Source organism: Candidatus Thermoplasmatota archaeon, from assembly GCA_038884455.1.
GTDB lineage: Archaea > Thermoplasmatota > E2 > DHVEG-1 > DHVEG-1 > JAWABU01.
The window spans coordinates 1-57,671 of the sequence record JAWABU010000002.1; the positions used below are offsets into that span (position 1 = coordinate 1).

Consider the following 57,671-nt stretch of genomic DNA (forward strand, 5'->3'; position numbering starts at 1 on the left):
ATTTTTTCTGTTTGCTGTGCGTGATTCTCACAGCAAAATGAGACGTTATGCTGAATTTATGGATTCATTTCGGGATGTAGCCCTTTTTTAGATGTTTTTTGTGAGAAAAAATCATCAACTCGGTTCAAGAATAGGGGAAAGTTAATTTTTTTTGAGTTTTGCGATGTAAAATCCATCAGTGTTGTGGGTGTCTGGGTAGTATCGATGTTCTGCGATGAGTGCATAGGTAGGGTTTTTCTTGAGGAATTGAACGATTTGTTGTTCGCATTCATCAGGTATGATGCTGCAGACTGAGTAGACAAGGATGCCCTGTGTTTTGAGCAATGGGCTGTAGTGGGCAAGGATTGTTTGTTGGAGTTGGATGAGTCGTCTGAGGTCTTCTGGTTGTATGGTCCATTTGAGCATCGGGTTTTTTCGCAGTGTCCCTGTACCACTGCAGGGTACATCGAGGAGAAGCCTATCTGCAGTGTTATGGAGTCGTTTGATGTCTTTGGTGGTGGTTATGGTTTTGGTTTCGATGTTGTCTGCTCCTGCGCGTGTGGCTCGTCGTCTGAGTTCTGTTAGTTTCCATGCTTGGGTGTCAAGGGCGATGATTTTTCCTTTGTTGTGCATGAGTGCTGCGAGATGGAGTGTTTTGCCGCCTTCTCCTGCGCAGGCATCAACGACGCGCATGCCTGGGTGCGGATCTAGAATGATGGATACCATTTGGGATGCGATGTCTTGGATTTCAAAGAATCCTTGTTTGAAGGAGGGTGTTTTGAAGATGTTTGTTTTTTTGGAAAGTATGAGTGTATCTGGTGCAATGTCCAGTGGTGTGGTATGAATATTTTCTTGTTTGAGAAGCTGGCTGAGGGTGTCTTTGGTTGTTTTCAGGGTGTTGGTTCGAAGTACGAGTGGTGCTGGTTGGTTGAGTGCATGAAGAAGGTTTTCCCAACGTGAGCCATACGTGGTTGTACCGATTGTGTCGAACCAGTCAGGGATTGATTCTCTGAGAACTCGATTGTGTGTTGCTTGGTGGTATCGTCTAAGGTATGGTTGGGTGAGTTGTTGTTTTTGTAGAGTGGTATAGAGGGTGATGAGGTTTAGAAGTTTGCTGGTGGTGAGTGTTGGTTTTTCATCAAGAATATACCAAAGAAACCGCCAGTATCTGATGATACCATTGAGGGTATCAACAAAGGTTTCTTTTTCAGGTTCAGTCCAGACGGTGTTTTGTTTAAAAATATGGTTGATGGTTTTTGATACGGTTTGGTTTGTGGAAAAACTTTTTTTTAGTGCATCGATGAGATGTGGGATTTGTTGTTGGTTGGGTTGCATGCTTGGTGGTTTGGTAATGGTTTTGATTGGTATAAGAGTGTTTGTGGTATATTCTTGTAAAGAAAGCTGAGTTGTAAAATTTATTTTATGTTTCGAGTATATTGTTTCTTTTAGCAGAGATGTAGGAATCTCGTGATATTTTTTCTCCGATGTCGTGTATCATTTTGTCGTAGTCTGTATTTGTATATGTATTGAACACTGTTCGTCTGGTGTAATTATCGATGAATTCATGTTTGAAGTAGTCTTTGAGGATTTTTGCATATGATTTTCCGCTGATTATTGATTGTGCTGCAAAAACACCGGTTAGAAGTGCATATCTGATACCAAAGCCTCGTGATGCATCTTGAAAGCCACCGGCATCTCCGATGTAAAGAGTATTTTTTTTGATACAGGTTTGTAGTGGGTTTTTTTTGTAAAAACTATATCCGATGATCGGTTTTGGTTGGGGGGTTGCATCTTCGAGTAAATCTTTGAGAATTTTGTTTTCGTGTACTGCTTTGGTAAACATTTCTTTTTGGGCATCAAAGGTTATGGCTGATCCAAATACCACGGATAATACTGTGGTGAGGTTTTCTTTTGATGGTATCACACAGAGATAGCCATGTGGTGCTATGTTGTTGTCGTAAAAAAGGTAGACGGTGTTGTTTTTGATTGGGACATTTTTGTATTCTCGTCCGTATCCTTTGATATTTGGTATGTGGTTATGACCACAGGCGATAATTGTTGGGTTTTTAATTTGTGTTGAGTTAAAGTTGAAATGGACGTCTTGTTTTTCTGCGATATGATAGAGTTGTTGTTCTAAACTTGTTTTTCCATTTCCGCGTCTGAGTGAATAATAGATTTTTTCTCCGTGAACGTGTGAACAATAGTTTGGTGATATTTTGATGACATGGTCGATGTGGTTGTCAGCGGTGATGTCTAGGCCCATGGTTTTGATTTCTTGGAGTGCATCTGATGTTGGGATCGCATAGTTTCTTAGAACGCTGGTATGCGGTGTGCAATGGTTATAGCTTTCTTTTTTTTCGTATACCGTGACATCGTAGTGTGCTTTTGCAAGGGTTATTGCAGCGGAAAGGCCAGATATTCCTCCGCCTAAGATCGATAGTTGTTTCACTTTTCGACACCAGATGGTAATAACTTTCTCAGATTGTAAGAGATGTATTAATAAATATCGCTAAGATTTGTTTGGTATCAATTTTGAACATACTAGGATATAAATAGGTTCAATAAAACATATAATATAAAGTCAATAATATTTATATATTTATAAGATGATAGTATTTAGGTACATGTCTAAAACCGATTTTCTATGGAATGAATTAATCTACGGGGGGCATTGGTTTTCAATAAGTGCATCTGCTCTCGTACTTTCTATTATGATTATTTTACAAGTACAAATACGATGGGAATTGTTACTTATTATTTATTTACAAATTCAATGTTTATTTAACTATAATCATTATAAGGAACTCGAAATAGACATCATATCAAAATCAGATCGGTCATTATATTTAAAAAAATATATACGTTTTCTTCCTTTTTTAACAATATTGTATGGCTTCGGATTTACTATTTTAATACTTTATTTTGGTAATTTTTTAAATCTTGCTTTCGCCATTTCACTATTTGTATTAGGCTTATTATTCACAAAAATTTTTAAAAAATGGACATCTAAGATTATCGGTTTCAAGACATTTTATACTGCAATTACCTTTGCCTCATTTTTTATACTTTTTATAAATTTTTATTGCTCTAATGAAATAAATTTTTTAGTAATTTCGTTATTTATCATATTCTTTTTCCGTTTTATGATAGGAACCGGATTTAGTGATATCAAGGATATCGAAATTGATCAGAAACAAAATCTCAAAACATTTCCAGTTTATTTCGGAAAAGAAAAATTTTTAAATATATTACACATTATAAATATCCTAACATTCATTGCATTTGTAATTATATTATTCACTATTAACATTGCATTTATCTTGATATCTTTTTTTACTTATGTATATACGCTCTTATATATTGAAAAAGCAAAAAAAGAAAAGACTAACACCCAATTGCTTACTCAAATTTACATTGACGGCGAATTTATTTTTTGGCCAATAATATTACTACTAGGTTTAATTATTTTTAACTAAAAACACTGATAACAAAAAAAATTAATATCTATTATAATAATAAAATTATTCACTGATTGTTAAAGTCAAATATTCACCAATATCAATGGTAAAATTTTTAAATAAAATATTCATATTTAAAGAGGCACTAATAAACCCTGATAAAATGCCTCGGAAAATTGTATATTTAGCCTTTTCAGAGAATGTCGTCCAAGGATAATAAACCGATGTAATCTTGAATCCTTGAGAATCATTAACCATAACATCTCCAAATCCTATAGCTGGAAAAAAATCGATAATAAATTTAGCATAGTCAGGATAACCATATATTTTTTGAAGAATACGTCCATATTCAAAACAAGAATCGAATAAAATTCTTTCGCCTTCGGGTAGTCGTTGAATCTCATTTTCTAATACATATAAGATATGTGAATCACATGAAAAAAATCTATTTTGTTTATAAGAAACAATACCTTTACTATATTCAAAAAAATTTATATCAATTAGATCTTTCATAGAGTTTCTTGCGTATATTGTTTCGCGTACTTCATTCAGAGTAAGATAATTATTTTCATATTTCATTTCATCAAGTTGCTCTTCAATAAAATAATTCCCTTTTACATCACGAATCTTATTTTTTGGTGCACAAATAATTACACATTCTGTATCTCCTCGACCCTGACATTTTAATTGTGTAGCTTCTAATGTCTTATCTTGCATTAAATAAGCCCAAATTCCAACACTACCACCATCAGCCATAATATATCCTAAACCATTGTTTCTACAAATAATATAATCTTTAAAAGAGATTGTTAAAATTTTTTTATCGATATCTACTTCATAATCTGCATGCGATGCATAAAATGTTTCGAGATACTTAACCATATAATAAACAAAATCAGTCATTTCTTTTTTTTTATGAGTATTAATTGTTGGAAATTCAGACATCGCTGCATATATATATCCAAATTTTTTTCCGATTGAATATAGGGTTTCTTTTCCTAAATCACCATATTCTTTGATAATATTTTTTTCGATAATTTCAAATAACTTTTCAGGTAAAAAAAATTCTCTTAAAAAAGTTGTTTTTCTATTATCTGATAAGGTATTGATAACAAATCCGGGTTTATCGATTATTTCAATCCGAGGTAAAAGTACATGCTGAATAAACCACGTAACAATTCTATCCTTAACTGGCACGAAAGAGTATCTTTAACAAACTTATTAAGTTTTTATATTAAAGAAACACCTTTGTCGGTGAATTCGATAGGAAAGGGACGGATAGTGATTTTTGTTTTCCGCATTTTTTTGATTTGAAGTGTTCGATTCTCGTTTTGTCCAAGCATTCGTGCATCAAGAACCCATAATCCATCTGCTCTAAACTCACTGGTCATATCAATGGTGTCACCTGGTCGTCCTTCAACTTTTTGTGCAATTAAAAGAGCAGTTATACCGGTTTGTTTTATGGTATCAATAAGTGATATCAATGTTGCTTTGTATATTTCTGTTATTGATTCTGGATGAAGTCCGCTTCTAAAAGAATCGACTAGATTAGAAGGATTCATGGTTGCTAAGGCGATTGATGTGGTACTATCAATAACAAGTCGTTTGTATCCTCCAGTTAAAATAAGTTGTTTTAATTCATTCATTTTTGATATTTCAAAAAATTCTTGAGAATTTACCGCAACTATCTTAATTTTTCCTTCCTGTTCAAGTCGCATCAAATCCCAACCAAATTGCCCTGCTTGATCTGCAATTTCTTGTTTTGGCTGTTCGCTACTAATATACAATCCTTTTTCATTATATTGAACAGCACCGTTCACAAGGTATTGCATTGCGAGTAATGATTTTCCTGAACCGGGCGTTCCGGTAACTAATACAATACTTCCTTGAGGTAAACCTCCACTTATCTTTTCATCTAAACCAAATATTCCTGTTTTTACCCGCTCGGCACAGCCTTTCTTCGCATTGCTTGTTTCTATCTCAAACATTCCTCATCTCTCCAAAATTATCATCAATATTTATTTATAAAAGAAATCAAAAGACAAGTTAAAAACATTTCGTAATAAACAACGTTGTATAATTTATGGTACATATCAAAACATTGTTCAGATTAAAAATCTACTGATGGATCGCTAAGCAAAAAGAACCTACATATTTTTCAAAAATTTTTAACTATCTGCTTCATTCTTCGCAGCGTATCAGCACAATCTTTTAATAGTAAGACTCGATAATAATGATTTTGGTATTTGTTTAGCTGCCTATTTTACAGGAGAAACAGGAATATCGATTTATAAAAAGACGTGTTCTGTTTAAAATCTCTTTCTCCTGTTGATGTTTTTCTAAGTGGAACAGTAAGAAATTATCTTCTCCTGTTACTGAGAGCTAAACAAATACTGATTTTGAAAAAAGGAACATATCAAATAAAAGAAATATTTAAGTAAACAATGTTCCTTCCATTATATAAAATAGATAAATATTTATTTAAATCATTAAAGCAATGAAAAATAGGAGAAGTATTATGAAAATAAAAAGAAACATAAAAATTATTAGTATCATAATGAGTATTCTACTTATTACTATTTTAATTAATCTTGCTTTAGCTAGTTATCTTTATAAAGGATTTCTTGAACATAGAGCAAATGAATTGGATAACTACGAAGTCCATGATGAGATATTAAATAATACGGAAAAATTTATTGATTCTGTACGAACCTATTATAACAATTCAATAACACAGTTCAACTTAGCCATTCATTACCAGGAAATAAACTCAACATATGCAAAATCTGTTTTAGATTTAGCATTACAAAATTATTCAAAAATCAGAGAAACTGAACAACAAGTATTAAACTGGTATTATGAATTACATAAACAAAATCTGACTTATTTTGACTATGAAACAATTTATAATTGTATGAAAAAAATTTCACAAATAGAAGCAGATTTTTTAAATAGATTTGATAAAATATACATAACATAGAAATTAAATACGATTTTTGTTATTCACATTAATTTTTTAATACAATAATTTATTTTATATCTTTTCATACGAATTGGTGTGGATAAAGCAATCTCTGATAATAAATAACATCAATTTCCATCACAAGTCAAAAAAAAAAAATACTTTAATTTTAACTCGCTTGTTGTAATAATTGAAAACGATTTTCCAGGCTTATATTAATCTCTGAATTTTGAATCTGTTGAATTTTTATTTCTTGTGAGTCAGATTTTATTTCCTTCGAGTATTTAAATATATATTCATATACATCGTAATCATCAGGATCATAAGCATTTACAACAACGACATTACCACTAAATTGCATTCCAGGTATCCTTGGGAATGGAGCAATAAATGAAACAGATGAAATATCAGGTATTCCTGATTCCACCCTAAAACCGTTTGCAGGAGCAAAAATCCACTGGTACCCAAAGTCGGGCCATGAATAAACATACCAGTCAAGATAAGAAAATTCTTGTGTGTTTCTTACAGTTAATGTACCAGTTACTGTCGATTGCCATATTGGAACGTAATCTTGCATATCTAATGTAATATCGATTTTACCAGGTAATACTGACACAATTACCTTTGTATCTGATGTTACCTGTATCATTCCCTCTTCAATCCTATATGGACCTAGTTTTGTTGCAGTATAATGATATGTATCCCCATTTACATAAAAAGTTACTGCTCCATATTCTCCAGGTGTACTTGTTTGCGTTCCAATACCTTCGACAGCAATTGTAACTCCACCAGGTATTGTTTCAAAAACTAATGCATAAGCTAAGGGCTGTTCACTAGCTTTTAGAGGGATATTAACAAAAGTCGCTATCAACAAAACAAATACACCAGATATAAAAAAATATTTTTTAAAAAATTTTATGCCTCTAGTCTTTTTAAAAAAATACTTAGCGGTTCCATTCATATTTTTTCCTCCATTTTTATAAATAATATAATATTATTATTTTATAATATATATACTTTTTTACAAAACTCTAAAAATAAGAAAAAATTCACTCCAGAGGCGAATATACCAATAATCACTTTCATTAACCTTAACCATTATAAAAATAAAGCTTCAGAGACTCCATATGAGTTCAAGTATCCCTATTCTTTTGGATTTTTTTCATAAATCGTCAGCACAATCTTTTAATAGTAAGACTCGATAAAAGGAATCTCGGGACGAGGCATTCAATGAGTATTGTTGATCTCACATCAATGGCCGGGCCGCAAACAGAACAACGCAAAGAAATCAACGAACGGCTGCAGAAACTCAAAAACGAGATTTCAGAATATTGTTTTCAATGTGCAAAATGTACCGCAGGATGTGAAGCGCATAAACTTTTAGAACTTGAACCGCATAAAATCGTTGCATTGTTAAAACGTGGTCTGATCGATGAGATGGTCAACTCAGAGGTCATCTGGACGTGTATGACGTGTTATAAATGCTGGGAACGATGCCCGCAGAAAGTTGCTCCTGTTCAAATTCTGTTCAGCTTAAAAAACATGGCGGTTGCAAGCGGTAAACAAATACCGGGTAAATACACCGCGATGCTGCAATCAATTATGACCATGGGTCTTATCCAAGATATTCAAGAGGTACGTACAAAAAAGAATGAATCAATAAAACGTGAAAGCCTTGGGTTGCCATCGTTGTCAAAACCAAAGGATGTTACGAAATTTCAAATGGGTTTAACCAAAGTAGCTGTTGAAAAACTCTAGCGAATGCTTATGAAAAAGAAATATGTATTATATCCTGGCTGTTTGATGCCAACGGAACAATACGCATACGAACTCTCACTTCGGGAGATCTTACCAGTTTTTGACATAGAACTTGTTGATATCGATGGTTTTTCGTGCTGTGGTGAACCAATGAAAAGTGTGAACCAGCTGTTAACAGTATCACTTGCAGCTCGAAATCTTGCGATTGCTGAATCTGAAAAACGTGACCTGTTTGTTCCCTGTTCAATGTGTCATCTTTCTCTTTCTGAATGTCAACGTATCCTAAAAACCGATGAATCCTTGAAACAACGCATTAACACAGTTCTTGCTGAGGAAGGTCTCATCTATCATGGATCACATCAGATTGTTCATACGGTTGAGCTGTTCTATGATCATATTGGCCTTGACAGAATAAAAGAAAAAGTCAAACACCCACTCACCGGGTTGAAACTGGTGACGCATCCGGGTTGTCATCTCATCAGGCCTAGTGAGGTTGGACGACCTGATCATGCAGAAAACCCGCAAAAAATGGAAAAAATTATAGAAGCACTCGGTGCACAACCGGTCCATTATTATCCGCAGAAACTTGATTGTTGTGGTGCACCGTTGCTTGCAAATCTTCCTGAATCAGCACTCACGAAAACCGGGCAGAAACTTGCTGCTATCCAACAACAAGGCTACGATGGCGTGGTTGATGTCTGTCCCTGGTGTCATAAGATGATGGATGCTCGGCAAACGAAAGCTGGTGAGACTGTTGCAGCACAACTGGATCTGCCGGTTGTCTATCTTACACAGCTTATTGGTCTTGCACTGGGTATTTCATCTGAGAAACTTGGTTTACAGTTGAACCTAAGTCCTGTTGAAAAACTCAAACCAGCTGAGAAAAAGAAGGAGACCTGATGCGGCGAATCGGTGTGTTCATCTGTCATTGTGGAATCAACATTGCTCATACGGTTGATGTTGAAAAGCTCACCAAGTATGCAGCAACTCTTGATAGTGTTGTGGTTGCAAAACAGTACAAGTATATGTGTTCTGATGTTGGAGCAACCTTGATTAAAGATACGATTAAAGAGCATAAACTTGATGGTGTGGTGATTGCTTCATGTTCTCCAAGGATGCATGAGCATACGTTTCGAAAAGTTGCTAGTGACGGTGGTGTGAACCCGTATAGAATTGAGATAGTAAATATCCGTGAACAATGCTCTTGGGCGCATACCGATAAAGAAAAAGCAACAGAAAAAGCACAAGCATTGGTTCGAAGCGCAGTTGCAAAAGCAAAACTTTTGGAACCTTTAAAAACCTCAAAAGTGCCTGTGATACCAAAAGCATTAGTTATTGGAGCTGGGATCGCTGGTATCCAAGCTGCTCTTGATCTGGCAAATGATGGTTTTCATGTGTATCTCGTGGAACGTGAACCAAGCATCGGCGGGCATATGAGTCAACTTGATAAAACATTTCCAACCCTTGACTGTTCATCCTGTATTCTGACTCCGAAAATGATGGAGGTTGCTAATCATGCAAACATTGAGTTATTCACCTACTCTGAGGTTGCCGCACTTGAAGGAAGCATCGGGAATTACACCGTAAAAATCCGGAAAAAACCAAGGTACGTTGATGTCACCAAATGCACAGGATGTAACGACTGTGCTCAGGCATGCCGTATGAAAGGTCATGTAAGTGATGATTTTAATATGCATCTGGGAAAACGCAGTGCAATATACATGCCGTTTCCCCAGGCAGTACCTTTGAAATGCACGATTGATCCAAAGCATTGTTTGATGATCACTCGGGGTAAATGCGGTGATGAACCACTGTGTGTGAAAGCCTGTGCGCAGGGTGCTATTGATTTTACTCAAAAAGAAGAAACTGTCGACATCAATGTTGGTGCAATTATTGTTGCAACTGGATATGATCTTATGGATCCAAGCATGCTGTATGAGTATAGTTATGATCATGCACCTGATGTGATTACAACTCTTGAACTGGAACGACTCATCAGCTCCTCAGGTCCAACCAAAGGAGAAATACTTCGGCCAAGTGATCAGCAGAAACCAAAAAGTATAAGCTTTATCCTCTGTGTTGGGTCTCGTGATGAAAACCAATGCAGTTGGTGCTGCCGGATTGGGTGTATGAGTGCACTCAAACATGTGTATCTGCTGCGGGAAAAACTTGGTGAGGATGTTGAAATCAACCTGTGTTATACCGATATCAGATCCTATGGTAAAGGCTATGAGGAGTTCTACCGGAAAATCAGAGGACAAAAAATTAACATGTTCCGTGGACGCCCCTCAGAGATACGAGATGAAAAAAACTATCTCAAGTTTGACATTTTTGATACCATGACCAATAAACTCTTTGAGATTACTACTGATCTTGTGGTTCTTGTCCCAGCAGTAGTTCCTCGTGACGACGCAAAGGAACTTGCACGAATGCTCAACCTCACCCAAAGCGGAGATGGTTTTCTCCTTGAAGCGCATCCAAAACTACGACCCATGGATACATTTGTGAATGGTATTTTTATTGCAGGCTGCTGCCAGGGACCAAAAGACATTCAAGATACCGTGTCCCAAGCAAGTGGCGCTGCATCACGAGCTGCAACGATTCTTTCACAAAAAGAACTGGAAATCGATCCGCTCATCGCAGCAGTTGATGAAGACATCTGCACCGGCTGCGGTTTATGTGTTGATATCTGTCCCTATGAAGCGCGAACACTTAACAAAAAATCAAAGATTGCAGAAGTCAACGAAGCACTCTGTTTAGGGTGTGGTGCATGTATTGTTGCTTGTCCAAGTCATGCATCGATTCATAAAAATTTTACAAAAAAACAACTCCTCAACATGGTTGATGAAATCATCTAAAAAAAGGTTTCATACGTATGGCAAAGAAAAAAACAACATCATCTGATTCCTCTGCAAAACACGGCTCAGTTCTTGTTATTGGTGGTGGTATCTCAGGGATACAATCAGCTCTTGATCTTGCTGATGCTGGTTTCAAAGTCTACCTTGTTGAACGAGGGCTGAGTATCGGCGGGACGATGACGCAGCTTGATAAAACCTTTCCCACCAATGATTGTGCAATGTGTATTCTTGCACCAAAACTCGTCTACACCGGTAGACATGAAAACATACAAATCATGACGAATGCAGAAGTAACAAGCTTGTCTGGTGATGTTGGAGATTTCCAGGTAACTATCACGAAACATCCACGATTTGTTGATCTTGAGAAATGCAATGGATGTGGTGACTGTGTTGAACACTGTCCAGTCAATATTCTTTCAGAGTTTGATGAAGGGCTTTCGTGTCATAAAGCGATATATCAACAGTTTCCTCAGGCAATTCCAAATGTTTTTGCGATTGCGAAAACCGATGAGGTTTCACCCTGTAAAATCGCATGTCCTGCTGGGCTGAATGCTCATGGTTTTATAGCTCTTGCCGGGCAGAAAAAGTTTGCAGAAGCATTCGAACTCATTAAGGATCGCATACCGCTGCCTGGTTCACTTGGTCGTATTTGTTATCATCCCTGTGAAACTGAATGTAACCGGAAAGATATCGATGAGTCCATCTCAATTTGTAAGATACGACGATTTGTTGCTGATTATATTTATGAACACCCTGAGGAACATCAAACATATCTAAAACTCCTTACTGAAAAACAACAAGCACAAGATAACAAGAAACGAGGGAATAATCAGAAAATAGCAATTATTGGTGCTGGACCAGCTGGTCTAACCGCTGCTTATGATCTTGGTAAACTTGGTTATAAACCAGTTATTTTTGAAGAAGAAAAATACAGCGGTGGGATGCTTCGCTATGGTGTTCCTGATTATCGTCTTCCCCGAGATTACTTGAAAAAAGAAATCGAATTGCTCTGTAGCGAGGCTAACATTGAAATTAAAAATAACCAGAAACTCGGTAGAGATTTTACGATAAAAGATTTGAAAAACCAAGGTTTCAAAGCAATCTTTCTTGCGATTGGAGCCCACAAAGGAAAAGCAGTTGATTTCGAATGCTCCCCCGAGTTGAAAAACAACATATTCCAAGGTGTTGAATATCTTGAACAACTCAACCGCGATATGATCGCACCTGATTATTTCAAAGGGAAAAAAATCGTAGTAATTGGTGGTGGAAATGTTGCAATGGATGCAGCACGAACTACTCGACGTCTTGGTGCAGATGTCGAAGTTGTGTATCGAAGAACCATCAATGAGATGCCCGCGCATAAAGAAGAAATCAGACAAGCACAGGAAGAAGGAATCACGTTTACTTTTCTTACCGCACCACTTCGGTTTTTGAAAAAAGAAAAAACAACCTGTGTTGAATGTGTGCACATGGAGCTTGGGGAGCCTGACAGTAGCGGTCGACGTAGACCTGTTGAGATCAAAGGGTCAAACTTTGATATTACCAGTGATTATGTGATTTTTGCGATTGGACAGGAAACCGATCAAAAACTCTTAGAGAATGAAGATATCAAACTCACCTCAAAAGGGTTCATTGAGGTTGATCCAGTTACCCTGCAGACGTCGCAACCAGGTGTGTTTGCCGGTGGTGATGCTGTACTTGGACCAGCATCAGCTGTCGAAGCAATAGCTGCTGGTCATGAAGCTGCAATCTCGATTGATCGGTACCTCAACAATGAGGATGTACGGGCAGGACGTGAAAAAACAAAACCAAAATCAGCATCAATTCCAAAAACTGCATTACGAATTCCCATTAACCGAGAACAGACAACCTTGCGTTCACCTCTTGAACGAATTAAAAATTTCCAAGAAGTTGATCAAGGTTTAACGATTGATCAAGTACTCCGAGAAACACATCGATGTTTGAATTGTTCAGGATGCTGTGACTGCAAACAATGCGTTGTATACTGCAGCAGGAATGCCATTGATCATACTATGAAACCATCAACAGAAACCATCTCTGTTGGTGCAGTGATCATCTCACCAGGTTTTGAGAAATACCATCCAAAAAAAGGAGATAGCCTTGGATACCAAGTGTACCCAAATGTCGTAACAAGTATCGAGTTTGAACGGATGCTTTCAGCATCAGGACCGTACAAAGGTCATATTCAGCGAATCTCAGATGGCAAAACGCCAAAGAAAATCGCCTGGCTGCAATGCGTAGGAAGTAGAGATGAAAGTTGTGACCGGAACTACTGCTCCTCAGTATGCTGTATGTATGCAACCAAAGAAGCAGTGATTGCACAAGAACATGAACCCTCTCTCACCACGCATATTTATTTCATGGATATGCGGAGTTTCGGAAAGGATTTTGAAAAGTACTTTACCCGCGCTGAGCAAGAGCATCACGTTGTATATCGACGATGCAGAATTCCGCACGTTGAACAAGATCGTGAGACGAAAAATTTGATTATTCAATATGTTGACGAGGCGGGTAATCTGCAACAAGAAACCTACGATATGGTGGTTTTGTCGGTCGGACTGCAGCCGTGCAAAGCAATAGCTGATCTTGGAAAAATTCTTGATGTAAATCTAAATGCCTACGGCTTTGTTGAAACACAACCATTTATGCAAACAGTAACCTCACGACCAGGAGTGTATGCTTCTGGGACGGTTACTGAACCAAAGGACATCCCTGAGAGTGTAACTCAGGCTTCAGCTGCTGCTGCATGTGTAGCTAAAGATATCAGTTGTGTTCGTGGTACTGAAATTGTTGAAAAAACTTATCCTGCTGAGCTCGATGTGAAAAACGAAGGAGTACGTATCGGTGTTTTTATCTGTCACTGTGGGATTAACATCAGTGGCGTGATTGATGTCAAAAAAGTAGTCAGTGAGACGCAGAAATGTCCCAATGTTGTGTATGTTGAGGACAGTATTTTTACTTGTTCTCAGGACACTCAAGAGCGCATCAAAGAAAAAATAAAAGAACATAATCTCAACCGCATTGTTATTGCTTCATGTACGCCACGTACTCATGAACCACTCTTTCAGGATACGCTCAAGCAAGCAGGTTTAAATCCGCATTTATTTGAAATGGCAAATCTCCGTGATCAAAACAGCTGGGTACATAAAAATAATCCAAAGGAAGCGACAAGAAAAGCTGTTGATTCAGTTCGAATGGCAGTTGCAAAAGCACAAGAACTGTACCCTGTACATCATCTTCAGATACCAGTTGTTCCTCAAGCACTCATCATCGGAGGCGGTATCGCAGGTATGACCGCTGCACTTGCAATTGCTGACCAAGGATACCAAGTTTTTCTAGTTGAAAAAGAATCGTGCCTCGGCGGTCAACTTAAGAATATTTACTTTGGTATCCATGATGAAGAACCACAACGATTTTTACAGCAAACCATAGAGCAGGTGACCACGCATGATAAAATAAAAGTTTTTACAGACACAGTTGTTGAGAAAGTTTCTGGATACGTCGGAAATTTTAAAACGAGTATTCGAACAAAAGGTAAAAAAACAGGTGAGCAGCTTGACCATGGCATCATTGTTGTTGCAACCGGTGGATTACCCTATGAACCGTCAGAGTATTGCTATAAAAAAACGCAGGATATCATCACGCAAACTGAATTTGAAAAAGATCTGTTCGATAAAAAACCGTACTTAAAAGATCTCAAGGAAGTTGTGATGATTCAATGTGTTGGTTCACGAAACAATGATCATCCGTACTGTAGCAGGATTTGCTGTTCACAAGCAGTAAAAAATGCTCTCGTCTTAAAAAAACAAAACCCTGCTGCTGCGATTTATGTACTCTACCGCGATATTAGAACGTATGGTTTCCGTGAAGACTCATTGTACAGAAAAGCTCGACAACAAGGAATATTGTTTGTTCATTTCAACGAAAAAGAAGAACCAAAAGTAACTGTTTCAGAGGGAAAAATCAGTGTTACCATCAAAGAGCATCTTCTTGGTCGGGAACTACATCTCCACCCAGATAAACTGATCCTCAGCACGGGTGTTGTCCCTCAGGAAAACACACTGCTTGCCCAACAGTTAAAAGTCCCACTCACAGAAGATGGATTTTATGCAGAGGCACATGTGAAACTCAGACCTGTTGATTTCTCAGCAGATGGCATGTTTCTCTGTGGTCTTGCACATTCACCTCGCTTTATTGAAGAATCAGTAGTACAAGCACAAGCAGCTGGTGCTCGAGCAGCAACGATTCTTTCAAAAAAATATCTTGAAACTAAAGGAAACATTGCTCGCATCCGAAACCGTAATTGTGTTGGTTGCAAGCAATGTATTGAGATTTGCCCGTATGATGCGATCAGCTTTGATGAGGAGAAAAAAATCGCAGTGGTGAATGAAATTCTTTGTCAAGGCTGTGGTGCATGTGCAACGATTTGTCCAAGTGGCACTTCACAGCAGAATACGTTTACTAAAAAACAGATTGTATCTATGATTGATGCATGTTTGGAGTAGATCATCTATGAGTGAAGATAAAAACGAAAAGAAAAAAGAATTTGAACCAAAAATCGTTGGTTTTCTCTGCAACTGGTGTAGCTATGCTGGAGCAGATCTTGCAGGTACGAGTCGTATCCAGTATCCCCCGAATATTAGAATTATTCGGGTGATGTGTTCAGGATCTGTCGATTCTATGTATATTCTCCGAGCATTACTTGAAGGTGCTGATGGTGTTTTTGTGGGCGGCTGTCATCCTGGTGACTGTCATTATCTTGATGGGAACTACAAAGCCAGACGACGTATGGTGCTGCTTAAGAATATTCTAACAACACTAGGCATTGAACCTGACCGTGTTTGGATTCGCTGGATATCAGCATCAGAAGGTCAAAAATTTGCAGAAACTATGAAAGATATGACTGAAACCATTCGGAAACTTGGACCTAACCCAATACCGAAACATTGGAATCTCTGAGGTGAAAAAAACTATGCAACATGGTTTGTTAAAAATAAAAAACGATGATGTTTCTGAAACAGTCAATGAATTCTTAAGAGAACTGCTTGCATCAAAAAAGATTAGTGCATTGCTTGTTCCTCAGATGGTTCCCTCAAAGAAAACAGTATTTCCAGTTCTTATCTCTGATCCGAAAAAACTTTCAGCTGATGTTTTCGCACCGGTTCTTCCTGTATCAACAGCAACTATGGTGTCAAAGATAACGAAACATCAAGCGCCAAGCACGCCTATCGCGGTTGTTCTACATCCCTGTCAGATCCGTGCTCTTATCGAACTTACAAAACTGAATCAAGCACGTCTTGAAAACATCATACTCATTGGTGTTGATTGTCTTGGTACCTATCCGGTTACAACCTATGCAGTGCTTGCTGAGAAAAAAAATCCAACCAAACAGATACTTGAAACACTTACAAAAAAAACAAGCGATACTGAAAGTAAGCTTCGAACAGCGTGCAAGGTATGTACTGAACCAATCCCAGGATACGCTGATATGAGTATTGGCTTGTATGGCATGCATCTTGAAAAAGAAATCCTGATCCAAGCACATACTGATGCTGGAAAAAAACTTATCTCTGAAGTTACTCTTGAGGATGCACAAGATAAAATCAAACATCGTGATCAAGTTGTTAAAAAAATTTGTGAAGAACGAGAAAAAGCAGTGCAAAGTTTTATACACGAGAAAGCAGGTAGTAAAGGAATTGAAGCACTCACTAAATTTTTTGATACCTGTAGTAACTGTCATAATTGTATGAAGGCTTGTCCGATTTGTTATTGTAAAGAATGTTTGTTTGATTCCTCGATTTTTGATGCAGAGGGAAATAAGTTTATCAGAAAAGCAGAACAGAAAGGTTTGTTTAAAATGCCCAGTGATGTACTCCTATTTCATGTAGGACGGATGAATCACATGATTCTCTCCTGTGTGAAATGCGGTCTTTGTGAGCAGGCTTGTCCAAGTCTGATTCCATTGATGGATATTTTTATTCCAGCTGCTGTGAATGCACAAAAAGAATTCACGTATCATCCTGGTAAAGATAAAGATGAGAAAATCCCTATGATTGTGTATCGTGAAGATGAATATACTGATGTTGGAGAAGCGTAAACCATGGAAGGTATTGATTCTCAAAAACTTGATCCGAACTTCAAATTCCAGATAGCCCAAGAACCGGGTGGCGAAGGCATTCTGAAATGTTTTGCGTGTGGATCATGTACTGCACGATGCCCTGAGATGCAGGTGAAAACCTCATGGAACCCACGATTGATCATTCGGAAAGCATTGTATGGTTTGAAAGAAGAAGTCCTGAGTAGCGAGTTTCCTTGGATTTGCAGTGCACATTATCGCTGTCTTGAAAAATGCCCGCAAAAAGTCAATGTCAAAGAAGTCATGAATGCCGTACGCAACACAAGACTTGACGAAGAATATATTGAAGATATTACTGAGAAACAAACAAAAAAACAACTTGACCTAAGCTTCAAATACACCATAGCCAAGGATGCATCAGGAAAAGATTTGTACGAATGTTTCTCCTGTGGAACATGTACTGCTGGCTGTCCAGAACGAGAACTCGATCCGTTATATTCATCCAGAAAAGTGATCAAACAAACACTGCTAGGTATGAAGGATCATGTCTATAGCAATAAGTTTGTTGAAATCTGTTCTATGCATCATCGATGTTTGACGCAATGCCCACAGGGTGTTGAGATTCCAAAACTGATGAATGCATTAAAAAACATCGCAGTTCGAGAAGGATATGAACGAAAAAACGAGTAGACAACCTATGACCAAGAAAACAGAAAAAATCGGAGCTGTTGCAGTAATCGGTGGTGGGATTACTGGTGTTCAAGCAGCACTTGATCTAGCAGACATGGGGTTTAAAATCTTTCTTTTTGAAAAAACACCGGCGATTGGCGGTGTCATGGCACAACTTGATAAAACCTTTCCAACCAACGATTGTTCAATGTGTATTCTTTCACCAAAACTCGTCGACTGTGCTCGTCATCCAAATATCCAGATGTATACGAACACCGATGTTGAAGCAATCCATGGTAAACCAGGTAATTTTACAATAACAGCAACGAAAAAACCAAGGTTTGTTGATCTTGAAAAATGCACCTCGTGTGGTTCCTGTGCCGATGTCTGCCCAATAAAGTTACCTAATGAATATGAGTTTGGGTTAGTTGATCGAAAAGCTATCTATAAATGTTACCCTCAGGCGATTCCTAATGCCTATGTGATTGATAAAATCGGTGATGGAAAAAAACGAAAATGTGTTGAATGCATGAAATGTGTTGAGGTGTGCACATCAGGTGCCATTAACCATAAAGAAAAACCTGAAACACTTGAAGTATCTGTTGGTGCTGTGATTATTGCTGCTGGATCAACACCTTTTAACCCGGTGGTTAAACCAGAGTTTGGGTATACAAAATACAAAAATGTGCTGACAAGTATTGAGTTTGAACGTATTCTTTCAGCATCAGGTCCGTTTCAAGGAAAAATCCTTCGACCAAGTGATCAAAAAGAACCAAAAAAAATTGCTTGGATTCATTGTGTTGGGTCTCGTGATGCAAGCGTGGGAAATCCGTATTGTTCTGCGATGTGTTGCATGTATACGGCGAAAGAAGCAGTAATTGCCAAAGAACACAGCAAACACATAGAACCAACCGTGTTTTACATTGATATCAGATCGTATGGTAAAGATTTTGATCGGTATATTGATCGTGCAAAACAAGAACACAACATTCGGTATGTACGATCACGGATTTCTGAAATTATTGAGGATCCAAAAACAAAGAATCTGGTTATCCGCTATGAGGATGATTGTGGAGAATTGAAAAACGATGTTTTTGACATGGTGGTTCTCTCAGTTGGACTCTGTAGTTCTGAGCCGCGCCGTCATGAACTTTTAGAAAAGCTTGGCGTGCCACTAAATGAGTTTGGTTTTCTCAAGTCCAATGCTGATGACCCAGTTACAACAAACATTCCTGGTGTTTTTGTTGCTGGATCAATTCTAGAGCCTCAAGCAATCCCTGAGAGCGTAACTCAGGCGTCAGCTGCTGCTGCAAAAGCAGCAATGCTTCTTGCAGATGTGCGTGGAACCTTAGTTCAAGAAAAAACCTATCCAAAAGAACGTGACGTTTCTGATCAGGAACCACGTGTCGGTGTTTTTATCTGTCATTGCGGGATCAACATCGGAGGCGTTCTTAATATTGAACAGCTGGTTTCATATACCAAGAAACTACCGGATGTTGTTCATGTTGAAGCGAATCTGTATTCATGTTCTGAGGATACTCAGAAAAAAATCGTTGATGCTATCAAAAAACATAACCTGAATCGTATCCTTGTTGCCGCGTGTACACCGCGTACTCATGAACCATTGTTTCAGAAAAGTCTTCGACAGGCTGGGTTAAACCCGTTTCTATTGGAGATGACCAATATTCGTGAGCAGTGTTCCTGGGTGCATATGGACACACCAAAAAAAGCAACAGAAAAAGCAGAAAAACTGATTGCAATGAATGTTGCAAAAACACGGCTCCTGCAACCGATACGAACTGTTCAAATACCCGTGATTCAAACCGCTCTGATCATTGGTGGTGGTATCGCAGGTATGACTGCTGCGCTCTCACTAGCGGATCAAGGGTTTGAAACAGTTCTAGTGGAAAAAGAAAATCGTCTTGGCGGTCATCTCCATGACGTGTTCTCCACCGTTGATGGTGTTGATATTCAAAAGCTGCTTCAAAGCACTACTGAGAAGATCAGGAATCATCCGCGAATCAAAACATATCTTAATGCCCAGGTGAAAAACGTGAAAGGATACGTGGGTAATTATGAATCAGAGATTCAAACACCAGCAGGACTTGAACGATACACCCATGGTGTCATTGTTGTTGCCACCGGTGTTCAAGAATATATCCCAACAACGTATAATTATGGGAAAGACAACCGTATACTAACCCAGACACATCTGGAAAAACAACTCGCCACAATGACCAAAGATGATATTGTTGATGGTGAAACCTTTGTGATGATTCAATGTGTTGAATCACGAGACGAGAAACGATCATACTGTAGCAGGATTTGCTGTATGCAAGCAGTAAAAAATGCATTAAAAATAAAAGAACTCAACCCAAAAGCAGAAGTGTTCATATTGTATCGAGATCTTATGACGTATGGTTTCAAAGAAATTTTCTACAAACAAGCTCGGGAACAAGGTATCATGTTTATGCAATATGATCCCTGTAAAAAACCAAAACTGGAAATAAAAAAAGAACTCAGTGTGAATATCTATGAACCGATGCTTCAAGAAACTGTTGAGATCCCAGCGCATCATGTGATTCTAGCGAGTGGTATGAAACCTTATGAAGACACAGAGAGGCTTGCAAAACTTTTAAAAGTCCCGATAACCAGTGATGGTTTTTTCCTAGAGGCACATGTAAAACTACGGCCGGTTGATTTTTCAACCCGTGGCGTGTTTCTTGCAGGCTGCTGTCATACACCAAAATTTATCGCTGAATCGATCTATCAAGGACAAGCTGCTGCTGCTCGTGCCGGAACACTTTTGTCATCCTCCTTGTTAGAATCAGAACCAAATGTCGCTGTGGTCAACAAAGAGTTATGTAGTGGATGTAAAACCTGTATTATCACGTGTCCGTATCATGCAATAGATTCAGCTCAAGAAGAACAAAAAGGAAAAAAAATAGTCTACGCAAAGGTTAACGAAGGTTTATGTCAGGGTTGTGGCACATGCGTTGCTTCTTGTCCTGCAGGTGCTATTGAGCAATGTGGTTTTAGAGATCGGCAAATCATCCCAATGGTTGATGAAGCAGTTTAAAAACAGGTTATTTTTGATTCAAACTCTGTGAGATCATAAACAACATGATTGCCCGTTGCTGTTCTGGTCCGATCAAGAAAAAACGATTTGATTCCCAGCTGCGAAGGAACCTTGTAATCAAATTCTTCATGATCACCAACATGAATTAATTCATCAGGTTTCACTTTGATTTCCTCGCAGATTTTCTCATAAAATAATGGAACTTTTTTTACCTGATGAAAATCAGAGGTTGACGAGAAAACGTAGGTAAAATATTGTCCAAGTTTTGATTGTTCAAGTTCGATGTCTATGAATTCTCTTTTTGCATTCGAAAGAAGTATCAGATTGTAGTCCTTTGAAAGGCGACGAAGGATATCTGGTACCTCGGGAAAAACCTGGATGGTATGTCGATACTCGTCGAGAAGATCCTGCCATGAGGTTGTTAAGTTGAAACGACTGAACCAGTAGTGAATATCATACCACTCTGGATTGGTATCACCAACAGCATCATATTCTTTAATAAGGAATGTTTGCGCAGTGTGAAATGGAATGTTCTTCTCTTTTGCATATATTCGTGGTAATCCTTGAAGCCAAACTGCATCAGGATAGCTTCGATCAACAAGAGTTCCATCAAGGTCAAAGGATATTGTTGGTTTCATAGGAGAGTAGGAAAAAACTGAGTGATATTAAAAGGTATTGGATATATCTGAAGACCAGATGTTCCTTAGGTAATCGTACAAGGAAAAACAGGATAGGCCACAAGGTGAATCGTGTTAATTTTTAATAATACCATAGATCGTGATGATGAAAGCAACGATTTCAATAATCGTTAACGGAAACAGGGTTGAACTGATTTGATCACAGTTGAGATTCATCCCACTCAGTTGACCGGGAAGAAAAATTTTCAAAATAAGCATAATTCCCCAGATACCAACGCCAAGAGCAATCAACGTTTTATTCATAAATTATCTCCTCAGGAACTTTGCACATCCAATCAAATTAGTATCACTTCTGATGTTTAAATACATTTCCTGGGTGTAGCTAGGGAAGGTAAAAAATGTTGAAAGTGGACTTGTCGGGATTTGAACCCGAGGCCTCTCCCATGCCAAGGGAGCGATCTTCCGCTGATCTACAAGCCCAGTTTTTGGTTAACTCCAGAATAAACAAAGGCAAATAAATGTTGTGGGGGAAATTATTAGAACTACAAAAGGTTTTGTGCCGATACCTCATGAAAAAGAAACATCTTGAGATGATCTTACAACAAGTACCCCTGCCAAAGAATCCAAAACCAGAACTGGAACAATATGTAACGCCAGCAACAATAGCAGCAGATATCATCTTTCTTGCATATCACCACGGAGACATTGAAGATAAAATCGTGGTTGATCTTGGATGCGGCACCGGTATCTTTGCAGTTGGTGCATTTCTTGCTGGTGCATCGCAGGTGTACGGATTTGATATTGATAAAAATCTGATACGACTTGCACAACAATATACCGCTGAAAAAAAATATACAATAACCTATCAGGTCTGTGACGTGACACAAGTATCAACCGTCTGTGATACGGTGATAATGAACCCGCCGTTCGGTGCTCAGAAAAGCAATCAACAAGCTGATCGGAGGTTTCTTGAAAAAGCATATGAAATTGGACAGGTGATTTATTCGCTTCATCTTACAAAAACACTACCATTCATTAGAAAAATGATTGCAGCATTACCGGCAACAATCACCTTTGAAAAAACCTATCGATTTCCAATACCTGCTCAATTTGCATTTCATGAAAAAACAGTGATGCAGTATGACGTCTCTCTCATCAGAAGTGAGAAAAAAGATCAGAAAAAAAGACAATTTTAAAAACAGGTTATCTATTTGTTTCTCGAGAAACAATAGATTTGCCTGGTAGGTTTACCAAAACGAGGTAGATACGCAAGATGAAGGTTTATAAAAAACAATGAGATATCTATCCGAAAGTATAATAATATCTTACTTTATCTGGGCTTCAATCTATTTGAATAAAACATAAGGGACTTGTGAGTAGTATGGCGCGTACAAAAACAAAGAAATTCAGAGGTTCACATACCCACGGTAAAGGAAAAAAGGGTGGCCGCGGTGCTGGTCTTCGCGGTGGCCGAGGAAACGCTGGGCTTCATAAACATCGCTATATGTATATGATGAAATATATGCCCGATCATTTCGGCGTCCATGGATTTACTAGACATGCAGCAACCCATGCTACCATCAAGGTTATAAACGTTGGTCAGTTGCAAGAACGATTCCCATCGAAGAAAGAAATTGATCTCTCATCTGAAGGATACGACAAACTCCTTGGGAGTGGGACAATTAAAAAAAGTGTTATTGTGAAAGTGAAAGCTGCCTCACAAAAAGCAATCGATAAAATTGTTGCTCAAGGTGGAGAAGTAAAGATACTAGAATAAGGGTATCGAGTATGGCTGAAGAGAAAAAAAGTCGTCTGTATGTACTAAAACCGTTAATTGAACGATGGCCTGCGGTTGCAAAGCCAGAAATCCACGTTAATTTTCGGACAAAACTCCTTTGGACAGTTCTCTGTCTCATCATTTACTTTGTTTTAACCAACATCATGATTTATGGGATACAAGGACAGGTTCTTGATTTGTTTGCAAGTTTTCGAGCAATCATGGCAGGTGCCTCCGGGTCTTTGATGCATCTCGGTATCGGACCGATTGTCACTGCGTCAATCATTCTTCAGCTTTTTGTCGGTGCAAAAATCATCAAATTGGATTTAACCAAAAAAGAGGATAAAGCAATCTACCAGGGAACCCAAAAAATTCTGGTTATCGTGATGATTCTTGTTGAGGCGATCCCTCAGATTTACGGTTATCTTGAACCAAGTACGCAGCTCGTCAGCATGGTTGGAGGCATGGGTGCGAATCTCATTATTATCTCCCAGTTGTTTATGGGTGCGATCCTTGTTTTTTTCATGGATGAGTTGATCTCAAAATGGGGTATTGGCTCTGGTATATCCTTATTTATTGCAGCAGGTGTTTCACAATCACTCTTCACTGGTTTGTTTAACTGGTTACCAGGTGACGCAAAACATCCAATAAGCTTTAGTAATCCACCTGCTGGGACGATCCCTGGTGTCTACTATATGATGTCTCAGATGAGCCTTGGAGAACTCGTCGATGGTGGATTTCAATATATCTTCATTGGTCATGGTGGATTTCAAAACGCAATTATACCTCTGATTGGAACTATTGTGATTTTCTTTGTTGTTGTGTTCGTTGAATCATCACGAATTGAGCTTCCCCTTGCTCATGCAAAAGTACGTGGTGCACGAGGAAGATACCCAATACGACTCATGTATGCCTCAAATATTCCAGTTATTCTCATGTCTGCATTGCTTGCGAATATCAATATGTTTGCTTTGCTGTTTTACACGCATCCCACGTTAAAAAATCTCCCGCTGCTCGGCCATCAATGGTGGATTGGCACCTACGATACCTCAGCAGGTTCGACGATGCCAATTGCTGGTGGTGCCTGGTATCTCTCAGGACTCAATGGTATCAATAGTTGGTTTATGCCGATTTTTGCAGGTGGTTACGGTGGTCATGCTGCCTGGCAGTATGCCTTGAAAGTAATTATCTACATGTCGGTGATGATCTTTGGTTCAATCTTATTTGCGAAGTTTTGGATTGAAACAACCGATATGGGGCCGCAGGCTGTCGCAAAACAGATTCAAAACTCAGGGATGGTTATCCCTGGTTTCCGGAGAGATCCTCGAGTTCTTGGAAAAGTTCTTGAGCGGTATATTCCTGTTGTGACCGTGATTGGTGGTGCGTCTGTTGGTGCACTTGCAGCACTTGCAGATGCAGTAGGAACTCTTGGAAATGCGAGTGGTACCGGTGTGCTGCTCACAGTTGGTATTATGATTCAGATGTATGAACAGATCGCTCGTGAACAAGCAATGGAAATGCATCCGATCCTCCGAGGGTTCTTTGGAAACGAATAACAATTATCATCAAGATGAGTGGAGTGTGAGGAAGACATGGGTGTCGTTGTAGTAACTGGTATTCCCGGCGTTGGAAAAACCACGGTTATGAAATATGCTGCTGAGGGACTCAACATCGAATTTGTGACGTTTGGCACAGTGATGGCCGATATCGCTCTTGAAAAAAAATTGGTAAAAGATCGCGACGAGATGCGTAAGCTTTCTCTTGAACAGCAGAAAAAATTACAGATTCTTACTGCTGAGAAAGTTGGCAAAATGAAAAATGTGATTGTCGATACCCACTGCACGATTAAAACACCAAAGGGATACATGCCTGGTCTTCCTGAATGGGTGTTAAAGAAACTCAAACCAACATCAATTGTTATTGTTGAGGCAGATCCTCAAGAGATTTTCAACCGACGGGCAAAAGATACAACGAGAAATCGAGACCCGGATTCTGTGGAAAAAATCGCTGAACATCAGATGATGAATCGTGCCGCTGCCATGGCATATGCAGCTTTGACTGGCGCAACCGTGAAAATTGTTTTCAATCATGATAATGCTCTTGATGCAGCCGTAAAAGAAGCTGAACCGGTGATACGATGAAAAAACTCGATAATACTGGATTAAGTTATGGGAATCAGATGCTCCTCATGCTTCTCGTGTTATTTGCTATGATGTTCATCTTTGCAGACGTTGGAATTCGAACATGGGTTGCACAAGCGTTACACACTGTTTTTTATCCACTCATTGGTTTTCATGGCCAGTATCCGTTGTTGACAATTATACTGTCAGGAATCATCGTCGTTTTTCTTTCATCGTTTTTCACTCATTTGTTTACGAACTGGAAAGCAATGGGAAAATCACAGGAAATCAACAAAGCATTCCAAAAGGAACTCTCGAAAGCACGACGAGAAGGAAACACCAACCGTATGCAGAAACTGATGAAGATGCAACCGCAGATTATGAAAATGACGATGGATTCCAGCAGTGGGATGATGAAACCCATGATCTTCTTAGTTATTTTTATTGCACCGTTGTTTATTTGGCTAACCTATTTTTTAGGAACGCTACAGTATTATTCAGTAACAGTTCCTTGGGCGTCAGACGTTTCATTGTTCAACCGCTCTCCCCTCTATATTACGAATTGGTTTTTACTGTATCTTGTTTTTTCATTTCTGGTTGGTCAATTGTTCCGGCAAACATTCAAATGGATTAGCTGGTCGGAACGATGGCAGCAACTGAAAAAAACATTATTTCCGAAGTCACACGTTAAACAACCATGACGACGATTACAATTAGCGGAAAACCTGGAACTGGAAAAACAACGGTTGCTAAGTTGCTCGAAAAGAAAACAGGACTCAAATATGTCTATGTTGGTGATCTTTTTCGCCAGCTTGCACAGCAACACCATATGAGTCTTGAAGAATTTGGCAGATACTGTGAGCAGCATCGAGAGATCGATGAACAACTTGATCAACAGCAACTTGCTATTCTCAAAAAAGGAGATGTGATTGTTGAAGGTCGCCTCACCGCATGGCTTGCTCATCGACATAACATCCCTGCGTTGAAAATTTTTTTAACAGCTGATCTTGAAACACGAGCAAACAGAATCGTTAAACGAGAACACGGAACACTCCTGCAGCGGAAAAAGGAAATAGAAACTCGTGAAAAAAGCGAAGCAACACGGTATAAAAAATATTACAACATTGATATTACGGATACCTCAATTTACGATTTGATTGTTGATACTGCTGATAGAACACCTGAAGAAATCGTTGAGTGTATCGTTCAAAAATTACATCGGTAAAGATTTTTTATACTTGATGTGTATTTGCCTGGACTGCAGCTATGTCTGAGAAAATCCATCTTCTCCCAAGCGACGCGAAGCGGAAACGGCTAATTCGTGCTCAAGTATCAACAAATCCACATTATGGAAAAGCACCACACAATCGAACTATCCAGGAACTTCTTAGTAACGGTTTTATTAATCTTGATAAACCACGTGGTCCGACATCACATCAGGTTGATGCATGGATTAAAGAGATCCTTGACATCGATAAAGTCGGACATGGTGGAACTCTTGATCCTGGCGTCACTGGGGTTTTGCCTGTAGCACTTGGCAGTGGGACTCGAGCTTTACAAGTATTGCTCGTTGCAGGAAAAGAATATATTGCTTTGATGAAACTACATAAATCAGTTGAGAAAAAAAAACTTATTGAAACTTGTGAGAGTTTTATTGGTGATGTTGAACAACTCCCGCCGGTCCGTTCCGCAGTGAAACGAGTCAAACGTAAAAGAAAAATTTATTATCTTGACGTATTAGAAGTTCGAGGTACTGATGTTTTGTTTAAAGTTGGCTGTGAAGCTGGAACGTATATTCGTACGTTGTGTGTTGATATTGGAAAAAAACTTGGTTGCGGTGCCCATATGGTCGAGCTGCGGCGAACTCGTGTTGGAACAATCACTGAACATGAATCAGTAACCTTGCATGATGTCAAAGATGCCTACGTCGCGTGGAAAGAACATGGCGACGAAACCGATATCCGAACTACAATTCAACCAATGGAACGACTTCTTGATCTCGTACCAAAAATCATTATTCGAGATTCAGCAGTTGATGCACTCTGCCATGGAGCACGTCTAGCAATTCCTGGTGTTGTTGAGCTTGATTCAGGGATAAAAAGAGATGATATTGCTGCAGTTCTAACGCTGAAAGGTGAAGGTGTTGCATTAGTGAAAATGGTGTTATCTACTGAAGAGATCATGCAGAAAGATTCCGGTGTTTGTGCACATCCAGAACGGGTGCTGATGAATAAAGGAACATATCCGTCAATTTGGAAAAAACAATAAAAACTAAGAAGATATGTTCGGAAAAATTAGAAATGTGGATGCCGAGGTGGCTCAGTCCGGCTACGGCGCGAGTCTGGAAAGCTCGTGGGCCCTGCCCTCGGGAGTTCAAATCTCCCCCTCGGCGTTTCCAACTTTTACAAAAAAAAAGTTTTAGAAAGAAAAAATAATTGAAAAAATTAAAAAATTTTTTATGCTGTACATTGATTTGGAAAAAAGAATTTGAGGAGATGAACAACATGCCCGCAAAAAAGAAAAAAGCTGCAAAAAAGACAACCACAAAGAAAAAGAAGTAAAAATTTTTACTTCTTTTTCATACTTTTAAAAAAACATTTTGTGATGTTGCGCAGATCATCTGATATTTGTTCTCTTGTACATCGGTCATCCTTTTAAGAAACTTTATTATGGTGGAGTAGCTTTCTGTTCTCGTATATTGCGTATGTGATTTGTCATGATACCTCAAGCAAGTCTGTTTCTTGGAATTATACCTGCATTGCTTCTACTATTTGTAGGTTTGAAAGGTTTTCAGGGTTTATACAAAGAAAAGAATATTTTCCTTTCGTTTGTTGTTGGTATCTTTCTTGGTGTTATTGCTGCAATTATGCAATCATTTACTATTCTTACAATTGTATATGTTGTTTTACTTGCCTTTATTAATCAGCTTTTGAAAACCATGATTTTAAATATCGGGCGACTTCAGGAACAGCGAGTAACCGTAATTTATGGTCTTTCACTTGGTCTTGGATTTGGTTCTGCGTTTACACCGATGATCATTCTTGCAGTTGATCGCCTGGTGACAACAGACATGACTGTTCAAGCTGTTCTTGTGATTGGAACACTGGGAATTATCCTGTTCCATGGTGCCACCGGTGCATTCCTTGGCTATGGTATTTATCTCGGAAAAACAATGAAATATCTATTTATGGCTATTTTTGTTGAACTTGCGTTTGATGTCCTTTTAGGTATTACAATTGCATATAGCAGACCTGAATCAATACTTGTTGTCAGTGGATGTACTATTGGACTTGTGTGCTATGGAGCAGTATTGTTCTTGTATGTCACACAAAAAATGATGCCAAAGATACTTGATGAATATCAACGAAGAAAAAGATCGCGAAATCTCCAAACACTGATAAAGTAAAAGCGTATGTATGTGCTGTAACATGTGATAGATATGAATGATCAACTAACAATTCCAACTCAACAAGAACTTCTTTATCAAAAAAGAGATATTAAACCGGTTCTTGCAGGTATTTTTCTGATTCTTGCTGCAGTATTTGGTTTTTTCTTATGGACGATACCGTTTACATTAGATGATACCGCATTTGAATCAATGATTAACATCACTCAGATCAAAGAGATGTACCCAGAGATTACATTTGAGCAGTTGAAATCATCGGTTATGATGTGCAGCGTCATTCAATACATTCTCTGCGTGGTGACACTGCTTGGTGGCATCCTTGCATTCAAAAAGAAAGTATGGTATATTGCGATACTTGGAAGTATCTGTGGGATTTTTACGGTTGGTACACCGCCTGCTTTTGTCTCAACGATGCTGTCAATACTTGCATTGATCCTACTGCTTCTTTCAAGAAAGGAGTTCCAGGGAACTGCTCCACAAGAAAAAATATGACGACGTACCATAATTTTTAGGGAACTGCTCAAATTTTTTTCCACAGTATGGACATACCAATGCATCAAAAGGTATACTCCGACCACAATTTGGACAATGTCGATCTGAATAACCTGATGTTTTTGCGATATTCAGGAAACCGCCTGCTGAAGGAAAAAGGACAGCTAATTCTTCTGTTTTAATTCGTCTGTAAGGAATGTATAACGCTCCGAGAAGTAATAAAGTGGTGATTATATTCCCGATAAGACTTATAAATCGTGTTGCACCTATCCAAGGATAATATGAGGATAATGACGAGAAAGATGATACTCCAGTTTTTTGTATTTCTTGTAGAACACCTGAACTGTATAATTCATGAAAGACAGATGTCGAATTCCAAGCAATGATACATGCAGTTGCAACAGATGAAACATATGCAGCTAGGAGTAATTTTTTCCCAGTATCATCTTCAAGTTGATAGAGACCAAAAACCCAAATTAAGCCGCTTAAAGCTGCTGAGATAACACTTGCAAAAGAGCATAGTAAAAAATTTTCATGCAGGAACGGCTGCGCAGAGGAACCAGAATTTGCAGTGGACACATTCTGTGCACTATAAAAAAACGTTAGAAATGAGTTTGTAACAGTGATAACAATCATAACGACAACAGTTACTACAAAGAGGATGATTGCGTATTTTATTGATTTTTCATGAGCAGAACCAAATTCTTTTCGACCTGAGAACACAAAAAGAACTCCGATGAGGCTAAGGATTCCAGCACTGATAGTAATCATCGATAGAGGTAGGAGTGCTGTAAAAAAACGAAATGATTCTTGGGAAAAATTGTCTTGATCTATAGAATACGAAAAGCTATACAGAAGAAAAATTAGTATAAGTGATATGCTACTTGATATCATTAAAAATAATAAACCTGATTGTGTGTTACTTTTCATAAGTTACACCTGAACATGACGCTATGTTCATTAACATTAATGGTGACACAAGATATAAACATGTCCGCAAGAATCGTTTTGTTCTAAGAGAGAAACCATATATATCGAGCAGACATCTACGAAAAAAAAGTGTAGGCCGCAAAAAGAAAAAAATAAAAAAGATAAGGAAAAACAGGAGAAATACTCTGTTTTCCACAGTCGATTTATAGTATTTTTTTATTTATGGTTGGTCAAATTTTTTGTTACAGTACGGGCAGACTCGAGCATCTTCTGGTATACTCCGGCCGCAACTGGGGCACATTCGTGCGGGTCCTTGTGATTTTTCACCTCGAACCACCAACCAGATAATCAAACCAATTATTCCAGTTAAAATGACGATCAATAACCAAATCACTCCACTTTTCCCACGTTTCTCTGCATCTTTGTAGACCCATATCGCAACAAGAATCCACACGACAAACCAGATAATACAAATGACTGCGCACATAACAAGCCCAAGGCCCATAAAAGCCGCGGCATCAGCATTTTGTTGATAATAGTTGGTCCAGTCATAATCATCTGCTGCACTTACCATATTGGATAGTGCGATAGTCATAAGTAGGCCTATTGCTAACATAATACATTTTTCTGATATTCTCATATCTATCTCCTTTCCTTACGGTAGGAAATCAAGTTCCATTTTAACTACTTTGTGTTTTTTATGTCTATATACCTTGGTTTTTCACGGCTAGAAAACAAGGTGTATAGACACTATTTTTTATTGTGGACAAAAATCACTTCAAATCCTTTTTATTTTTCCGGGTTAACAACCCCTGAATTTCATCAAAAATAACACCAAATGCAACACCACAGATCAAACCAGCTAAGAGACCTGTCATGAATCGAATAAGATTGATGCTTTCCCAGAAACCGAAAAGTTGTCCAAAGCCATCAATGCCAATTGGAATCAAACATAGTAGGATTAGAACAATGAATCGTTCAGTGAGTTCGAAACAATAAAAAAGCATTATTCCGAGGCCAAGAACAATTCCAAGCCAGATCGCAGTGCATCGACTGCAGAATGGCATTTGATTGCCGTTAATAAAAAAAGAACGTTCCTTGTGTTGATGACAGAGTTGATCTCCGATTGTGTAGATCGTACTCCAAGGAGAAGGCATTTGATCAAGGTGGTCTGTATTATCAATACTTCCGACAACACCAGTAAGGTTAGTAACTGATCCTGAAGGAAGAAAAATTGGTGCAAGGATTTGGAGCAGAAACCAGATCAAAAAGAAAAAGAAAAAAACTGAAATGATGATTTTGCCTGTTTTCCGACGGTGAATTTTTTGAAAAAACGCAAAGTACGCGGAGTAGTCTCGATTCATGGACATTGGCTTTACAGCGTCTGAATGGTATGCTTTTTTATAGGTTTTGCTCTTTACTTTAGGGGAAGAGAACCGAAGTCTCCTGGCATCATATTTAAATAGCGTTTGGGTATACCAAGATACACAAAAAAACAGGTGAACCTGAATGACACGATTTCCTGAAGCTGAAAAAAGATTACTCTTAAAGAAAATTTGTATGAAATGCGGTGCATCCAATGCGATGCGTGCCGAACGATGTAGACGATGCCGCTCTGATGAACTCCGTCCAAAAGCAAAAGAAGGTCGAGGAGTATAAGAATTGTTCACCTGGCATGTTAAAAAAAAATATCTTTTCTTCAGTACATTCATGAAAAACTGGTTGGCTGAGGTATGCCTGAGACGAAAACAAAAAAAACAGAGGATTTTAACGAGTGGTACAACGAAATTGTAGAACTTGCAGATCTCTGTGACAAACGATATCCGATTAAAGGTATGAATGTCTGGCGGCCGTATGGATGGAAACTTATGTCATATGTTGATACGTTGATCCGTCAGGAGATGATCAGAACGAATCATCAAGAAGTATATTTTCCTTTGTTGATCCCGGAGTCGTTGTTTAAAAAAGAAGAAGAACATATTGAAGGATTTGGTAAAGAAGTTTTTTGGGTGACACACGCTGGGCATAACCAGTTGGAGGAACGATGGCTCCTACGACCAACCTCTGAGACGGCAATGTACCCGATTTTTTCTCTTTGGATTCGATCTCATGCTGATCTGCCGTTAAAAATCTTTCAGATTGTGAACACGTTCCGCTATGAGACAAAACAAACACGGGCGTTTATTCGTGTTCGAGAAATCCATTTCTTCGAAGCTCATACCTGTCATGTTGATTTTACCGATGCAGAAGCACAGATTCAAGAAGACAAAGAGATTGCTCAACGTTTCTTACAAAAACTTTGTCTCCCTTTTATCTTCAGCAAACGACCTGAATGGGATAAATTTGCTGGTGCCCATTATACGATTAGTATTGATGTATTGATGCCTTCAGGAAGAACTCTGCAGATTGGTTCGATTCACCAGTATCGGAATAATTTTGCAAAACCCTATAATATTTCATATGAGACTACTGACGGTGATCACCAGTTTTGTCATCAGACAACCTATGGTATGAGTGAACGGCTCCTCGGTGCTCTTGTGGGCATTCATGGTGATAACAAAGGGCTCGTGTTACCCCCAGAGGTTGCACCGATACAAGTTGTCATTATTCCAATTATTTTCAAGGGAAAAGAAAAGCAGGTTACTGACGTTGGAAAAAACCTTGAACAGAAACTACGGGCTGCGGGAGTACGTGTTCATCTTGATCTGCGAGACATTACTCCCGGAAATAAGTATTACGATTGGGAGTTAAAAGGTGTGCCACTACGCCTCGAAATCGGCCCTCGAGATCTTGAGAAAAACACCGTGTTATTGGTACGTCGAGATACCCTTGAAAAAAGTACAAGCCCTTTGCATGCTGTTGAACAAAATGTACAGGATACGCTGCAGAAAATTTCAGAACATCTATATACTCAGGCGTTCCAGTTGCTCAAAAATAATATGCATGAGGTTGTATCTGTTGAAGAAGCAAAAACAAAAACAGGAATCGTTGCACTTCCTTGGTGTGGTGTTAAGGAGTGTGCATTGGAAATCGAAAATGTTTTAGAGGGTGTTACGATTGGGGAACCGATTGATCAGCAAGAATGTCACGGGTCATGTCCCGTGTGTGGACAACCTGCACAGACTTGGATGCGGTTTGCTCGATCATATTAAAAAAGAAACAAAAGAAATGATCTGGATGTGAAGATGTATGAGTGGAAAGATAAGCAGTTTTCTCCGAGAATTAGTCGCACCGTTCAGTATCTTTTTCGTAATCCTTGGGATTATTTTCATGGTGTTTGGTATCATCTGGATTTTTTTTAAAGATCTGGCAACAAATACCAGTTCACCAGTTTATTTCCTAAGTTCAGTTGGTGAGTGGAATTGGTATGTGCTTGCAGGAGGCGTTCTCCTGTTTGGGATCGGTCTGTATTATCTGTATAGTTTTCTGTCGAAACGTCATTTTGTTCTCAAAGAGTTAAAAACAAATAAACGATCAGAATTATTAAAAAGACATGCTGAGTTAAAAGCAAAAGTTAAGCGGCTTCCAAAGAAATATCAACGGATGCTTGCAGAAAAAGAAGAAGAACTCCAGATTGAGTAGTTTTTGGTTCGAATGTCTCGTCAAAAGAAGATTTTCTCTCAGTTTGTTGTACTTCTTGTGGAGCCGAAGTACAGTGGTAATATTGGTGCCGTTGCTCGTTCGATGAAGAATTTTGATTTTGAGACGTTGTATCTGGTAGATCCCTGTGAACTTGATGCGGATTGTTATGCTCGAGCAATGCATGCACAAGATCTGGTTGACCATGCTCGTATTTTTTCTTCATTTGATGAGGCGTGTAAGGACATTGATTATCTAGTTGCAACCTCGTCAATTGAGACAACGTCTGAGAAACGACATCTTCGTCAGCCGTTTATTCTTGATGAGTTTGCAAAAAAAATTTTTGACGTTGAAGGTCGCATTGGTTTGGTGTTTGGCCGCGAGGATTATGGTTTGTTTAATGAGGAGATTGCAGCATGTGATGTGATGGTGAAAATCCCAACCAGTCCATCATACCCATCATTGAATTTATCTCATGCAGTTACCGTAGTTTTATATTCTCTGTATACGCATAATGTTGAGTACAAAAGAAAACGAAAACTCAGTAAAGTTGAGAAAGAGATGTTGTTTCGGTTTTTTTCTGATCTGCTTGATGAAATAGATTATCCAAAGCATAAAAAAGAAAATACGAAGATTATGTTTAAACGGATGATGGGGAGAGCCTTGCCGTCACAATGGGAGTATCATACGTTGATGGGTGTGCTCAGTGGAGCATTGGAAAAAATAAAGAAAAAATAATATTTCTTTGGCTATATTGCTATAATCGTTGTAAAAAATAAGGAACTAAATAGATACGAAAAAACTATGAAAAAAAAATTGGAATATTATGTATAGTTTTATTGTACATAGGAATGTTAAGCGGTTGTCAAACAATCGAACGAGGCGCCACCATGGTAAAAATTGAATATATTCCTGAGAAGTATATCAATTTTATCACCGAAGTAAAAGAAAATTTTCCCTTCATTTTAGAATCCATTTTAAATCACACAATGGTTAAAATATCTGCATCTCAAGAAAAAAAATTACGAGAATTTTTAAATGAGCATGAAACAGATATGTTCCAATATTCTGGAGAATACTATCAAATAAGGATTTTTACAACATAACATTTACCAAGTACTTTAGAAACTGTATATTCTGATTTAAATCAATATTTATATTGTTTCAATACTAAAATAGACATTACTATGTTTTAATGCTGCATGAACCTTATCAGCAAAAAAGATAAGATCTTCAACGTTTTGCTGTTCTTTGCCCCAGTCGTAGACAAAATCATAGTTACCTTTCGTTGCTTTAAAACCCATATTCATGAGCTGGTTTTTTACTTCTGACGGAGATGCTCCTTCACTGTAGAACATGATTTTTAGGTAGGTTTTCATAGGAATATCACTCTGAGAACCTTATCAGGATATAGGTATTAAATCATTACGCTCCTACGGTGAAAAACATCGTCTTCGAATCGGATTTGAAAAATAAAGTTTGTTGTTTAGGAAAAAGGAATAGGTGCAAAACTTAAGATAAAGACGATAATGATGAGAACTCCAAGGAGTTTTCGTCGAGTATCCAAGGTATCATGTTCATTGAGCGGGGGTTGATGATGCGTACCAATCAATAGAAAAACTATAAGGGCAAACATAAGCCAACCAGTATAGAGAAGCCCTAAGATGAGAAGGATAATAACAACAGCCCAGCTTGCGTACCTGTGTTTTTCTTTGAGAAATGCTCGTGCAACATGTCCGCCATCAAGCTGACCAACTGGGAGAAGATTGACAGCCGTAAGAAAGATTCCAACCCACCCTGCAAAAAGTGTCGGATGAATTAATATATTGTCTGGAAGTGAAAAGAAAGTTTGAATCCATTGGATAATCAGCGGAGGTGACATATACCCAATATTCTCAGATTGCGGGATACTGATTGGATTCTGTTGCATGAGAAAAAATCCGACAAAGCAGACAGGTATTGCAACCAGAAAACCTGCTAGAGGACCTGCTATCCCAATGTCAAGTAATGCTTTTCGATTTGGTATAGGTTCACGGGTTGAGATCACTGCACCAAAAGTTCCAAGAATAAAGGGGGGTGGCAATGGTATAAAATACGGGAGAGATGATTCAACATTATGTTTTTTGGAAATGAGATAATGTCCCATCTCATGACATCCTAGGATTAACAACAACGGAATCGAGAAGAAAAGGAAACCATTGCTCAGATATTCTGGAGAAAAGCTTTTGCTTAGAATTGCGATAAAATCATTGAGTGTTGGTTCAAGGATACTTACCCATTGAAGAGAACCTGCAAGGGTTGTAGTAAAAACAGTTGCGATGAGTAAGGCAAGATTGATCCATACTGGTTTTTTCCGTATGAGTGGTTTTTTGATAATATAGATGAGATGTTCTCCTCCTTCAAACCGTATCATCGGAATGTACCCTTTTTCCGCAAGAGATACCCGGAGTTGTTCGAATTTTTCTTCAAGCAGTAGTTCATCGACTCTACAGAAAAAAACAGCGGTGTTTCCATCGGTTTTCATATCATAAAAGGGAAATCGTTGACCGACTTCTCGTTTCAAGAGTTCTATATCAAAGATTGGTGATGAATCCGGCGTCGTCCACGTTTCAGACATATGAAGAAGCCCGATATTAGATGTGTTTTATAAATCCTTCGCCCGATACAATAGCGCCGTGATTCTATAAACATTTTTTTTATGTACTTGTACGAAGGAGAAGGCTTGCAATAAGATAGAGAACAAAAACAAAGAAGAGTATCCAATAGAGAAATGAATGATACTGATTTTGTTTCTGAAATGAGTGTCCTGCTAACTCACCGCTCTTTTCCAAATGCATTCCCAAACCCGTGACCCAGTATTTTGTAGCGATTTTTAAAATTTTTGGAACGTTGTATTGATGTATCGAAAAGAAGATAAACAACAAATCTTTGTGTGAGGCGAGGTTTTGATGCAATATGGATATGAGAATTTATTTTCCTGGTGGAAAAAAGGTAAATGCCGAATACAAGGGATTTACGATCGCTACTGATCAACCCCTTGAGGCTGGTGGTACTGGAACCGCACCTGAACCGTTAAGCTTGTTTCTCATTTCTCTTGGAACCTGTACCGGATATTATGTTCTCGCATTTTGCCAGAAACACAATATCCCAACTGATAATATCACTATTGTTATGAAATCAGAGAGAAATGAAAAGACACATCTGTATGAGAATATTACATTGACCATTGCAACACCATCTGATTTTCCTGAAACATATAAAAAAGCACTTGTGAAAGCAGCAGAATCATGCGCCGTGAAAAAACATCTTGAAAAACCACCGAAAATCACAATACTTGCACCATAGCAGTTTTGTTCAATCATATTTATGTATATCTTTGCTATTGCATCGGTAATGTGAATACCATGCCAAGTACGTTAATTCTAGGGACGCAATGGGGTGACGAAGGAAAAGGAAAAATTGTTGATTACTACGCTAAAAAAGCTGACTATGTCGTTCGTTTTCAAGGGGGAAACAATGCAGGTCATACTATCCAAGTCGACGACCAAGTGTATAAACTTCATATCGTTCCTTCTGGTGTCATCCAAGGAAAAATAGGAATTATTGGAAACGGTGTAGTCATTGATCCCGAGGTTCTTCTTCATGAAATCAACGAGTTGAAAAAACGAGGTATTGACCCAAAATTAATGATCAGCGACAGAGCACACATCATTATGCCGTACCATAAAATCTTAGATGGTGCTGAGGAGCAGTACCTTGGTGATAAAAAAATTGGGACAACTAAACGAGGAATTGGGCCGTGCTACAGTGATAAAGTTGCTCGCTTAGGTATCAGAACCAGCGATTTACTTGATAAAACAATACTCAGACAGCGGCTTCAACAGATTATCCCATTAAAACAAAAAATGCTTGACATGTACAACATATCAACAACATTACATCTTGATCAGCTCGTCGAGACCTATGCGCACTATGGTACACAATTAGAAAAATACATCACCTCAACACAGATGGTTCTTCAGCAGGCACTCGCCAAGAACAAACATATTCTCTTTGAAGGAGCTCAAGGAACAATGCTTGATGTTGATTTTGGAACATATCCTTACACAACTTCATCAAATACCATCGCGGGAGGAGCTATCACTGGAACCGGTGTTAACCCTAAGAATATTACCGATATTATTGGAATTATGAAGGCATATACGACCCGTGTGGGTGAAGGTCCTTTTCCCACTGAGCTTTCTGATGATGTCGGTATACATCTTCAAAAGAAAGGACATGAATTTGGAACAACTACCATGCGGCCTCGTCGGTGCGGCTGGCTTGATCTGGTCATCGTGAAACATTCCTGTATGCTTTCAGGGATTACCAGCATTGCGATGACAAAAATCGATGTTCTGACAGGATTGCCGAAAGTTAAAATTTGTACTTCATATAAACTGCTGGGAAAAACTATTGATTTTGTTCCAGCAACAATTGCTGACGTTGAACACTGTGCCCCTCAGTATATCGAATTACACGGGTGGAAGTATCTTGACCCATCAACAACAATATATGACGATCTCCCTAGAGAAGTACAAAAGTATATTGAATATATTGAAAAATATCTTAATCTACCGATTTCTCTTGTCTCGATTGGCCCTGGGCGGGATGAAACAATACAACGTTCAGAGTAGATTTTGAACGGTTACCGCAGTTTGAATCCATCGAAGATATGAATTACAGGCAGCGCGTAATGCGTGAACATCAGCTGCACGTATGGTTAAAATAAGTTGTTTCCCAGAAGGAGTTATCTCGACCTGTGTTTTTGGTATTGCATGTTGAATCTCAGGAGAAATTGCACCAACAAGAAGTTGAATGTCGCGTTCTGACGCACCGGTCAACGTAAATGTAGCATGCGCGTTCATACTGCTTTAATACGTTTGGCAACAGTTGGTCGCTCTTTGTAGAACACCTTACTTCCACAGTACGGACATTGCATACCGATATTTTTAACGTCAAATTGAACTGCCTTCTTACAGAGTCCGCATTTATATCTCGTCATACTTCGTCACTGCTCATGAGTGGTGGAGCTATTAATCCTTTCACAATTTTTTCAACATCGGAACCCTGTGGTGTCTGTGGAAGGTATGAACCGCCTGCAAAAATCGTACCACATTTGGTACATTTCCAGATACTTGTACTAGTTCTTTTTACACTGAGATGGCTGCATGACGGGCATTTATGTTTTTGTTTCTGTAACGCCTCAACCTCACGAATCCGGGTTCTGGATCGGACACCATACCGTGCTTGAAAACGACCTGCAGTTCCAACTTTTTTCGTCCTTTTTGCCATAGTTATTTCCCTGTACTTTTATATAATTGTGTTCTTATTTCTCGCCCGTTATCAATCGAGGCTTTTATAACTTTTTGTATCTCTTCTCTGGTGAAACTCCCTTTGAGCCCTTTCTGCATTGCTCGAATATCTCCATTTGTATCTGTTGCAACGGTGAGACGTGCATCAGCAATTTGTTCCTCATCAAGCGAGGGATCTAAAAAAATAACGTTGTTGATTTTAACTGAGGTACATGAGATCGGCGGTTCTTTCAATGGCAAAGGATAATCATCACCGAGTTCAAATCGCCGTGCTGGAACTTTTGTGGTCATTAAGGCTGCAAGAGATGCAAGTGATGCGGCATCAAACAAGTTTCCATCATAGTCAAGAACATGAATATCAATAAAGATAACCCAGACTTTTTCACCAGGGGTAATACAGAGTTTTTCAACTTCAACGAGTTCTGATTCTCGAACACCTCGATCAACAACCCGTGCGAGTTCTATTGCATCTTCCTGAGGAGGACCTGCTTCAAAATCAGGAGATGCCATCGGGACCAGTTCTGCTGCAGTTGAGAGAACCCCGCTATCTGGTGAATCAGGATATGGTTCACCGACCTCCATTTTTATCCCTGCAAGAACCTGCGTATTCCCAATTTTTACCCGCGCTGATCCTTCTGCTTTTTGTACAACATTGGTTTCAATTGTAATCGGCCGGTATTGATCAAACCTTCTCCCGTCGATCCGTTTACCCTGTTCTGCAAGTTTAATGATGTAATCTCGTTTAATAACTGGAACAACTGTCATACCTTATTCAACCTCCAAAAGTTTCTCATATTTATCAAGAAGTGCTTTTTTCTGCAGCTGTGCAACCTTATGGCAACCTCGTATCGCGAGGTCAAATGCATGATTAAATTCCTCAAGTGTGAGATGTCCATCCATTTGAAGCAGGAGAATCTCATCAGTTCGAGGTGCTATTGCAACAGGAAGGTCTGCTTGTCCGTAGTTATCTTCTTCTTTCCCAAGATCAAGGACAATGTGATCAGCGATTTTTCCAGCGGCACAGGCAACAGGTATATCGGTCATCGGTATGCCTGCATCAGCTAAGGCAACTGCTGCAGCAGTGAGTCCAGCACAACGCGTCCCAGCCTCAGCATCAAGAATTTCAATATTCACATCGATTGCTGCACGGGGGAACTGTTCGGTGAGGATGACTTTATCTAACGCTTCTGAGATTACCTTAGAAATTTCTCGGCTACGTCGATCTGGTCCTGGTTTTTTTCGTTCTTCAACACTGAACGCAGCCATATTATACCGAGCGTTTACTACCGCTCGTAACGGGTTTTGGGTATGTCGTGGTACTGCTTCTCGAGGTCCATAGACAGCAACAATAACTTTGTTGCCCCCCCATTCAAGATAGCAAGAACCATCTGCTCTGTGAAGGACACCTGCATCGATTTTTATTGGACGAAGTTCTTCGAGATCTCGCCCGTCTCTTCGTTTTCCATGACTATCGAGGAGTTCAATATCTGATTTCATAGTACAACTTCCTTTGAATCTTTTTTTAATAATTCAGCGATTCGATTGGTTAATCCATGACTCACTGCTTCTTGCTCAATCTTAGCGATTGCTTGCAGTACTTTTTCAACACCTTGGGTGTCTCCATCGATCCAGATGCGGCCATTTTGGCCGACAAAGATCCGGCATCGAGTGTACTGTTTGATCAGTGATATCATCGAACCTTTTTTACCGATGATGCGTGGAACGATTGATGGTTCTACATCAATAATAGTTCCACCTTTGATTTTATAGAGATTTCTATCTTTTAAGGTAATATTGAGTTTTTTTTGTTCATCAACTGAAAGAACTTTAGCCATGATGGAATCTCCGTGATTTAAATATTTTTCAGTATTTCCAAATTCGATATCCCATGGTACTTCGCTCACATGGAGTAATGCAGGATATGGTGCATTAATATCAACCATCCAGCTGGACTGCGATGCCTCTTCGACGACACCAATAACAAAATCACCAGGTATTGGTTCATATCGTCCTTTTATAGGGACAACCTCAATGGTTGAATCTGAAATGTTGAGAACACCAAGCCGTGCTGCAATAATTTTTCCTTGTTCAATAAACGTACCTCGGCCAGATCGATGGCTTTTCACATCTCCTAAAATTTGACTGGGATAAACAATGATACGTTTTTCATCTGCCATAAAAATAACCTATATACTCCGTATTATTTAAGAATTCGTGTTTCGACATTGCCCTTGGTAAGCGTATTGAGTTTATCATAAAAATCAGTCTGCATACCTGCAGGGATACGAACGATACCAAGCCATGATCCATCTGATTGCCAATCTTCACGTTCAAGAACTCCGAAATTCCGAGCAACACCATAGGCTTTCCCGGTATATGCTGCTGGAATTTTAACAGATATTTTTACCTGCTCCATTGAAATTGGAATAATGGGTCGTAATGCTTCGAGAACGGTTTTGACTTGTTGGGTAACTGGTTTAAAGGGATCAATATGAACCTTTGCTTCTTCAAGTGCTCGTTCAATCCGTTGTCGAGGATGCGGCATTTTTGTCTGTGGGTCCATAGCGTTTTTTACAATGATATCAACGATTCGTTTCTTTTTTTGCTCCTGCATAGTATGTCGTTGTTCTGTAGTGAGTTGAATGTCTCCTTTGAGAATGATGGTTTTCGCGATGGTTATTATATCTGATGTTCCAAAATTTTTAATCAATGATTCCTCAGAGGCATGAGTCCCTTTTTTAGCGTCTTTAAAGATTGCGTCGATTGCAAGAGATCCACGTATGTCAACGTCTTTTCCTTCTAACACCTGATCTGCGATGTGAGGATCAACAAGTATTTCAAAATGTTCTTCTCCTTTATGATATCGAGCAATGACTGCATCTTCAAGGCTAACCACGTTTACTTACCTCCGATTGCTTTGATAACATACATGCGTGTTTCTTCTGGCGAGAGAATATGGAATTTCCAGCCTTTTTTAACTACGCCGATCTCAATTGCTTCAGCATTGATTTTACCTTCGGTTCCTTTATGCAACGCCTTGATGCCGAGATCGATTGCTTCGTCAAGACTTAAATCATCTCGATATTTTTCTTCAAAAAACGCCATAGCTCCTGCTCGACCAGCGCCCTCGCTGCTTGCCTTGTATTCCATAAGAGCTCCAGATGGATCAGTCGAGAACAGTCGAGGACCGGTCTCATCAATACCTGCGATAAGAAGGGCGGTGCCAAAAGGTCGAACACCACCGTATTGTGTATAGGTTTGTTTGAAATCACAGATTCGTTTTACGAGTGTTTTTACTTGGATTTTTTCATTATAGGTTATTTCGTTGATTTGTGCATCAAGCCGGGCGCGATCAATCAACGCACGAGCATCAGCCACAAGACCAGAAGTTGCACATCCGATGTGATCATCGATCGCGAAAATCTTCTCAATGGAATCAGGTTCAATTAACCGGGAGGTTATACGTTTATCGACGATGAGTACAACACCATCCTTACATTTTAAACCAACCGTAGTTGTTCCTCGTTTCACTGCCTCTCGTGCGTATTCAACTTGAAAGAGTCGACCGTCTGGAGAAAAGACGGTTATCGCGCGATCATATGCAATATTTGATGGTTGCATGCTCTTTGTTCACCTCAACTTTTTTAATGATATGGAGAATGTTCAACCAAGAATACGCTTTTACTGTATATACTTTGTGATTATTTGTTTTCTCAGGATTTTATGTTCTAAACACCGGGCTGATCCCCCCAGAGTATTTTATGTAGTTGTAATCCTAAGCGAACTGGAAGACCATCCTGAAGGATCCATGAGAGGAGAATTTTCGGATCAGTGCCCCACACAGGTTGAAAAAAAACATAACATGAGGGATGATATTTTTCAATGACCTCTCGCGCGCAGGAATAATCCTCAGAATTCTGAATGATGAATTTTAGTTGATCGTGAGGTCGGAGAAGATTAATATTTTCAAGATTCATATGAGTATGCATGTGTGAAGAAGGGCATTTGTAATCCAGTGAAATCATGATTTTTTTCATTGAGCGTAATGTTTGTATCGAAATACTCCCATTCGTTTCAACACTGATTTTATAGTTCTTATCAAGTAACTGGTGAAGAAGGTCGTAGCAATCAGGTTGCATAAGTGGTTCCCCTCCAGTAAGACATATTGTCGAACATGGATATTGTTGTAGTGCATCTACTATTTCTGGGATGCTCATTGTTTTGCCGGTATGGTATGCGTACGTAGTATCGCAATAGCTGCAGCGTAGATTACATCCTGTCGTTCTGATAAAAATTGTTGGAATTCCAGCAAGAATACCTTCGCCTTGGATTGAATAAAAAATCTCATGAATGTTCATAGGTGAAAAAGAAGAATGGATCATACCTATAAAAAAATGTGTGTGGTAAACCGTTTGGTAAACAACCGCAGGTAAACGTTCAGGATGGTTAGGTTTACTCCTCCAGAATATTTTGAGTTAACGTGAGGTAAAGATATTTATATAAGAATTGGTATTACGGGTAAGCCGTTTCAACAGTTAATATGAGATAGTGTGTATCATATATCAATCATGAATCACTGCTAAGTATCGATATATAACTGAAGAATGGCCCTTGTCTGGGCCTGTAGCTCAGCTAGGTAGAGCATCTGGCTTTTAACCAGGTGGCCAAGGGTTCGAATCCCTTCAGGCCCGCCTTATTCCTCAACGGAAGCCACAACCAGGAGGAATGCAGCATCGCCACCCCCAAACCAAAATATTACGACATATTAGGTCATAAGCTGGTACCAGAACATAGTATTTTATCAAAGAAAGAGGAAAAAGCGTTGCTAGACAAGTATAAAATAAAACCTGAACAACTCCCAAAGATTCTCAGCACCGATCCAGCGGTTGTTGCTATCAAAGCAAAACCTGGAGACATTGTTAAAATAGTTCGACAGAGTCCGACTGCAAAGACATCGATTTGTTATCGATTGGTTATTGAAAGTGAGCTTGCTGACATTGGAGAATTTACCATCCCTGCTGATTTTGGAGAATCAACTGAGATTGAATAGAGTAAAAAAAAGAAAATATTTTAGGTGGGTTGAAGAAAAATGAGAGAATTAATTGATGCTTTTTATCGAGATCGAAGCATTGTAAACCATCAGATTGCATCCTACGATGATTTCCTCAATAATCGGTTACAACGGATTGTTGATAGTACCGTTATCGGTCAAGAAGACGAAAACATGGAACGAGGGTTCATTTATCCTGAAATTGAAGGTTTTAAAATAAAATTCGGGAAAATCAAAGTTGGTTTTCCTGAGGTCAAAGAAGCAGATGGAACCGTCCGACCGCTTACCCCCATGGAAGCACGACTGCGAGATCTCACGTATGAAGCTCCCATCGAACTTGAATTTATTCCAGTGAAAAATGATGTTGAATATGAACCTGAATTGGTTCGAATCGGTGAATTACCGATTATGATCAAATCAAAAAAATGTACGATTTCTCGGAAGGTTTTAGAAGAAAAATTAGAACATGTCCTCACTGATGAGGAATATAAAAAAGAATTACAGCATATGCAGGAAGACCCGTTGGATCCTGGCGGATATTTCATTAGTAATGGAACCGAACGGGTGCTCATCACAGTCGAGGATCTTGCACCAAATCGCGTGCTTGTAGAAAAAACAAGTAGGTATGGCACTGATGTTGAAGTTGCAAAGGTGTTTTCTCAACGAGAAGGATACCGTGCGTTGACGGTTGTCGAAAAACGAAAAGACGGTATGCTCATGGTGACGCTGCCGACGACGTATGGTCAAATACCGTTGATTATCTTATTACGAGCTCTTGGTATGGAAAACGATGAAGAAATCGTCGATGTGATCTGCGTTGATCCAAAAATGGAACCGTACGTACTTGCAAATATCGAAGAATGCGCTCGGGAGTTTGGCATTTCAACAAAAGAGGAAGCAATTGCATTTCTTGGGAAAAAATTTGCAGGAGGGCAAGCAAAAGAATATCGGGTGAAACGAGTTGAAACCATTATGGATCGTCATCTGCTCGCACATCTTGGAACGTCTCCTGATGATCGACTCACGAAAGCTATCTTTATGGCACGGATGGGGCTTGCAGTTCTTGAGCTTGCTCTTGGGAAACGTCAGCCTGATGATAAAGATCATTATGCCAATAAACGGTTGAAACTTGCCGGAGATCTCATGGAGGATTTATTCCGAGTAGCGTTTACTGCGCTTTGTAAAGATTTGAAGTACCAAATTGAACGAGTACATGCAAAAGGTAAAGATGTAAAAATCAGCGCCTGTCTACGTTCAGATGTTCTCAGCCAACGTATCCACCATGCACTTGCAACCGGGAATTGGGTTGGTGGAAGAGCTGGTATTTCACAGCTGCTTGACCGGACAAGCAATCTTGCAGTGATCAGTCATCTGAGACGCGTAACCTCGCCGCTGACTCGATCGCAACCTCATTTCGAAGCTCGTGATTTACATTCAACGCAGTGGGGGCGACTGTGTCCAAATGAGACGCCTGAAGGTCCAAATTGTGGTCTAGTGAAAAACCTCGCGCTTGCTGTTGAAATTTCAGAAGGTTTCTCAGAAAAAGAACTGGAAAACGTTCTCCGAGATCTTGGAATTAAGGATATTACCAAACATGTCACCGGTTCACGTGTCTATCTCAACGGGGATTTGATTGGGATGCATCCCAATGGTCAAGAGCTGGTAAAAAAACTACGTGAACGTCGACGGAAAGGATTGCTCAGTAATGAAATTAATGTTATGTATGATAGCGAAGGAAACGATGTTATCGTGAATTGTGATTGTGGCCGTCTCCGCAGACCGTTGCTTGTTGTTGAGAATGGAAAGTTGCTACTGACAGAGAAATATCTTCAAGAGTTAAAGGAAGGTCGGAAACGATGGATTGACCTCATTAACGAAGGTATTGTTGAGTATATTGATGCTGAGGAGGAGGAAAATGCACTCATTGCATTAACCAAAGAGGACATCACCTCAGATCATACGCATATGGAGCTTGATCCTATGTGTATTCTTGGTATTGGTGCTTCGCTAGTTCCGTATCCTGAGCATAACTCGTCGCCGCGTATTACTATGGGTGCAGGTATGGGAAAACAGTCACTTGGTTTTGGTGCTGCAAACTATCGAATCAGACCTGACACTCGCGGTCATCTCATGCACTACCCGCAGATACCTCTTGTTCAGACTCATCCGATAAAATATATTAAATTCCGTGAACGACCTGCAGGTCAGAATTTTATTGTTGCAGTTGCCTCATTTCAAGGATATAACATGGAAGATGCGCTGGTTATGAGTAAAGCTGCGATTGAACGTGGTCTTGCTCGGAGTACGTTTATTCGGACGTATTCAAGTGAAGAGAAACGGTATCCTGGTGGTCAAGAGGATCATTTTGAAATTCCAAGTCCTGACTGTCGAGGGGTACGCAGTGAAGATGCGTACAACAATCTTGGTGACGATGGATTGATTTCACCAGAGAGCACCGTAGATGGTGGTGACGTGCTCATTGGAAAAACATCTCCGCCGCGTTTCCTTGAGGAACCTACTGATTTTCTCACTCCACAGAAACGACGTGAAACCTCAGTGACAGTACAACATGGTGAAGGAGGAATTGTTGACAAAGTAATGCTCTCTGAATCAGTCAATGGGTCTCGAATGGTGAAAATTAAGGTTCGTGAACAGCGTATCCCTGAGTACGGTGATAAGTTTGCATCAAAGCATGGTCAGAAAGGAGTTATTGGTTTTATTGTTCCTCAGGAGAATATGCCGTTTAACGAGCAGGGCATCAGTCCAGATCTCATTATCAACCCGCATGCAATTCCCTCACGTATGACGGTTGCTCATGTCTTGGAAATGATTGGGGGAAAGGTTGGTGCACTTGAAGCACGGACGGTTGATGGTACTGCTTTTTCTGGAGAAAGTGAAGATCATCTCCGGAGAGCACTTGTTGCGAATGGATTTAAACATAACGGTAAAGAACTACTCTATGATGGTATCACGGGTCAGCCGCTCGAATGCGACATCTTTGTTGGCTGTATTTACTATCAGAAACTGCATCATATGGTTGCAGGAAAGATTCATGCTCGATCCCGTGGACCTGTTCAGATTCTTACCCGTCAGCCAACTGAAGGTCGAGCTCGGGAAGGTGGTCTGCGGTTTGGTGAGATGGAACGTGATTGTCTGATTGGTCATGGTGCATCCATGGTGATTAAAGATCGACTGCTGGATGAATCAGATCTCACGATGAAATATGTTTGTAACACCTGTGGTCATATTGCAATGATTGATCGACATGGGCGATTGCATTGTACGATATGCGGTGATAAGGCTGATATTCATCCAGTTGAAATGAGTTATGCGTTTAAGCTTCTCATTGATGAGTTGAAATCACTGGTGGTTGTTCCACGAATACGGCTTGAGTCATTGGTGTGATCCGTGGAGGGATAAAAGATGGCAGGATCTCGAAATGTGACAAAAAAGATTGGGAGTTTAGAATTTTCTGTTCTTTCGCCAAATGAAATTCGAAAGATGAGTGCAACAAAGGTTATTACTGCTGATACGTATGATGATGATGGTTTTCCGATTACGATGGGGTTGATGGATCAACGACTCAGTGTTATTGAGCCTGGTCTTCGCTGTAAAACCTGCGGGTTGAAGGTTGGGAAAGACAAATGTCCTGGTCATTTTGGACATATTGATCTTGCTATGCCTGTGGTACATGTTGGTTTTGTGAAAACCATCAGGAATTGCCTTCGGGCAACGTGTCGCCGATGTGGTCGTATTCTTCTCACGGATGATCAAATCAAAGAGTATATGAAAACCATCGAGAAGAATAATGCTGATGGGCGAGATAATGCGTATGTTTTCAAAAATATTCTTACTGATTGTGTGAAAACAGAATCGTGTCCTCGATGTAAAACACTCGTTGGAAAAATTGATCTTGACAAACCGACATCATTTCGTGAAAATGGGAAAAAACTTACACCGACGGAAATTCGAGAATGGCTTGAAAAAATTCCTGATGAAGATCTACCCTTGCTTGATATCAATAAAAATGCTGCTCGTCCTGAATGGATGGTGCTGACAGTTCTGCCGGTTCCTCCAGTGACGGTTCGTCCCTCGGTTACACTTGAAACTGGTGAACGATCAGAAGATGATCTCACCCATAAACTCGTTGATGTTATTAGGATCAATCAGCGACTGCAGGAAAATCGAGATGCAGGTGCACCGCAACTGATCGTTGAGGATCTCTGGGAATTACTGCAGTATCATGTCACAACGTATCTTGATAATCAAACATCTGGGATTCCACCGGCTCGTCATCGATCAGGACGGCCGTTGAAAACCCTTGCACAACGATTGAAAGGAAAAGAAGGTCGTTTCCGAAGTAATCTTTCAGGAAAACGAGTGAATTTTTCCGCTCGTACAGTTATTTCTCCTGATCCAAACCTCAGTATCAATGAGATTGGCGTCCCGATTGAAATCGCTCGGGAGTTGACGATTCCTGTGCGGGTTACTCCTCAGAATCTTGAATGGTGTAAACAACTCATCAGACAAACCAAAGAATCATTCCATGCTCATCAAGGATACATCCCACAGGTGAATTACATTAAACGATACCGTGAGGGTGTTGAACAGCGAATTAAAGTAACTGATAAGAATGCCGATGATGTTGCAGATAAACTTGAGATTGGAACAATTATCGAACGGCAGCTCATGGATGGTGACATTGCATTGTTCAACCGTCAGCCGTCGTTGCATCGAATGTCAATGATGGCACATCGTGTTGTGGTTGTTCCGTATCGTTCATTCAGATTTAACCTCTCAGTCTGTCCACCATACAACGCTGATTTTGATGGTGATGAGATGAACCTGCATTTATTGCAAGGTGAAGAGGCAAAAGCTGAAGCAGAGATTCTCATGAAAGTTCAGGAAAATATTCTTTCGCCACGCTTTGGCGGTATCATCATCGGTGGATTGCATGATCATATCTCAGGGTGTTTTTTACTGACGTTTAACAATAAACGATTCACAAAAGAACAAGCATCGCAGATCCTCGGCGGGTTTCAATACACAGGAAAATTCCCAGAGGTTCATGAGGAAAACGGGACGTCTTTTGTATATGGCCGTGATATTTTCAGTGTCCTGTTACCAAAGGATATATCGATGAGTTACAAAGCAAAATCATGTTTCAACTGTGAGGTGTGCAAAGCTCCTGATTGTCCCCATGGTACGTATGTCGTGATTAAAAATGGTGTGCTGAAACAAGGTGTGATTGATGAAAATAGTATTGGTTCATTTAAAGGTCGTATTATTGAACGGATCATCCGTGATCATGGAACCAATGCTGGCCGTGAGTTCATTGATCAGGTAACAAAGCTGGGTATTGCGACAGTAAGTGTTCTTGGTTTTACGACAAGCATTGATGATGAAGATATTCCGTTGGAGGCACGACGGCAGATCGAAGATGGTCTTGAGAAAGCCCAAAAGAAGATTAAAAATCTTGTTCTCGCGTTTGAGAATAATGAACTTGAAGCGTTACCTGGTCGAAGTCTTGAGGAAACGCTTGAAATGGAGATCATGCGGGTTACTGGTCGTGCTCGTGATATGGCTGGAGAAATCGCAAGTAGGTATCTTGGTATGAACAATAGCGCAGTGATTATGGCAAAATCTGGTGCTCGAGGATCCATGTTGAACCTTTCGCAGATGTCTGGATGTGTCGGTCAGCAGGCAGTTCGAGGAGAACGTATTTCCCGTGGATATAAGCAGCGGACGTTGCCGCATTTCAAAAAAGGAGATCTTGGTGCTAGTGCCAAAGGGTTTGTTGCAAGCAGCTATAAGAGTGGTTTGACACCGACTGAGTATTTCTTCCATTCTATGGGTGGTCGAGAAGGGTTAGTCGACACTGCGGTTCGAACATCTCGCTCTGGGTATATGCAACGTCGTCTGGTGAATGCATTAGAAGATCTCAAAGTTGAAGATGATGGTACTGTTCGGCATACCGGTGGCGAGATCATTCAGTTTATTTATGGTGAGGATGGTGTTGATCCTGCGAAAAGCATGAATGGAAAAGCAGTTGATATCGAACGTGTGATTACTGAGATTAAAGAGGAGGCATAAGGCTATGGTTCAGAAGAAATCAGGAACGGCAAAGAAAAAAGATAAAAAACATCAGGTAAAAAAAATAACGGTGAAACCTCAACACAAACACAAAAGCAGAGCTGACCAAAAAAAACCAGTAAGAAAAATAAGTACAAAACCTCTGAAAAAAATTAAGAGTAGCAGAGAGCTGTTGAAAAAAATCCAAAAAACACCGGCAATAAAAACCGAAAAGATGGAACAGCGCGAAGAAGAACTACAGGAAGTCATAGTTGAACCGACCAAGAAAGAAAAGGTTGTACCTGAACGGAAAATGCTTCCCCGTCCGGTGAAAATCGACGATGAACCCAAGGAATACAAAGAACTTCGAGGAAAGATTGAGAAAATTTTGAAGGATCGTTTTCTTCCAACAGCAATTATTGATACTCTTGTTGAACGTATTGCAAAAGAAAAAAAACTCGAATCAAAACTTGACAAAATTGTCGATCGAGTGTATGCTGACTATCAGAAAAACAAGATTGATCCGGCTGAAGCCTGCGGTATGGTTGCCGCTCAGAGCATCGGAGAACCTGGTACGCAGATGACGATGCGGACGTTTCACTATGCTGGTGTTGCTGAGATTAACGTTACGTTAGGGTTACCTCGTCTCATTGAAATTGTTGATGCACGTTCAATTCCATCAACGCCGATGATGAACATCTACCTGCGTGATGAGTATCGGGTGAATCCTGATCTGGCAAAGGAAATTGCTAATAAAATCGAGATAACCCGGCTTACTGATGTCGCTGATCTTGAGATGGATCTCATTAATATGACGATTTTGATTAAACCAAACAGTAAAACAATGGAGACGAAAGGACTCACGATTGATGAACTTCTTGAGGTGATTCAAAACATCAGGAAGATCAATGCAAAAATCGAAAAAGATGCCATTAAAATAACCTTAGAAGAACCAGGATATAAAGCATTACAAAATATTTATGAATCGCTAAAAAAACTCAAAATCAAAGGTATCGATGGAATCAAACGAGTGATTATTCGAAAAGAACCTAATGAAGGATATGTGATCTATAGTGAAGGGAGCAATCTCCAAGAAGTGCTTGACATCGATGGTGTTGATCCGTATCGAACTACAACAAATGACATTCATGCAATTGCCCGTGAACTTGGGATAGAAGCTGCACGAAATATGATTATCCAAGAAGCACATAATACCCTTTCTGAACAGGGGTTAAACGTAGATATGCGTCATATCATGCTGGTTGCTGATGTGATGACTGCTGATGGAACTGTTCGAGCAATCGGACGGCATGGTGTAAGTGGTGAAAAAAGCTCAGTGTTATCCAGAGCAGCTTTTGAAATCACCGTGAATCATCTGCTGCTTGCCAGTCAACGCGGTGAGTCTGATATTCTGAATGGTGTTGCTGAAAACATCATTGTCGGTCAACCTGTGAATCTCGGAACTGGTGCTGTTGAACTTGTGATGAGTCGATCACGATCAATGAGTAAAAAGAAAACAAAAGGAGAATAGGTGTTATGGTAGATGTTAATCAGGCGTTAAAAGAAGTTGCAAGTAAAGGAAAAATGCTGCTGGGTGAGAAACAAACGAAAGCTGCAATTAAAAATAAGACTGCAAAACTTGTTGTTCTTGCAAATAATTGCCCATATTCAGCTGCATTGATCAAAGATGCTGAAGCAGAAAAGATACCAATCTATCACTATCAATCTGATAACATTGAACTTGGGTATATCTGTGGGAAAAGTTATGGTGTTGCTGCGTTAGCTGTTGTTGACGTTGGAGATACGAATATTTTGCAGCTTGTTGGTGCAAAGAAAAAGAAATAAAAAAAAGATTTGATGTCATGGGTCAGATTGTTCTTTCTAATGAAACTGTTCAGTTCATCAATCTTGCGACGAAAACAACGAATGCTCAGATTATTGATTGTTTAGTTGAAGATGATCGAGTTGTTTTTATTGTTGAAAAAGGACAACTTGGAATTGCACTTGGTCGGAAGGCAAAGAATCTCGAACGACTGAACCATCTGTTGAAGAAGATGGTAAAATTCGTTGAATATGATGCTGATAAGAAGAAATTTATCGAAAATCTCTGCAAGCCATATGCTGTTCGCTCGGTCACTTTTGAGGGAACCGATCAGGAGAATATTGCAAAAGTTGAGGTTGAAAGTAAGGATAAGTCAAAGCTTATTGGGAAAGGCGGGCGAAATATTTCCATGATTCGAAAACTCGCACAGCGTCATCATACGATTAAAGATGTTCAAATCGTATAATTGAAAAACCTGATGGGGTACCCTACGGTTTTTTAAAGGGTTTCTGCATTTGAGGGGTAGAGCAACACAGGGGGTTTTATGGTTGCGGATTCAATCTCATCCGATCCTTGAGTTCCCATCGAAGAAAAGCATTCCGTTCTATTTCAATAATCAAAAAATGACCGGTGTTGAAGGAGATACGATCGCCTCTGCGTTGCATGCTGCTGGTGTTACAACACTCAGTAGAAGCCTTCGATTGCATCGTCCTCGAGGTTTTTTCTGCGGTATTGGGAAATGTTCTTCGTGTCTTATGCGTGTGAATGGTATTCCGAATGTTCGAACCTGCACCGCACCGCTCCATGAAAATATCCATGTTGAAACCCAAGATACACTTCCAGATGTTTCAGATCAAGTGTCGCTTCCATCCTCCCTGCAACCAAAACAGGACGTAACCGTTGATGTGCTCGTAGTTGGTGGTGGTCCTGCTGGACTTTCTGCTGCATTGGAAGCAGTATCGTATGGAGCTTCGGTACTGCTCGTTGATGAGAATCAGATGCTTGGAGGTCAGCTCGTGAAGCAGACGCATAAGTTTTTTGGGTCAAAAGAGGAACGCGCAGGAACCCGGGGTATTGAGATTGCACGGCAGCTTACGTCGGAACTCGAACCATTTATTGATCGGAAAAAAATTCAAGTGATGCTTGATGCAACCGTTATCGGTTACTATGAAGGTTCGAAGAATTTGCATCGATTCGGCATTGTACAACGTAAGGGATATCATAGTGTCCTGTATCAGGTTGACTGCAGAGCAGCGATTCTTGCCTGTGGTGCTATGGAGAATATGGTGTTGTTTCCTGGGAATGATCTTCCTGGGGTGTATGGCGCTGGGGCGGTACAGACCTTGATGAATGTGTATGGCGTTCGGCCCGGAACTACTGTACTTATGGTTGGTGCAGGTAATGTTGGTTTGATCGTGTCGTATCAGCTTCTCCAGGCAGGAATCAAAGTTGATCGGGTTGTTGAAGCAGCACCGGTGATCGGCGGGTATCATGTCCATGCGGCAAAACTTCGACGATGTGGTGTTCCGATTCAGACGCAGCATACGATTCAAGAGGTGTATGGAACAGAACATGTTGAAGGTGCGGTGATCGTCCGTCTTGACCACCAGTGGAAACCAATTCAAAACTCAGAGGAATATATCACTTGTGATACGATTTGTTTGGCGGTTGGTTTGACGCCGTCGACGCGGTTACTCTCACAGATCGGAGTTGCTCAGGAGTTTATCGCTGAGGCTGGTGGGTATGTTGCACTCCATAATGAAGCGATGGAAACAACGGTTCAGAATATTTTTGTCGCAGGTGACAGTTCAGGTATTGAGGAAGCATCAACTGCGATGGTCGAGGGAAAAATCGCTGGTTTTTCTGCAGCCTATAATCTTAACTACACTACTGATGATCAGATCAGGAAGAAGTATCTTGATCAGTTAGAATGTCTCAGAGCAGGACCGTTTGGTGAAAAACCACGGATTGCAAAGCAAAAAATCAACGAATTGCTGGTGAAGCAGGTATGAACCGAGTGAAAACGTATGAGCAAACCGGCATTCTTGCTCTTTCAGATCTCATTCTTCCATCAAAAAAACAGTTGGAGAAAGGAGTTGCGATTCTTGAATGTATCCAAGAAATACCATGTAACCCCTGTGTTGATGCATGTCCTGTGCATGCGATTTCTATGAAAGATATCAATGCACCTCCGGTGAACAACTATGATCTCTGTACCGGATGTACTCGATGTGTCGGGATTTGTCCTGGTCTTGCTATTTTTGTCATAAAAATCAAACAAGGAAAGGCATATGTGACGCTTCCGTATGAATTTTTACCGATTCCAAAGGTTGGAGATACTGTCCGTGGATTGGATCGAGCTGGAGTGTATCAGACCGATGCCGTGGTTACTCGGGTTGTTCGACAGGGGAAAACCATGGTGATTACGATTGAAGTTCCAGAGCAGTATGCTCTTGAGATTAGAAATATTCAGGTTTGAGATGGTATGGTTCAAAAAAGTGTTGTGTGTCGATGTGAGGATATCACAGAAGATGATGTTCTTGAAGCAATTGCTGAGGGTTACACTGATCTTGAGGAGCTGCGGAAAAAACTCCGTATTGGAATGGGGCCATGTCAGGGTCGTGTGTGCATTCAGCTTGTTATGAAGATTCTGGAGAAAAAAACCGGGAAAAAAGTTACCAAAGCCTCATTGCATAAACCACGGCCGCCGTTGATTCCGGTGCCGCTGAAAACACTTGCACGTGATCATGATGAAACGAAAAGCTGATGTTGTGATTATTGGTGGCGGGGTGAATGGCTGTTCATTAGCCTATCATCTCGCGAAACGTAAGCTTACGGTAGTTGTTGTTGAAAAGAAGTATCTCTCATCTGGAGCGACTGGTGCATGCGGTGCTGGTATTCGACAGCAGTGGTCAACCCGTGAGAATATCGAACTTGCGATGGACAGCGTAAAGATGTTTGAAAATCTAAGCCGAGAACTTGGGATGGATATTGAGTTTCGACAAGGCGGGTATCTGATTGCGATCCATGATGAAAAAGAGATGCGGCAAGCTGAAAAAAATGTGTCGTTACAGCGGTCGTTAGGTTTAACTGTTGACATTATTCCTCCTGAGAAGATGGTTGACATTGTTCCGATTCTTGATGTGAAAGGGATGCAGGCGATCGGTGCATCGTTTTGTCCAACCGACGGTCATGCGAATCCATTTAAAACCACATTTGCGTATGCACAGGCAGCGCGTCGTTATGGAGCTGAGATTTATACGCATACGACGGTTACTGATCTCGTCGTTGCGAAAAAAAGAATCACTGCAGTAAAAACCGATAAAGGAACGATTACGACACCAGTAGTGGTGAATGCTGCTGGGGTTGATTCTGTTGGAGTTGCAGAGATGGTTGGGGTTCGACTGCCGATCACCCCTGTTCGCAAGGAAATTATGGCAACGGAACGGTTGAAACCGTTGTTTGAAGCAATGGTCATCAGCTTTAAAGATGGTATTTATTTTAGTCAGCAGCCTGAAGGACAGATTGTTGGTGGTATTCCTATTCCTGAGGAACGAAGTGGGTTTAAAACTATGCCGACGTTGCAGTTTGTCTGGCATATGTCAAAGACGTTGATTCGATATGCACCGGTGTTATCGGAGGTGAATATGCTTCGTCATTGGACTGGTTTTTATGATGTGACTCCTGATGCTCGGCCGATTCTTGGTGAAGTTCATCACCTGAAGGGTTTTATTCAATGTAATGGTTTTTCTGGCCATGGTTTTATGTTGTCCCCGATGGTTGCGCAAATGTTAGCGGAGTATATTGTCTCAGGAAAAACACCTGAAGTTTTGAATAATTTGAATTTGGATCGGTTTCGTGGGAAAAAGATTGAGAAAGAGTTATCGGTGGTTGGATAAAATCAAAAAAACGAGAGGTTTATTTTTGTACGTGATGCATGGTAACTCGTTTTTTGAATAAGAAGAGTAAGTTTTTCCACCCATCGGAAAAACTTTCGAGTTTCACGTTTCCTTCGCGGAGGTATAACGTTGAGGGGATTTCTCGTGCTCTGATCTTTTTATTCGTAAACATTTCAATTTTGATTTCTTCTGAGAAGGGCATACCGTCGTTAAAGGCTTCAAGAGGTTGTATTTTTGATAACGCTTCTTTTTTCAAGATCCACATTCCTGATTGTGAATCTTTGATATGAACCCAAAAGAGGATGCGGACTGTCCATGCAAGGATGAGGTTTCCGAACCGATGTTTGACACTCATCGATCCTTTCGTCAGTTGTGCGAATCGGTTGGTGGTCATAAAATCAAGGTTTTCCTGGAGAAATAGATCGAGGTATTGGGGGATGCAATCAAATGGGTAGGTCGCATCAGCATCACCTGTGATGATGATATCTTCGGTGAGATGGTGCAACCCGGTTTTATACGCCCGGCCGTATCCTTTTCGTGGTTCAAGAATGACGTGGACGTTGTGTTGTTTGGCGATCTGCTGGGTGTTGTCGGTAGAGAGCCCATCGATGATATAGAGAGTAAGTTGCCAGTTCTTCTTTTGAAAATAGGTATATGGGATTGTTGCAAGTGTTTTTTTGAGTCCTTGTTCTTCATTAAGAGTAGGCATGAGAATGGCAATGTTCAGAATCAATCACATCCTAAGGATAGCAAAAGAAATAGGAAAAGGTGTTAAAAAAGTTTTATAAAAAGAGAAAAAGAGAGAAGTTTGAGAGAACCTTTTTGTTTGTTCTCTCAGGTGCTTTGTCTTTACTGGTGTCGTCGGCGTCGTAAGAGTATGAATGCGACTCCGATTGCTCCGATAAGGGTGAGCAGTTCGAAGCCAGGTATTCCTTTCTCTTTGGCGTTGATGGTGACTGGTTCAGCTGAGGTGAATCCGGTTTTCACTGCGGTGATGGTGTATGCAGTCTTCTGTCCGGTAACCGTGAAGGTTGCTTGTCCGTTGACTGTGGTACCCGTTTGGCTGCCGAAGGTGACCGTTGCACCGGTGACAAGGTTGCCAAGATCATCGCTGACAACGACGGTAACCGGTGAAATGTAGGTTCCTTCGCTGTCTTTTTCACCGCTCACCGTGATGAACAGTTTTGGAATGTTGACCACGGTTATGGTGACCTTATCTTCTGCATAACCTTCTTTGGTTGCTGTTATAGTATAGGTCCGATCACTGGTAACTGCTGGTGCGGTAAAGGTTGCTTTACCATCAGACTCAGTGGTTTTGGTTGTTCCTGCGAAGACAACTGCAACACCAGGTATGCCAGCTGCTGTTGAGCTACCATTTCGAGCAGTAACGGTGAATGATCCGAGTTCGTCAACCTCAACAGGTGCTTCAAGATAGATAACCCATGAGGTTACCTTGATTTTCACATCAGACGTCTTGTTTTCAACTTTGATGATGACGTCACCAGTGGTTGGCGGTGTGAAGGCAAAGGTTACCTGACCATCAGCATTGGTTGTTGAGTTCATCTGGCCACTCAGACCAGGTATGATGATGCTGACGAATACTTTAGGTAAGCCGACTCCACGCCCTGTGATGGTTAAGGTGACTTGTGCAGGTTTGTTGTAGGGGATGCTG

At 39.8% G+C, this 57,671-nt stretch carries 59 protein-coding genes and 3 tRNA genes (1 of these 62 running past the window's edge); 38 read left to right on the top strand and 24 right to left on the bottom strand.

Going from position 1 to position 57,671, the window contains the following annotated elements; all coding sequences use genetic code 11:
* Window positions 1-141: 141 nt before the first annotated feature.
* On the bottom strand, window positions 142-1,314 hold the full coding sequence (locus tag QXL17_00495) for an RsmB/NOP family class I SAM-dependent RNA methyltransferase (GenBank protein ID MEM4257619.1): 1,173 nt from the start codon (window positions 1,312-1,314) through the stop codon (window positions 142-144).
* 85 nt (window positions 1,315-1,399) lie between these two features.
* Entirely contained in the window at window positions 1,400-2,428 is a 1,029-nt protein-coding gene (locus QXL17_00500; protein MEM4257620.1) for an NAD(P)/FAD-dependent oxidoreductase, read from the bottom strand.
* Window positions 2,429-2,603: 175 nt separating this feature from the next.
* Here QXL17_00500 and QXL17_00505 point away from each other — a divergent pair, with 175 nt between their 5' ends.
* On the top strand, window positions 2,604-3,455 hold the full coding sequence (locus QXL17_00505; protein ID MEM4257621.1) for a UbiA family prenyltransferase: 852 nt from the start codon (window positions 2,604-2,606) through the stop codon (window positions 3,453-3,455).
* A 45-nt stretch (window positions 3,456-3,500) separates the two neighbouring features.
* Here QXL17_00505 and QXL17_00510 read toward each other — a convergent pair whose 3' ends face one another.
* Both QXL17_00510 and QXL17_00515 read right to left on the bottom strand, forming a co-directional pair.
* Window positions 3,501-4,634 (bottom strand): hypothetical protein, encoded by a 1,134-nt coding sequence (locus tag QXL17_00510; GenBank protein MEM4257622.1) that lies wholly within the window; start codon window positions 4,632-4,634, stop codon window positions 3,501-3,503.
* 32 nt (window positions 4,635-4,666) lie between these two features.
* Entirely contained in the window at window positions 4,667-5,425 is a 759-nt protein-coding gene (locus QXL17_00515) for an ATPase domain-containing protein (protein MEM4257623.1), read from the bottom strand.
* Window positions 5,426-5,955: 530 nt separating this feature from the next.
* Between QXL17_00515 and QXL17_00520 the strand changes: the two genes are divergently transcribed.
* The gene (locus QXL17_00520; GenBank protein MEM4257624.1) at window positions 5,956-6,417 is read left to right on the top strand and encodes a hypothetical protein; all 462 of its coding nucleotides are present in this window, start codon (window positions 5,956-5,958) and stop codon (window positions 6,415-6,417) included.
* 151 nt (window positions 6,418-6,568) lie between these two features.
* Here QXL17_00520 and QXL17_00525 read toward each other — a convergent pair whose 3' ends face one another.
* The gene (locus QXL17_00525) at window positions 6,569-7,360 is read right to left on the bottom strand and encodes a hypothetical protein (GenBank protein MEM4257625.1); all 792 of its coding nucleotides are present in this window, start codon (window positions 7,358-7,360) and stop codon (window positions 6,569-6,571) included.
* Window positions 7,361-7,629: 269 nt separating this feature from the next.
* Here QXL17_00525 and QXL17_00530 point away from each other — a divergent pair, with 269 nt between their 5' ends.
* From QXL17_00530 to QXL17_00565, 8 genes are read left to right on the top strand one after another with little or no spacing between them, the layout of a single operon-like run.
* Entirely contained in the window at window positions 7,630-8,157 is a 528-nt protein-coding gene (locus QXL17_00530) for a 4Fe-4S dicluster domain-containing protein (protein MEM4257626.1), read from the top strand.
* A gap of 9 nt (window positions 8,158-8,166) precedes the next feature.
* Window positions 8,167-9,057: a CoB--CoM heterodisulfide reductase iron-sulfur subunit B family protein gene (locus QXL17_00535; protein ID MEM4257627.1), complete on the top strand. Its 891-nt coding sequence runs from the start codon at window positions 8,167-8,169 to the stop codon at window positions 9,055-9,057.
* A complete protein-coding gene (locus QXL17_00540; protein MEM4257628.1) occupies window positions 9,057-11,015 on the top strand; it encodes a CoB--CoM heterodisulfide reductase iron-sulfur subunit A family protein in 1,959 nt (652 codons plus the stop codon). The genes QXL17_00535 and QXL17_00540 overlap by 1 nt, the downstream gene beginning before the upstream one ends.
* Window positions 11,016-11,032: 17 nt before the next feature.
* Window positions 11,033-15,541 carry an FAD-dependent oxidoreductase gene (locus tag QXL17_00545; protein ID MEM4257629.1) on the top strand — a complete coding sequence of 1,503 codons (4,509 nt, stop codon included), beginning with the start codon at window positions 11,033-11,035 and terminating at the stop codon, window positions 15,539-15,541.
* Between the two features lie 7 nt (window positions 15,542-15,548).
* Complete coding sequence (locus QXL17_00550; GenBank protein MEM4257630.1) at window positions 15,549-15,995, top strand: hydrogenase iron-sulfur subunit; 447 nt, start codon at window positions 15,549-15,551, stop codon at window positions 15,993-15,995.
* A gap of 13 nt (window positions 15,996-16,008) precedes the next feature.
* Window positions 16,009-17,133 carry a Coenzyme F420 hydrogenase/dehydrogenase, beta subunit C-terminal domain gene (locus tag QXL17_00555; protein MEM4257631.1) on the top strand — a complete coding sequence of 375 codons (1,125 nt, stop codon included), beginning with the start codon at window positions 16,009-16,011 and terminating at the stop codon, window positions 17,131-17,133.
* Window positions 17,134-17,136: 3 nt separating this feature from the next.
* On the top strand, window positions 17,137-17,802 hold the full coding sequence (locus tag QXL17_00560) for a 4Fe-4S dicluster domain-containing protein (protein ID MEM4257632.1): 666 nt from the start codon (window positions 17,137-17,139) through the stop codon (window positions 17,800-17,802).
* Window positions 17,783-20,860, top strand: coding sequence for a CoB--CoM heterodisulfide reductase iron-sulfur subunit A family protein (locus tag QXL17_00565; protein MEM4257633.1), 3,078 nt, complete (start codon window positions 17,783-17,785; stop codon window positions 20,858-20,860). Before QXL17_00560 ends, QXL17_00565 begins: the two co-directional genes overlap by 20 nt.
* Here the strand turns inward: QXL17_00565 and QXL17_00570 are convergent.
* From QXL17_00570 to QXL17_00580, 3 genes are all read right to left on the bottom strand, one after another.
* Window positions 20,857-21,498 (bottom strand): HAD family hydrolase, encoded by a 642-nt coding sequence (locus QXL17_00570; GenBank protein ID MEM4257634.1) that lies wholly within the window; start codon window positions 21,496-21,498, stop codon window positions 20,857-20,859. The genes QXL17_00565 and QXL17_00570 overlap by 4 nt on opposite strands.
* A gap of 114 nt (window positions 21,499-21,612) precedes the next feature.
* Window positions 21,613-21,801 carry a hypothetical protein gene (locus QXL17_00575; protein ID MEM4257635.1) on the bottom strand — a complete coding sequence of 63 codons (189 nt, stop codon included), beginning with the start codon at window positions 21,799-21,801 and terminating at the stop codon, window positions 21,613-21,615.
* 105 nt (window positions 21,802-21,906) lie between these two features.
* Window positions 21,907-21,978 (bottom strand) — tRNA-Ala (locus QXL17_00580).
* A gap of 89 nt (window positions 21,979-22,067) precedes the next feature.
* Between QXL17_00580 and QXL17_00585 the strand changes: the two genes are divergently transcribed.
* From QXL17_00585 to QXL17_00630, 10 genes are all read left to right on the top strand, one after another.
* Entirely contained in the window at window positions 22,068-22,694 is a 627-nt protein-coding gene (locus QXL17_00585) for an METTL5 family protein (protein ID MEM4257636.1), read from the top strand.
* 185 nt (window positions 22,695-22,879) lie between these two features.
* Entirely contained in the window at window positions 22,880-23,275 is a 396-nt protein-coding gene (locus QXL17_00590) for an uL15m family ribosomal protein (GenBank protein ID MEM4257637.1), read from the top strand.
* Window positions 23,276-23,286: 11 nt separating this feature from the next.
* The gene (gene secY / locus QXL17_00595) at window positions 23,287-24,831 is read left to right on the top strand and encodes a preprotein translocase subunit SecY (GenBank protein MEM4257638.1); all 1,545 of its coding nucleotides are present in this window, start codon (window positions 23,287-23,289) and stop codon (window positions 24,829-24,831) included.
* Window positions 24,832-24,867: 36 nt separating this feature from the next.
* A complete protein-coding gene (locus tag QXL17_00600; protein ID MEM4257639.1) occupies window positions 24,868-25,416 on the top strand; it encodes an adenylate kinase in 549 nt (182 codons plus the stop codon).
* Window positions 25,413-26,096, top strand: a complete 684-nt coding sequence (locus tag QXL17_00605) for an EMC3/TMCO1 family protein (protein MEM4257640.1) — start codon at window positions 25,413-25,415, stop codon at window positions 26,094-26,096. The genes QXL17_00600 and QXL17_00605 overlap by 4 nt, the downstream gene beginning before the upstream one ends.
* On the top strand, window positions 26,093-26,620 hold the full coding sequence (locus QXL17_00610) for an AAA family ATPase (GenBank protein MEM4257641.1): 528 nt from the start codon (window positions 26,093-26,095) through the stop codon (window positions 26,618-26,620). The genes QXL17_00605 and QXL17_00610 overlap by 4 nt, the downstream gene beginning before the upstream one ends.
* Before the next feature lie 41 nt (window positions 26,621-26,661).
* Complete coding sequence (locus QXL17_00615) at window positions 26,662-27,663, top strand: RNA-guided pseudouridylation complex pseudouridine synthase subunit Cbf5 (GenBank protein MEM4257642.1); 1,002 nt, start codon at window positions 26,662-26,664, stop codon at window positions 27,661-27,663.
* Window positions 27,664-27,703: 40 nt separating this feature from the next.
* Window positions 27,704-27,787: transfer RNA gene (locus QXL17_00620), tRNA-Ser, on the top strand.
* 324 nt (window positions 27,788-28,111) lie between these two features.
* The gene (locus QXL17_00625) at window positions 28,112-28,801 is read left to right on the top strand and encodes a protease PrsW (GenBank protein ID MEM4257643.1); all 690 of its coding nucleotides are present in this window, start codon (window positions 28,112-28,114) and stop codon (window positions 28,799-28,801) included.
* A gap of 33 nt (window positions 28,802-28,834) precedes the next feature.
* The gene (locus QXL17_00630) at window positions 28,835-29,293 is read left to right on the top strand and encodes a hypothetical protein (protein MEM4257644.1); all 459 of its coding nucleotides are present in this window, start codon (window positions 28,835-28,837) and stop codon (window positions 29,291-29,293) included.
* On the opposite strand, the gene QXL17_00635 is transcribed toward QXL17_00630, so the two are convergent.
* The 3 genes from QXL17_00635 to QXL17_00645 form a co-directional block, all read right to left on the bottom strand.
* Entirely contained in the window at window positions 29,249-30,223 is a 975-nt protein-coding gene (locus tag QXL17_00635) for a zinc ribbon domain-containing protein (GenBank protein MEM4257645.1), read from the bottom strand. The two genes, QXL17_00630 and QXL17_00635, sit on opposite strands and share 45 nt — an antisense overlap.
* A gap of 220 nt (window positions 30,224-30,443) precedes the next feature.
* Window positions 30,444-30,863 carry a zinc ribbon domain-containing protein gene (locus QXL17_00640; protein ID MEM4257646.1) on the bottom strand — a complete coding sequence of 140 codons (420 nt, stop codon included), beginning with the start codon at window positions 30,861-30,863 and terminating at the stop codon, window positions 30,444-30,446.
* Between the two features lie 133 nt (window positions 30,864-30,996).
* On the bottom strand, window positions 30,997-31,593 hold the full coding sequence (locus QXL17_00645) for a DUF2085 domain-containing protein (protein ID MEM4257647.1): 597 nt from the start codon (window positions 31,591-31,593) through the stop codon (window positions 30,997-30,999).
* 139 nt (window positions 31,594-31,732) lie between these two features.
* Between QXL17_00645 and QXL17_00650 the strand changes: the two genes are divergently transcribed.
* From QXL17_00650 to QXL17_00670, 5 genes are all read left to right on the top strand, one after another.
* Window positions 31,733-31,882 (top strand): 50S ribosomal protein L40e, encoded by a 150-nt coding sequence (locus QXL17_00650; protein ID MEM4257648.1) that lies wholly within the window; start codon window positions 31,733-31,735, stop codon window positions 31,880-31,882.
* 74 nt (window positions 31,883-31,956) lie between these two features.
* Complete coding sequence (gene proS, locus QXL17_00655) at window positions 31,957-33,375, top strand: proline--tRNA ligase (protein ID MEM4257649.1); 1,419 nt, start codon at window positions 31,957-31,959, stop codon at window positions 33,373-33,375.
* Between the two features lie 37 nt (window positions 33,376-33,412).
* Complete coding sequence (locus QXL17_00660) at window positions 33,413-33,805, top strand: hypothetical protein (protein ID MEM4257650.1); 393 nt, start codon at window positions 33,413-33,415, stop codon at window positions 33,803-33,805.
* A 12-nt stretch (window positions 33,806-33,817) separates the two neighbouring features.
* Complete coding sequence (locus tag QXL17_00665; protein ID MEM4257651.1) at window positions 33,818-34,540, top strand: RNA methyltransferase; 723 nt, start codon at window positions 33,818-33,820, stop codon at window positions 34,538-34,540.
* A gap of 152 nt (window positions 34,541-34,692) precedes the next feature.
* Entirely contained in the window at window positions 34,693-34,908 is a 216-nt protein-coding gene (locus QXL17_00670) for a hypothetical protein (GenBank protein MEM4257652.1), read from the top strand.
* Window positions 34,909-34,956: 48 nt separating this feature from the next.
* Here the strand turns inward: QXL17_00670 and QXL17_00675 are convergent, their stop codons facing one another.
* Both QXL17_00675 and QXL17_00680 read right to left on the bottom strand, forming a co-directional pair.
* A complete protein-coding gene (locus QXL17_00675; protein MEM4257653.1) occupies window positions 34,957-35,181 on the bottom strand; it encodes a hypothetical protein in 225 nt (74 codons plus the stop codon).
* A 107-nt stretch (window positions 35,182-35,288) separates the two neighbouring features.
* Entirely contained in the window at window positions 35,289-36,419 is a 1,131-nt protein-coding gene (locus QXL17_00680) for a site-2 protease family protein (protein MEM4257654.1), read from the bottom strand.
* A gap of 338 nt (window positions 36,420-36,757) precedes the next feature.
* On the opposite strand from QXL17_00680, the gene QXL17_00685 reads away from it, so the two are divergent.
* Window positions 36,758-37,147 (top strand): OsmC family protein, encoded by a 390-nt coding sequence (locus QXL17_00685; protein ID MEM4257655.1) that lies wholly within the window; start codon window positions 36,758-36,760, stop codon window positions 37,145-37,147.
* A gap of 59 nt (window positions 37,148-37,206) precedes the next feature.
* The gene (locus tag QXL17_00690) at window positions 37,207-38,478 is read left to right on the top strand and encodes an adenylosuccinate synthase (protein ID MEM4257656.1); all 1,272 of its coding nucleotides are present in this window, start codon (window positions 37,207-37,209) and stop codon (window positions 38,476-38,478) included.
* Here the strand turns inward: QXL17_00690 and QXL17_00695 are convergent.
* From QXL17_00695 to QXL17_00735, 9 genes are all read right to left on the bottom strand, one after another.
* Complete coding sequence (locus QXL17_00695; protein ID MEM4257657.1) at window positions 38,470-38,709, bottom strand: KEOPS complex subunit Pcc1; 240 nt, start codon at window positions 38,707-38,709, stop codon at window positions 38,470-38,472. The two genes, QXL17_00690 and QXL17_00695, sit on opposite strands and share 9 nt — an antisense overlap.
* Window positions 38,706-38,846 carry a DNA-directed RNA polymerase subunit P gene (locus tag QXL17_00700; protein MEM4257658.1) on the bottom strand — a complete coding sequence of 47 codons (141 nt, stop codon included), beginning with the start codon at window positions 38,844-38,846 and terminating at the stop codon, window positions 38,706-38,708. The genes QXL17_00695 and QXL17_00700 overlap by 4 nt, the downstream gene beginning before the upstream one ends.
* Entirely contained in the window at window positions 38,843-39,136 is a 294-nt protein-coding gene (rpl37A, locus tag QXL17_00705; protein ID MEM4257659.1) for a 50S ribosomal protein L37Ae, read from the bottom strand. The genes QXL17_00700 and rpl37A overlap by 4 nt, the downstream gene beginning before the upstream one ends.
* Window positions 39,137-39,138: 2 nt before the next feature.
* On the bottom strand, window positions 39,139-39,921 hold the full coding sequence (gene rrp42 / locus QXL17_00710; protein MEM4257660.1) for an exosome complex protein Rrp42: 783 nt from the start codon (window positions 39,919-39,921) through the stop codon (window positions 39,139-39,141).
* A 3-nt stretch (window positions 39,922-39,924) separates the two neighbouring features.
* Window positions 39,925-40,653 (bottom strand): exosome complex exonuclease Rrp41, encoded by a 729-nt coding sequence (rrp41, locus tag QXL17_00715; GenBank protein ID MEM4257661.1) that lies wholly within the window; start codon window positions 40,651-40,653, stop codon window positions 39,925-39,927.
* Window positions 40,650-41,333 (bottom strand): exosome complex RNA-binding protein Rrp4, encoded by a 684-nt coding sequence (rrp4, locus tag QXL17_00720; protein ID MEM4257662.1) that lies wholly within the window; start codon window positions 41,331-41,333, stop codon window positions 40,650-40,652. Before rrp4 ends, rrp41 begins: the two co-directional genes overlap by 4 nt.
* A 23-nt stretch (window positions 41,334-41,356) precedes the next feature.
* Window positions 41,357-42,052: a ribosome assembly factor SBDS gene (locus QXL17_00725; GenBank protein MEM4257663.1), complete on the bottom strand. Its 696-nt coding sequence runs from the start codon at window positions 42,050-42,052 to the stop codon at window positions 41,357-41,359.
* 2 nt (window positions 42,053-42,054) lie between these two features.
* Window positions 42,055-42,777 (bottom strand): archaeal proteasome endopeptidase complex subunit alpha, encoded by a 723-nt coding sequence (gene psmA / locus QXL17_00730; protein ID MEM4257664.1) that lies wholly within the window; start codon window positions 42,775-42,777, stop codon window positions 42,055-42,057.
* Window positions 42,778-42,884: 107 nt separating this feature from the next.
* Window positions 42,885-43,514, bottom strand: a complete 630-nt coding sequence (locus tag QXL17_00735; GenBank protein MEM4257665.1) for a radical SAM protein — start codon at window positions 43,512-43,514, stop codon at window positions 42,885-42,887.
* A 259-nt stretch (window positions 43,515-43,773) separates the two neighbouring features.
* On the opposite strand from QXL17_00735, the gene QXL17_00740 reads away from it, so the two are divergent.
* The 11 genes from QXL17_00740 to QXL17_00790 all read left to right on the top strand — a co-directional run bounded on the left by QXL17_00740 (window position 43,774) and on the right by QXL17_00790 (window position 55,999).
* Window positions 43,774-43,847 (top strand) — tRNA-Lys (locus QXL17_00740).
* Window positions 43,848-43,888: 41 nt separating this feature from the next.
* Complete coding sequence (locus QXL17_00745; protein MEM4257666.1) at window positions 43,889-44,206, top strand: DNA-directed RNA polymerase subunit H; 318 nt, start codon at window positions 43,889-43,891, stop codon at window positions 44,204-44,206.
* Window positions 44,207-44,245: 39 nt separating this feature from the next.
* Complete coding sequence (locus QXL17_00750; GenBank protein MEM4257667.1) at window positions 44,246-47,611, top strand: DNA-directed RNA polymerase subunit B; 3,366 nt, start codon at window positions 44,246-44,248, stop codon at window positions 47,609-47,611.
* An 18-nt stretch (window positions 47,612-47,629) separates the two neighbouring features.
* The gene (locus QXL17_00755) at window positions 47,630-50,299 is read left to right on the top strand and encodes a DNA-directed RNA polymerase subunit A' (GenBank protein MEM4257668.1); all 2,670 of its coding nucleotides are present in this window, start codon (window positions 47,630-47,632) and stop codon (window positions 50,297-50,299) included.
* Between the two features lie 4 nt (window positions 50,300-50,303).
* Window positions 50,304-51,809 carry a DNA-directed RNA polymerase subunit A'' gene (gene rpoA2 / locus QXL17_00760; GenBank protein MEM4257669.1) on the top strand — a complete coding sequence of 502 codons (1,506 nt, stop codon included), beginning with the start codon at window positions 50,304-50,306 and terminating at the stop codon, window positions 51,807-51,809.
* Window positions 51,810-51,814: 5 nt separating this feature from the next.
* Window positions 51,815-52,123, top strand: coding sequence for a 50S ribosomal protein L30e (locus QXL17_00765; GenBank protein ID MEM4257670.1), 309 nt, complete (start codon window positions 51,815-51,817; stop codon window positions 52,121-52,123).
* A 17-nt stretch (window positions 52,124-52,140) separates the two neighbouring features.
* Window positions 52,141-52,566: a NusA-like transcription termination signal-binding factor gene (locus QXL17_00770; GenBank protein ID MEM4257671.1), complete on the top strand. Its 426-nt coding sequence runs from the start codon at window positions 52,141-52,143 to the stop codon at window positions 52,564-52,566.
* 82 nt (window positions 52,567-52,648) lie between these two features.
* On the top strand, window positions 52,649-54,112 hold the full coding sequence (locus QXL17_00775) for an FAD-dependent oxidoreductase (protein ID MEM4257672.1): 1,464 nt from the start codon (window positions 52,649-52,651) through the stop codon (window positions 54,110-54,112).
* Window positions 54,109-54,579, top strand: coding sequence for a 4Fe-4S binding protein (locus QXL17_00780; GenBank protein ID MEM4257673.1), 471 nt, complete (start codon window positions 54,109-54,111; stop codon window positions 54,577-54,579). The genes QXL17_00775 and QXL17_00780 overlap by 4 nt, the downstream gene beginning before the upstream one ends.
* 6 nt (window positions 54,580-54,585) lie before the next feature.
* Window positions 54,586-54,867 (top strand): (2Fe-2S)-binding protein, encoded by a 282-nt coding sequence (locus QXL17_00785; GenBank protein ID MEM4257674.1) that lies wholly within the window; start codon window positions 54,586-54,588, stop codon window positions 54,865-54,867.
* Window positions 54,848-55,999 carry an FAD-binding oxidoreductase gene (locus tag QXL17_00790; protein ID MEM4257675.1) on the top strand — a complete coding sequence of 384 codons (1,152 nt, stop codon included), beginning with the start codon at window positions 54,848-54,850 and terminating at the stop codon, window positions 55,997-55,999. Before QXL17_00785 ends, QXL17_00790 begins: the two co-directional genes overlap by 20 nt.
* Window positions 56,000-56,018: 19 nt before the next feature.
* Here QXL17_00790 and QXL17_00795 read toward each other — a convergent pair whose 3' ends face one another.
* Both QXL17_00795 and QXL17_00800 read right to left on the bottom strand, forming a co-directional pair.
* On the bottom strand, window positions 56,019-56,732 hold the full coding sequence (locus QXL17_00795) for a glycosyltransferase family 2 protein (protein MEM4257676.1): 714 nt from the start codon (window positions 56,730-56,732) through the stop codon (window positions 56,019-56,021).
* A 116-nt stretch (window positions 56,733-56,848) separates the two neighbouring features.
* A protein-coding gene (locus QXL17_00800; protein ID MEM4257677.1) for a hypothetical protein crosses the window boundary here: on the bottom strand, window positions 56,849-57,671 show its final stretch. The gene runs 2,738 nt beyond the window's last position; the window shows 823 of its 3,561 coding nt (coding positions 2,739-3,561); its start codon lies beyond the right edge, outside the window; the stop codon is at window positions 56,849-56,851.

Excerpts from the sequence above, each read along its gene's own strand:
- QXL17_00495 (MEM4257619.1), bottom strand. The coding sequence starts at position 1,314 with ATGCAACCCAACCAACAACAAATCCCACATCTCATCGATGCACTAAAA.
- QXL17_00505 (MEM4257621.1), top strand. The coding sequence starts at position 2,604 with ATGTCTAAAACCGATTTTCTATGGAATGAATTAATCTACGGGGGGCAT.
- QXL17_00515 (MEM4257623.1), bottom strand. The coding sequence starts at position 5,425 with ATGTTTGAGATAGAAACAAGCAATGCGAAGAAAGGCTGTGCCGAGCGG.
- QXL17_00520 (MEM4257624.1), top strand. The coding sequence starts at position 5,956 with ATGAAAATAAAAAGAAACATAAAAATTATTAGTATCATAATGAGTATT.
- QXL17_00525 (MEM4257625.1), bottom strand. The coding sequence starts at position 7,360 with ATGAATGGAACCGCTAAGTATTTTTTTAAAAAGACTAGAGGCATAAAA.
- QXL17_00530 (MEM4257626.1), top strand. The coding sequence starts at position 7,630 with ATGAGTATTGTTGATCTCACATCAATGGCCGGGCCGCAAACAGAACAA.
- QXL17_00535 (MEM4257627.1), top strand. The coding sequence starts at position 8,167 with ATGAAAAAGAAATATGTATTATATCCTGGCTGTTTGATGCCAACGGAA.
- QXL17_00540 (MEM4257628.1), top strand. The coding sequence starts at position 9,057 with ATGCGGCGAATCGGTGTGTTCATCTGTCATTGTGGAATCAACATTGCT.
- QXL17_00545 (MEM4257629.1), top strand. The coding sequence starts at position 11,033 with ATGGCAAAGAAAAAAACAACATCATCTGATTCCTCTGCAAAACACGGC.
- QXL17_00550 (MEM4257630.1), top strand. The coding sequence starts at position 15,549 with ATGAGTGAAGATAAAAACGAAAAGAAAAAAGAATTTGAACCAAAAATC.
- QXL17_00555 (MEM4257631.1), top strand. The coding sequence starts at position 16,009 with ATGCAACATGGTTTGTTAAAAATAAAAAACGATGATGTTTCTGAAACA.
- QXL17_00560 (MEM4257632.1), top strand. The coding sequence starts at position 17,137 with ATGGAAGGTATTGATTCTCAAAAACTTGATCCGAACTTCAAATTCCAG.
- QXL17_00565 (MEM4257633.1), top strand. The coding sequence starts at position 17,783 with ATGAACGAAAAAACGAGTAGACAACCTATGACCAAGAAAACAGAAAAA.
- QXL17_00570 (MEM4257634.1), bottom strand. The coding sequence starts at position 21,498 with ATGAAACCAACAATATCCTTTGACCTTGATGGAACTCTTGTTGATCGA.
- QXL17_00575 (MEM4257635.1), bottom strand. The coding sequence starts at position 21,801 with ATGAATAAAACGTTGATTGCTCTTGGCGTTGGTATCTGGGGAATTATG.
- QXL17_00585 (MEM4257636.1), top strand. The coding sequence starts at position 22,068 with ATGAAAAAGAAACATCTTGAGATGATCTTACAACAAGTACCCCTGCCA.
- QXL17_00590 (MEM4257637.1), top strand. The coding sequence starts at position 22,880 with ATGGCGCGTACAAAAACAAAGAAATTCAGAGGTTCACATACCCACGGT.
- secY (MEM4257638.1), top strand. The coding sequence starts at position 23,287 with ATGGCTGAAGAGAAAAAAAGTCGTCTGTATGTACTAAAACCGTTAATT.
- QXL17_00600 (MEM4257639.1), top strand. The coding sequence starts at position 24,868 with ATGGGTGTCGTTGTAGTAACTGGTATTCCCGGCGTTGGAAAAACCACG.
- QXL17_00605 (MEM4257640.1), top strand. The coding sequence starts at position 25,413 with ATGAAAAAACTCGATAATACTGGATTAAGTTATGGGAATCAGATGCTC.
- QXL17_00610 (MEM4257641.1), top strand. The coding sequence starts at position 26,093 with ATGACGACGATTACAATTAGCGGAAAACCTGGAACTGGAAAAACAACG.
- QXL17_00615 (MEM4257642.1), top strand. The coding sequence starts at position 26,662 with ATGTCTGAGAAAATCCATCTTCTCCCAAGCGACGCGAAGCGGAAACGG.
- QXL17_00625 (MEM4257643.1), top strand. The coding sequence starts at position 28,112 with ATGATACCTCAAGCAAGTCTGTTTCTTGGAATTATACCTGCATTGCTT.
- QXL17_00630 (MEM4257644.1), top strand. The coding sequence starts at position 28,835 with ATGAATGATCAACTAACAATTCCAACTCAACAAGAACTTCTTTATCAA.
- QXL17_00635 (MEM4257645.1), bottom strand. The coding sequence starts at position 30,223 with ATGAAAAGTAACACACAATCAGGTTTATTATTTTTAATGATATCAAGT.
- QXL17_00640 (MEM4257646.1), bottom strand. The coding sequence starts at position 30,863 with ATGAGAATATCAGAAAAATGTATTATGTTAGCAATAGGCCTACTTATG.
- QXL17_00645 (MEM4257647.1), bottom strand. The coding sequence starts at position 31,593 with ATGTCCATGAATCGAGACTACTCCGCGTACTTTGCGTTTTTTCAAAAA.
- QXL17_00650 (MEM4257648.1), top strand. The coding sequence starts at position 31,733 with ATGACACGATTTCCTGAAGCTGAAAAAAGATTACTCTTAAAGAAAATT.
- proS (MEM4257649.1), top strand. The coding sequence starts at position 31,957 with ATGCCTGAGACGAAAACAAAAAAAACAGAGGATTTTAACGAGTGGTAC.
- QXL17_00660 (MEM4257650.1), top strand. The coding sequence starts at position 33,413 with ATGAGTGGAAAGATAAGCAGTTTTCTCCGAGAATTAGTCGCACCGTTC.
- QXL17_00665 (MEM4257651.1), top strand. The coding sequence starts at position 33,818 with ATGTCTCGTCAAAAGAAGATTTTCTCTCAGTTTGTTGTACTTCTTGTG.
- QXL17_00670 (MEM4257652.1), top strand. The coding sequence starts at position 34,693 with ATGGTAAAAATTGAATATATTCCTGAGAAGTATATCAATTTTATCACC.
- QXL17_00675 (MEM4257653.1), bottom strand. The coding sequence starts at position 35,181 with ATGAAAACCTACCTAAAAATCATGTTCTACAGTGAAGGAGCATCTCCG.
- QXL17_00680 (MEM4257654.1), bottom strand. The coding sequence starts at position 36,419 with ATGTCTGAAACGTGGACGACGCCGGATTCATCACCAATCTTTGATATA.
- QXL17_00685 (MEM4257655.1), top strand. The coding sequence starts at position 36,758 with ATGGATATGAGAATTTATTTTCCTGGTGGAAAAAAGGTAAATGCCGAA.
- QXL17_00690 (MEM4257656.1), top strand. The coding sequence starts at position 37,207 with ATGCCAAGTACGTTAATTCTAGGGACGCAATGGGGTGACGAAGGAAAA.
- QXL17_00695 (MEM4257657.1), bottom strand. The coding sequence starts at position 38,709 with ATGAACGCGCATGCTACATTTACGTTGACCGGTGCGTCAGAACGCGAC.
- QXL17_00700 (MEM4257658.1), bottom strand. The coding sequence starts at position 38,846 with ATGACGAGATATAAATGCGGACTCTGTAAGAAGGCAGTTCAATTTGAC.
- rpl37A (MEM4257659.1), bottom strand. The coding sequence starts at position 39,136 with ATGGCAAAAAGGACGAAAAAAGTTGGAACTGCAGGTCGTTTTCAAGCA.
- rrp42 (MEM4257660.1), bottom strand. The coding sequence starts at position 39,921 with ATGACAGTTGTTCCAGTTATTAAACGAGATTACATCATTAAACTTGCA.
- rrp41 (MEM4257661.1), bottom strand. The coding sequence starts at position 40,653 with ATGAAATCAGATATTGAACTCCTCGATAGTCATGGAAAACGAAGAGAC.
- rrp4 (MEM4257662.1), bottom strand. The coding sequence starts at position 41,333 with ATGGCAGATGAAAAACGTATCATTGTTTATCCCAGTCAAATTTTAGGA.
- psmA (MEM4257664.1), bottom strand. The coding sequence starts at position 42,777 with ATGCAACCATCAAATATTGCATATGATCGCGCGATAACCGTCTTTTCT.
- QXL17_00735 (MEM4257665.1), bottom strand. The coding sequence starts at position 43,514 with ATGAACATTCATGAGATTTTTTATTCAATCCAAGGCGAAGGTATTCTT.
- QXL17_00750 (MEM4257667.1), top strand. The coding sequence starts at position 44,246 with ATGAGAGAATTAATTGATGCTTTTTATCGAGATCGAAGCATTGTAAAC.
- QXL17_00755 (MEM4257668.1), top strand. The coding sequence starts at position 47,630 with ATGGCAGGATCTCGAAATGTGACAAAAAAGATTGGGAGTTTAGAATTT.
- rpoA2 (MEM4257669.1), top strand. The coding sequence starts at position 50,304 with ATGGTTCAGAAGAAATCAGGAACGGCAAAGAAAAAAGATAAAAAACAT.
- QXL17_00765 (MEM4257670.1), top strand. The coding sequence starts at position 51,815 with ATGGTAGATGTTAATCAGGCGTTAAAAGAAGTTGCAAGTAAAGGAAAA.
- QXL17_00770 (MEM4257671.1), top strand. The coding sequence starts at position 52,141 with ATGGGTCAGATTGTTCTTTCTAATGAAACTGTTCAGTTCATCAATCTT.
- QXL17_00780 (MEM4257673.1), top strand. The coding sequence starts at position 54,109 with ATGAACCGAGTGAAAACGTATGAGCAAACCGGCATTCTTGCTCTTTCA.
- QXL17_00785 (MEM4257674.1), top strand. The coding sequence starts at position 54,586 with ATGGTTCAAAAAAGTGTTGTGTGTCGATGTGAGGATATCACAGAAGAT.
- QXL17_00790 (MEM4257675.1), top strand. The coding sequence starts at position 54,848 with ATGATGAAACGAAAAGCTGATGTTGTGATTATTGGTGGCGGGGTGAAT.